Annotated in this window: 57 protein-coding genes (2 of these 57 cut by a window edge); 9 read left to right on the top strand and 48 right to left on the bottom strand. The window is 63.3% G+C overall.

The features are described 5' to 3' along the window. On the bottom strand, positions 1-1,141 hold the 5' end (the start) of the coding sequence (locus tag CD932_RS13410) for a S9 family peptidase (RefSeq protein ID WP_094443062.1). It extends 1,355 nt beyond the left edge of the window; the window shows 1,141 of its 2,496 coding nt (coding positions 1-1,141); its start codon is at positions 1,139-1,141; its stop codon lies off the left edge, out of view. A gap of 140 nt (positions 1,142-1,281) precedes the next feature. Between CD932_RS13410 and CD932_RS13405 the strand changes: the two genes are divergently transcribed. Further along, positions 1,282-1,800, top strand: a complete 519-nt coding sequence (locus CD932_RS13405; protein WP_094443061.1) for a hypothetical protein — start codon at positions 1,282-1,284, stop codon at positions 1,798-1,800. A gap of 10 nt (positions 1,801-1,810) precedes the next feature. On the opposite strand, the gene CD932_RS13400 is transcribed toward CD932_RS13405, so the two are convergent. The 6 genes from CD932_RS13400 to CD932_RS13375 form a co-directional block, all read right to left on the bottom strand. Further along, a complete protein-coding gene (locus CD932_RS13400) occupies positions 1,811-2,815 on the bottom strand; it encodes a DUF4424 family protein (RefSeq protein WP_176460947.1) in 1,005 nt (334 codons plus the stop codon). A gap of 11 nt (positions 2,816-2,826) precedes the next feature. Then, a complete protein-coding gene (locus tag CD932_RS13395; protein WP_094443059.1) occupies positions 2,827-5,658 on the bottom strand; it encodes an ATP-binding protein in 2,832 nt (943 codons plus the stop codon). An 8-nt stretch (positions 5,659-5,666) separates the two neighbouring features. After that, entirely contained in the window at positions 5,667-6,371 is a 705-nt protein-coding gene (locus tag CD932_RS13390; protein WP_094443058.1) for a hypothetical protein, read from the bottom strand. Beyond that, positions 6,364-7,734, bottom strand: coding sequence for a hypothetical protein (locus CD932_RS13385; RefSeq protein ID WP_094443057.1), 1,371 nt, complete (start codon positions 7,732-7,734; stop codon positions 6,364-6,366). The genes CD932_RS13390 and CD932_RS13385 overlap by 8 nt, the downstream gene beginning before the upstream one ends. 162 nt (positions 7,735-7,896) lie before the next feature. Further along, on the bottom strand, positions 7,897-8,643 hold the full coding sequence (locus CD932_RS13380) for a DUF3108 domain-containing protein (RefSeq protein WP_254926573.1): 747 nt from the start codon (positions 8,641-8,643) through the stop codon (positions 7,897-7,899). Positions 8,644-8,659: 16 nt separating this feature from the next. Continuing rightward, positions 8,660-9,748, bottom strand: a complete 1,089-nt coding sequence (locus tag CD932_RS13375; protein ID WP_094443055.1) for a DUF3108 domain-containing protein — start codon at positions 9,746-9,748, stop codon at positions 8,660-8,662. A gap of 161 nt (positions 9,749-9,909) precedes the next feature. Between CD932_RS13375 and CD932_RS13370 the strand changes: the two genes are divergently transcribed. Beyond that, entirely contained in the window at positions 9,910-10,575 is a 666-nt protein-coding gene (locus CD932_RS13370) for a PhaM family polyhydroxyalkanoate granule multifunctional regulatory protein (RefSeq protein ID WP_094443054.1), read from the top strand. 41 nt (positions 10,576-10,616) lie between these two features. On the opposite strand, the gene CD932_RS13365 is transcribed toward CD932_RS13370, so the two are convergent. The 11 genes from CD932_RS13365 to CD932_RS13315 form a co-directional block, all read right to left on the bottom strand. Further along, entirely contained in the window at positions 10,617-10,832 is a 216-nt protein-coding gene (locus CD932_RS13365; protein WP_065310303.1) for a hypothetical protein, read from the bottom strand. A 76-nt stretch (positions 10,833-10,908) separates the two neighbouring features. Next, positions 10,909-12,654: a tetratricopeptide repeat-containing response regulator gene (locus CD932_RS13360; protein ID WP_254926572.1), complete on the bottom strand. Its 1,746-nt coding sequence runs from the start codon at positions 12,652-12,654 to the stop codon at positions 10,909-10,911. Beyond that, complete coding sequence (locus tag CD932_RS13355) at positions 12,651-13,376, bottom strand: sensor histidine kinase KdpD (RefSeq protein WP_254926571.1); 726 nt, start codon at positions 13,374-13,376, stop codon at positions 12,651-12,653. The genes CD932_RS13360 and CD932_RS13355 overlap by 4 nt, the downstream gene beginning before the upstream one ends. 177 nt (positions 13,377-13,553) lie before the next feature. Next, positions 13,554-15,287 carry a family 2A encapsulin nanocompartment cargo protein cysteine desulfurase gene (locus CD932_RS13350; protein ID WP_094443051.1) on the bottom strand — a complete coding sequence of 578 codons (1,734 nt, stop codon included), beginning with the start codon at positions 15,285-15,287 and terminating at the stop codon, positions 13,554-13,556. Beyond that, complete coding sequence (locus CD932_RS13345; protein WP_094443050.1) at positions 15,262-16,194, bottom strand: family 2A encapsulin nanocompartment shell protein; 933 nt, start codon at positions 16,192-16,194, stop codon at positions 15,262-15,264. Before CD932_RS13345 ends, CD932_RS13350 begins: the two co-directional genes overlap by 26 nt. Before the next feature lie 108 nt (positions 16,195-16,302). Continuing rightward, positions 16,303-16,527 (bottom strand): helix-turn-helix domain-containing protein, encoded by a 225-nt coding sequence (locus tag CD932_RS13340; protein ID WP_094443049.1) that lies wholly within the window; start codon positions 16,525-16,527, stop codon positions 16,303-16,305. A gap of 7 nt (positions 16,528-16,534) precedes the next feature. After that, positions 16,535-17,545, bottom strand: coding sequence for a serine O-acetyltransferase EpsC (epsC, locus tag CD932_RS13335; protein WP_094443048.1), 1,011 nt, complete (start codon positions 17,543-17,545; stop codon positions 16,535-16,537). Then, a complete protein-coding gene (locus tag CD932_RS13330; protein ID WP_094443047.1) occupies positions 17,542-18,039 on the bottom strand; it encodes a rhodanese-like domain-containing protein in 498 nt (165 codons plus the stop codon). The genes epsC and CD932_RS13330 overlap by 4 nt, the downstream gene beginning before the upstream one ends. A 128-nt stretch (positions 18,040-18,167) precedes the next feature. After that, entirely contained in the window at positions 18,168-19,799 is a 1,632-nt protein-coding gene (gene mnmC, locus CD932_RS13325; RefSeq protein ID WP_094443630.1) for an FAD-dependent 5-carboxymethylaminomethyl-2-thiouridine(34) oxidoreductase MnmC, read from the bottom strand. A 5-nt stretch (positions 19,800-19,804) separates the two neighbouring features. Continuing rightward, complete coding sequence (locus tag CD932_RS13320) at positions 19,805-20,368, bottom strand: DNA-3-methyladenine glycosylase I (protein WP_094443046.1); 564 nt, start codon at positions 20,366-20,368, stop codon at positions 19,805-19,807. Positions 20,369-20,407: 39 nt separating this feature from the next. Further along, positions 20,408-21,883 carry a PLP-dependent aminotransferase family protein gene (locus CD932_RS13315; RefSeq protein ID WP_094443045.1) on the bottom strand — a complete coding sequence of 492 codons (1,476 nt, stop codon included), beginning with the start codon at positions 21,881-21,883 and terminating at the stop codon, positions 20,408-20,410. A gap of 98 nt (positions 21,884-21,981) precedes the next feature. Between CD932_RS13315 and CD932_RS13310 the strand changes: the two genes are divergently transcribed. Together CD932_RS13310 and CD932_RS13305 are read left to right on the top strand one after the other, a co-directional pair. Then, the gene (locus tag CD932_RS13310) at positions 21,982-22,440 is read left to right on the top strand and encodes an OsmC family protein (protein WP_094443044.1); all 459 of its coding nucleotides are present in this window, start codon (positions 21,982-21,984) and stop codon (positions 22,438-22,440) included. After that, positions 22,440-23,087, top strand: coding sequence for an FMN-binding negative transcriptional regulator (locus CD932_RS13305; protein WP_094443043.1), 648 nt, complete (start codon positions 22,440-22,442; stop codon positions 23,085-23,087). Before CD932_RS13310 ends, CD932_RS13305 begins: the two co-directional genes overlap by 1 nt. Here CD932_RS13305 and CD932_RS13300 read toward each other — a convergent pair. From CD932_RS13300 to CD932_RS28225, 3 genes are all read right to left on the bottom strand, one after another. Next, a complete protein-coding gene (locus CD932_RS13300; RefSeq protein ID WP_094443629.1) occupies positions 23,071-24,024 on the bottom strand; it encodes an AEC family transporter in 954 nt (317 codons plus the stop codon). The genes CD932_RS13305 and CD932_RS13300 overlap by 17 nt on opposite strands. A 40-nt stretch (positions 24,025-24,064) precedes the next feature. Continuing rightward, positions 24,065-24,622 (bottom strand): helix-turn-helix domain-containing protein, encoded by a 558-nt coding sequence (locus tag CD932_RS13295; protein ID WP_094443042.1) that lies wholly within the window; start codon positions 24,620-24,622, stop codon positions 24,065-24,067. Positions 24,623-24,768: 146 nt separating this feature from the next. After that, positions 24,769-24,972 (bottom strand): hypothetical protein, encoded by a 204-nt coding sequence (locus CD932_RS28225; RefSeq protein WP_141213240.1) that lies wholly within the window; start codon positions 24,970-24,972, stop codon positions 24,769-24,771. A 69-nt stretch (positions 24,973-25,041) separates the two neighbouring features. On the opposite strand from CD932_RS28225, the gene CD932_RS28220 reads away from it, so the two are divergent. Both CD932_RS28220 and CD932_RS13290 read left to right on the top strand, forming a co-directional pair. Further along, entirely contained in the window at positions 25,042-25,245 is a 204-nt protein-coding gene (locus CD932_RS28220; protein ID WP_141213239.1) for a hypothetical protein, read from the top strand. Positions 25,246-25,317: 72 nt separating this feature from the next. Continuing rightward, positions 25,318-26,118, top strand: coding sequence for a response regulator (locus tag CD932_RS13290; RefSeq protein ID WP_094443041.1), 801 nt, complete (start codon positions 25,318-25,320; stop codon positions 26,116-26,118). A gap of 21 nt (positions 26,119-26,139) precedes the next feature. Here the strand turns inward: CD932_RS13290 and pnuC are convergent, their stop codons facing one another. Both pnuC and CD932_RS28820 read right to left on the bottom strand, forming a co-directional pair. Continuing rightward, complete coding sequence (gene pnuC / locus CD932_RS13285) at positions 26,140-26,724, bottom strand: nicotinamide riboside transporter PnuC (protein WP_094443040.1); 585 nt, start codon at positions 26,722-26,724, stop codon at positions 26,140-26,142. Positions 26,725-26,797: 73 nt separating this feature from the next. Further along, the gene (locus CD932_RS28820; protein WP_176460946.1) at positions 26,798-26,968 is read right to left on the bottom strand and encodes a hypothetical protein; all 171 of its coding nucleotides are present in this window, start codon (positions 26,966-26,968) and stop codon (positions 26,798-26,800) included. A gap of 294 nt (positions 26,969-27,262) precedes the next feature. On the opposite strand from CD932_RS28820, the gene CD932_RS28210 reads away from it, so the two are divergent. After that, the gene (locus CD932_RS28210; protein WP_141213238.1) at positions 27,263-27,832 is read left to right on the top strand and encodes a hypothetical protein; all 570 of its coding nucleotides are present in this window, start codon (positions 27,263-27,265) and stop codon (positions 27,830-27,832) included. On the opposite strand, the gene bla is transcribed toward CD932_RS28210, so the two are convergent. After that, positions 27,774-28,757: a subclass B3 metallo-beta-lactamase gene (bla, locus tag CD932_RS13280; RefSeq protein ID WP_094443039.1), complete on the bottom strand. Its 984-nt coding sequence runs from the start codon at positions 28,755-28,757 to the stop codon at positions 27,774-27,776. The genes CD932_RS28210 and bla overlap by 59 nt on opposite strands. A gap of 77 nt (positions 28,758-28,834) precedes the next feature. On the opposite strand from bla, the gene CD932_RS13275 reads away from it, so the two are divergent. Continuing rightward, positions 28,835-29,689 carry a metallophosphoesterase family protein gene (locus CD932_RS13275; protein ID WP_254926570.1) on the top strand — a complete coding sequence of 285 codons (855 nt, stop codon included), beginning with the start codon at positions 28,835-28,837 and terminating at the stop codon, positions 29,687-29,689. Here the strand turns inward: CD932_RS13275 and CD932_RS13270 are convergent. The 5 genes from CD932_RS13270 to lldD form a co-directional block, all read right to left on the bottom strand. Next, positions 29,673-30,350 (bottom strand): type 1 glutamine amidotransferase domain-containing protein, encoded by a 678-nt coding sequence (locus CD932_RS13270; RefSeq protein ID WP_094443038.1) that lies wholly within the window; start codon positions 30,348-30,350, stop codon positions 29,673-29,675. The genes CD932_RS13275 and CD932_RS13270 overlap by 17 nt on opposite strands. Before the next feature lie 33 nt (positions 30,351-30,383). Continuing rightward, positions 30,384-31,547, bottom strand: coding sequence for an iron-containing alcohol dehydrogenase (locus CD932_RS13265; RefSeq protein WP_094443037.1), 1,164 nt, complete (start codon positions 31,545-31,547; stop codon positions 30,384-30,386). 81 nt (positions 31,548-31,628) lie between these two features. Then, positions 31,629-32,237, bottom strand: coding sequence for a TetR/AcrR family transcriptional regulator (locus CD932_RS13260; protein ID WP_094443036.1), 609 nt, complete (start codon positions 32,235-32,237; stop codon positions 31,629-31,631). 77 nt (positions 32,238-32,314) lie between these two features. Next, a complete protein-coding gene (locus CD932_RS13255; protein ID WP_094443035.1) occupies positions 32,315-33,793 on the bottom strand; it encodes a serine hydrolase domain-containing protein in 1,479 nt (492 codons plus the stop codon). 156 nt (positions 33,794-33,949) lie between these two features. Then, complete coding sequence (gene lldD, locus CD932_RS13250) at positions 33,950-35,101, bottom strand: FMN-dependent L-lactate dehydrogenase LldD (protein ID WP_094443034.1); 1,152 nt, start codon at positions 35,099-35,101, stop codon at positions 33,950-33,952. A gap of 109 nt (positions 35,102-35,210) precedes the next feature. Here lldD and CD932_RS13245 point away from each other — a divergent pair, with 109 nt between their 5' ends. Continuing rightward, positions 35,211-36,089: a LysR family transcriptional regulator gene (locus tag CD932_RS13245; protein ID WP_094443033.1), complete on the top strand. Its 879-nt coding sequence runs from the start codon at positions 35,211-35,213 to the stop codon at positions 36,087-36,089. A 17-nt stretch (positions 36,090-36,106) separates the two neighbouring features. Here CD932_RS13245 and CD932_RS13240 read toward each other — a convergent pair whose 3' ends face one another. From CD932_RS13240 to CD932_RS13150, 19 genes are all read right to left on the bottom strand, one after another. After that, complete coding sequence (locus tag CD932_RS13240) at positions 36,107-36,886, bottom strand: enoyl-CoA hydratase (protein ID WP_094443032.1); 780 nt, start codon at positions 36,884-36,886, stop codon at positions 36,107-36,109. Positions 36,887-36,953: 67 nt separating this feature from the next. Further along, on the bottom strand, positions 36,954-38,150 hold the full coding sequence (locus tag CD932_RS13235) for an acetyl-CoA C-acyltransferase (protein ID WP_094443031.1): 1,197 nt from the start codon (positions 38,148-38,150) through the stop codon (positions 36,954-36,956). A gap of 20 nt (positions 38,151-38,170) precedes the next feature. Next, the gene (locus CD932_RS13230) at positions 38,171-40,570 is read right to left on the bottom strand and encodes a 3-hydroxyacyl-CoA dehydrogenase/enoyl-CoA hydratase family protein (RefSeq protein ID WP_094443030.1); all 2,400 of its coding nucleotides are present in this window, start codon (positions 40,568-40,570) and stop codon (positions 38,171-38,173) included. 14 nt (positions 40,571-40,584) lie between these two features. Beyond that, positions 40,585-42,375, bottom strand: a complete 1,791-nt coding sequence (locus tag CD932_RS13225; protein WP_094443029.1) for an acyl-CoA dehydrogenase C-terminal domain-containing protein — start codon at positions 42,373-42,375, stop codon at positions 40,585-40,587. A gap of 89 nt (positions 42,376-42,464) precedes the next feature. Next, entirely contained in the window at positions 42,465-43,070 is a 606-nt protein-coding gene (locus CD932_RS13220; RefSeq protein WP_094443028.1) for a TetR/AcrR family transcriptional regulator, read from the bottom strand. 229 nt (positions 43,071-43,299) lie between these two features. After that, the gene (locus tag CD932_RS13215) at positions 43,300-43,689 is read right to left on the bottom strand and encodes an RNA-binding S4 domain-containing protein (protein ID WP_094443027.1); all 390 of its coding nucleotides are present in this window, start codon (positions 43,687-43,689) and stop codon (positions 43,300-43,302) included. Continuing rightward, on the bottom strand, positions 43,686-44,849 hold the full coding sequence (clsB, locus tag CD932_RS13210) for a cardiolipin synthase ClsB (protein ID WP_094443026.1): 1,164 nt from the start codon (positions 44,847-44,849) through the stop codon (positions 43,686-43,688). Before clsB ends, CD932_RS13215 begins: the two co-directional genes overlap by 4 nt. Before the next feature lie 8 nt (positions 44,850-44,857). After that, positions 44,858-45,679: an endonuclease/exonuclease/phosphatase family protein gene (locus tag CD932_RS13205; protein ID WP_094443025.1), complete on the bottom strand. Its 822-nt coding sequence runs from the start codon at positions 45,677-45,679 to the stop codon at positions 44,858-44,860. A 76-nt stretch (positions 45,680-45,755) separates the two neighbouring features. Further along, a complete protein-coding gene (locus CD932_RS13200; RefSeq protein ID WP_094443024.1) occupies positions 45,756-46,049 on the bottom strand; it encodes a hypothetical protein in 294 nt (97 codons plus the stop codon). Continuing rightward, positions 46,049-46,531: a dihydroneopterin triphosphate diphosphatase gene (nudB, locus tag CD932_RS13195; RefSeq protein ID WP_094443023.1), complete on the bottom strand. Its 483-nt coding sequence runs from the start codon at positions 46,529-46,531 to the stop codon at positions 46,049-46,051. The genes CD932_RS13200 and nudB overlap by 1 nt, the downstream gene beginning before the upstream one ends. A gap of 88 nt (positions 46,532-46,619) precedes the next feature. After that, the gene (gene aspS, locus CD932_RS13190) at positions 46,620-48,416 is read right to left on the bottom strand and encodes an aspartate--tRNA ligase (protein ID WP_094443022.1); all 1,797 of its coding nucleotides are present in this window, start codon (positions 48,414-48,416) and stop codon (positions 46,620-46,622) included. A gap of 69 nt (positions 48,417-48,485) precedes the next feature. Then, positions 48,486-49,121, bottom strand: a complete 636-nt coding sequence (locus tag CD932_RS13185; RefSeq protein ID WP_094443627.1) for a DUF502 domain-containing protein — start codon at positions 49,119-49,121, stop codon at positions 48,486-48,488. A gap of 46 nt (positions 49,122-49,167) precedes the next feature. After that, complete coding sequence (locus CD932_RS13180; protein ID WP_094443021.1) at positions 49,168-49,467, bottom strand: FmdB family zinc ribbon protein; 300 nt, start codon at positions 49,465-49,467, stop codon at positions 49,168-49,170. 79 nt (positions 49,468-49,546) lie between these two features. After that, positions 49,547-50,149 (bottom strand): methyltransferase, encoded by a 603-nt coding sequence (locus CD932_RS13175; protein ID WP_094443020.1) that lies wholly within the window; start codon positions 50,147-50,149, stop codon positions 49,547-49,549. Positions 50,150-50,168: 19 nt separating this feature from the next. Further along, a complete protein-coding gene (gene ubiB, locus CD932_RS13170; protein WP_094443019.1) occupies positions 50,169-51,740 on the bottom strand; it encodes a ubiquinone biosynthesis regulatory protein kinase UbiB in 1,572 nt (523 codons plus the stop codon). Further along, the gene (locus tag CD932_RS13165; protein ID WP_176460945.1) at positions 51,737-52,390 is read right to left on the bottom strand and encodes an SCP2 domain-containing protein; all 654 of its coding nucleotides are present in this window, start codon (positions 52,388-52,390) and stop codon (positions 51,737-51,739) included. Before CD932_RS13165 ends, ubiB begins: the two co-directional genes overlap by 4 nt. 144 nt (positions 52,391-52,534) lie before the next feature. Beyond that, complete coding sequence (locus CD932_RS13160; RefSeq protein WP_094443018.1) at positions 52,535-53,485, bottom strand: Tim44 domain-containing protein; 951 nt, start codon at positions 53,483-53,485, stop codon at positions 52,535-52,537. A gap of 41 nt (positions 53,486-53,526) precedes the next feature. Continuing rightward, on the bottom strand, positions 53,527-54,261 hold the full coding sequence (gene ubiE, locus CD932_RS13155) for a bifunctional demethylmenaquinone methyltransferase/2-methoxy-6-polyprenyl-1,4-benzoquinol methylase UbiE (protein WP_094443017.1): 735 nt from the start codon (positions 54,259-54,261) through the stop codon (positions 53,527-53,529). A 94-nt stretch (positions 54,262-54,355) separates the two neighbouring features. After that, positions 54,356-55,295 carry the 3' portion of an alpha/beta fold hydrolase gene (locus CD932_RS13150; RefSeq protein WP_094443016.1) on the bottom strand. The gene runs 287 nt beyond the window's last position, so the window shows 940 of its 1,227 coding nt (coding positions 288-1,227); the start codon falls outside the window, past its right edge — the gene reads right to left on this strand; its stop codon occupies positions 54,356-54,358.

The following is a 55,295-nucleotide window of genomic DNA, read 5'->3' as shown; positions in this document are numbered from 1 at the left end:
GCACGGCCGGCCTGGTGGTAAATGGCGCGGCCTGGGTGTAGACGATGTCGCGGATCTCGGCCGGTTTGGCCGGGTCACCGCCATCCTGGGCTTCGGCCCATACCAGGGTGGCCGGCGCATCGACCCGCCAGCTGACCCTGCGCACGCCGGGCGAGACGGCGTCATTGCCGGGTGGCAAGCCTTCTTCCAGCGGCAGGGTGGCCACCACATGCACCACCTTGCCGGCCAGGTCGCGCACTTCGATCTTGCTGCCGAAGGCGCTCGCCGGCACCATATACGAATACGGACGTTGTATCGTTTCGGTCAGCAGATACTGGCCGCCCGGCGCCACGGTGGCGCGCGAAAACGCCGCCGGCTGGCCCACCAGGCGCTGCTTGCCGGTCACGTCCAGCAAGGCCAGCTGCACTGTGATGTAGTGTTCGAACAACTGCGCATCCTGGGCGTTTTTCAGCAGGTCGGGATAGGTGCGCAATTGCTTGACGGCACCGCCGGGCAGGCTGTCCTGGATCGCCGGGCCGGTTGGAATGCCATTGGCCACAGGCGCGGCGCCCAGCCTGGCCGGTTTCAACTGCACCAGTAAGGTCTTGCTGTCTGGCATCCATGAAAAGCCGCGGCCGGCTACGCCCGACAAGGGCTGGCGGGACAGTTTGCGCGCCACGCGGCTGCGCACATCGAGCAGCCACAGTTCCACGCCGGAATCCTTGATGCCCCGGGCGACATCGGCATACACCACATTGCTGAAGGCCAGGTAGCGCTGGTCGGGCGACCAGGACAGGTCGGCGATGCGCGCTGCGGCAGGCAAGCCGCTGACCTTGATTGCTTGCTGCGTGTCGATGTCGAGCAGGCCCAGTCCCGTATAAAAACTGAAGCGGCTGGACGAATAGGTGCGCGGGTTGATGCGCAGGCCGGCCAGCTTCAGTTCAGGCTGCGCCACTTCGCCGATGCCCGGCAACGATGGCGTGGCCAGCATGGCGGCCAGGTTGCGCTTCGGACTGAGGCTCAGGGTGGGCGCGCGCGGCGCATCGACGATGGCTTGCAGCGCGGCCGGCGGCAGCTGGTAGCCGCCCGTTTGCGCGCTGGCCATCGAGGAAGCTGCCATCAGGCCGACGGTAACGGGCAGCAAGGGAAAACGGGATGACATGGCGCTCCAGGGACGGTGGATGGGGAACGGTCCATAGTGCTGACCTGCCATCAAAATGTCAATAAGCAACATTTCAATACCAGCCATGCCTGCGGCGATCTGGCTTACAATCGCTGTTTCACCGTTGCCCGAAGCTTTACATGGAAACCACCACCCTTGCCCTGCTGTTCCTGGTACCGCTGCTGGTCTGGCGCATCTATTCGCGCCTGAAAAAACTGGTGGCGCGCCAGAAGTCGCTGCTGTGGCGGCACCGCCTGGTGGCCTTCGGTGTTCCCGCGCTGATCGTGTTCCTGGCAACGACGACCAAATTCGAGATATTGCCGCTGTCGAGCCTGGGCGCGGGCGTACTGGCCGGCGGCTGGCTGGGCGTGCTGGGCATCAAGCTGACGCGCTTCGAACAGGTCGGCAAGGATTACTACTTTACCCAGCACCGCTACCTGGGCCTGGCCATTACCATGCTGTTTATCGCCCGCCTGCTGTATCGCGGCATGGAGATCTACCTGAACACGCGGCTGGACGTGCCGGTGCCGCCGCCGCCTTTCGGCCAGAGCCCGCTGACGATGGCCGCCTACGGCATGGTCACCGGCTACTATGCCGCCTACGCCTGGGGCCTGCTGCGCTGGCGCCAGCGCAACGAGCCACTGGACGCCATCGAATAAGCAGCACCGGCTATTTCGTCTTCAGGTAACTGCCGCGCAAGGCAGGCGCCTCGCCCGTATTCTCGCCGGCATCGTCGACATTGCCGAAGTAGACGTTCAAGTCCTGGGCTGGACGAAAATTGCGCAGTTTGACTTGCAGGGTGGTCGGGTTGACCTTGGTAAACGTGCCGGGGAAGCACAAGCTGACCAGCTCGTCCGGTTTGCCCTTGACCAGGTTCAGGGTAAAGTCCTCGATGCCGTTTTTCCAGGTGTTACCCGTTTTCAAAATATACGAGACCCACTTGGCGTTGACGAAGCCGCTCTCGCCCTGCTTCTTCGCCAGCCGGTTCCAGGTCGCATGGAAGGCCTTGTCGCCGCAATATTTCTTTTCAAACTCGTTGCCATCGCCCAGGTAGGACGCGCCAGGGCCGGCGGCGACGAAGGGCGCATATTGATGGCGCACGCGCACGGTTTTGCCGGCAGGAAATTTCTGCTGCCACTGGTAGACCACCGTCACGGACCAGGCCGGCACCCACTGTTCGTCGTCGGACAGCCTGGCCAGCAAGTCTTCTTCGATCATGGCTTTTTTCTGCTTCGCGGTGAGCGGCTCGACCTTCCTGTCGAAGGGCGTAAACGACGGGAAATATGCCACTTGCCGGTCCGTCAGGCCCAGCGCTTTCAGGCGCGCCGTCACATCCTTGCCGCCCAGCCTGGCGACCAGCACGGTCTGGTAGTCGCGGGGCTTGCCGTCGACCTCGATCGAAAACTGCTGCGGCTGGCCGTAATACGTGGGCGACTGGTGGTAGCCGGCCTCGTAGGCAGGCAGCGGGAAGATGATGGTCTCTTCCACGTCGCTGTTCGATTCGTTGAGGAACTCGTACTCGACCTTGATCAGCTCCGTGCTGACGGTCAGCACTTCCTTTTTCATGGCCACGGCGTCGGTCTTGCCGACGATAATGCCGCCGGTGCTGACCGAACCGATGCCGTCATTGGCCATCGCCGGCCCGGCAATGAGCACGGCCAAGGTCAAGCTCAACTTCAGCCTGACTACGCCACGTTGCCAGCGGCCGCTTCCTGGCGGCGTTGCAGGACGAAAATCGGTTGCGCCCATTGCGTGTCCTTTTTCTTTTTGCTGGTAATCAAAGTCAGTTCGGACGGGTCGTAGACGTCCGTATTGTGCGTCAGCGGCGTGGTCATCAGGTACTGCGCTTCGGTGTTTTTCAGGAATTCGCCGACCAGCTGGATATTGCGGATATCGAGGTGCGCAAACGGTTCATCGATAAACACGAAGCCGCCCGAACCGCCTTCCGATTTCAGCAGGCCGATCAGGAGCACCAGCGACTTCATCACCTGCTGGCCGCCCGACGCTTCGCCGTCGTTCATGCCGATAATGCCCTTGCCGTCGAACTTGAAGCGCACATGCAGGCCCGCCTGCGACAGCTGCACGTCGTCGTTTTCCAGGCGCACCGGGTCGGCATGCACTTCGATGCCGGCCAGTTCGCCCAGCTCCTTGATGTTCTTGCTATAGGTCTTGATGGTGTAGCGCAGCCGCTCCATATAGGCGCCGCGCGCGTTGCCGGTCGCTTCGATGGCGCGGTTGTTCTGGTAGCGCCGCTCATCCGTTTCCGACTGGCGCCCGCTCAGTTGCTCGGACAGCCGGTGATGCTGGTCGATCACGGTGGCGTCCAGTTCCCAGTCGTCGCGCGCCAGGCTCGATTGCAAGCTGGACACACGCAGGTCGACCTGGTGCGCGTTCTGGTGTTCGGCCACCAGCGCGGCGCGCCGCGCCGGGCGGCGCCAGCTGCGCGGCAAGTGGCGCCAGGCGCGGCGCAGCGCCAGCAAGGCGCGCGCATGGTCGGCGCGCTGTTCGATCTGCTTTTTATAGCCTAGGCGCGAACCCGCTTCCGCCTCCGACAAGGCCAGGCGCGCGTTCTGCCAGACGGTGTCGGCGCGCGTGCGCGCGACGGTGGCGTTCTTGGTCAGGTTCTGCAACTCGCCCAGGCGGCCGCCCACGGCCAAACGCTCTTCTTTCAACGGTGTCGAATTGCGCAGCGCTTCGGCAAATTCTTCCTGGCGGGCACTCAATTCCTTGGCCGCGTCGACGCCGGCGATGCGCGCTTTCAGGTTGCCCACTTCGGCGGCCAGTTTTGAAATGGCCAGGGTCAGCGTATCTTCCTGGGCCTCCAGGCCCGGCAGGGAACGCAGCAGCGCTTCCAGGCGGCCGCTGCGGCCGGCCTGGCCGAAGCGGTAGCGCGACGCTTCGACAAACAGCGAGCGCCCGCCGCGGCGTTCGCGGTGATAGGCCTCGGGCGTGATCCATTCTTCATGGTTGCCCAATTTAAAACCGGCTTCGACGGAATCGACGCGCGTAATGCGCGACAACTGCTCGATCAGCCAGCTGGGCACGGGCGCGGAAAATTTCACCACCGCCAGGAGGCTGTCGTCTTTCGCGGTCGGCGCCGTGACGAGATCGGGCACGATAAAGTGGCGGTAGCGCTCTTTCTCGGCCAGGCGGTAGGCGGCAGCCGCATCTTTCGCTGTATCGAGCAGCACCACCGAGGCATAGCCGCCAAGCACGCCTTCGACGGCGCCCTGCCAGCGGCTGTCCGTCACTTCGACGATGTCGGACAGCATCGCGTGGCTGATTTGCGCATCGCGCAGCGCGCGGCGCATGGCGCGCACATTGTCCGGCTCCGGCATGGCCGTCTTGCCCTGCAGGGCGGCAATTGTCGCCTGCTCGCCGGCAATGCGCGCCGACAGCGCGTCGCGCTGCTGGCGCTGTTGCAGCAAGGCCGCTTCCTGCTGTTCCAGCTGGGCGGCGACGGCGGCGATATCGCTGCCCGAGTCCGCCGCCAGCTTTTGCAGGCGTTCCTTCTGTTCCAGCAGGCTGTCGAGCGGTTTCAGTTTGGCGTTGATCGAGGACAAGCGGCTCTGCAGGCCGATCGCCTCCTGCTCGAGCAGCGTCTCGTTCATCTGCGCATCGGACAGGGCTTTCGCTTGCGCCGCCAGCGCATTGCGCTTGTCGTTCAGTTGCGGGTCGTTCAAGGCCATCGGTTTGCGCGCATCGCGCAACTGCCGGCTGACCGTGGCCGCTTTTTCGCGCGCCTCGTGGTACTGCAGGCTGGGCAGCACTTCCTCGAGCAGGTTGCGGCGTTCGCGGTGCAAGCCTTCCCACTGATGGTAGTTGGCCACGCGCAGGCGCAAGCCTTCGAGATTGGTTTTCGACGCTTCGAGTTCCGTCTCGAAACGCTTCAGTTCCACTTCCGTGTCGCGCTGGTGGCGCTTGGCTTCGTCGTAGGCGTCCAGCACTTCCTTGTCGCCGAACACCTGGAACACCAGGTCAAGCAGCTGGCGCGGCGCGTACTCGCACAATTTGTCGGTTTCGCCCTGCTCGAGCGCCAGCACTTTCGACATGGCCGGCGACAGGCCGGCGTTGGCCAGGCGCTTGCGGTAATTTTCCACACCGAGCCAGTCATTCGCGTCGGAAATATCCTCAATTTGCACATTGCCCGGACGCATCAGATACTGGCGCTTCCAGTCGCCGCCGTTCTTCTGGATCTGGCAGAACAGGGTCACTTCATCGTCGCTGAAAAAGCCCGAGCTGCGAAACGGCCGGTTCGACAATTGCTTGCCCACATTGCGGTTGTCGACCACGGCGCGCAGCCAGGCCGTCTGCTGGCCCGAGTGGCGCGCATAGTGTTTGTAGGTGCGGCCCATCGAGCAGTCGAGGCCGAACAGGGTGCGCAGCGCATCGAGCAAGGTGGTCTTGCCGGAACCATTCTGGCCGGCAATCGTGATGATCTTGGCGTCGAGTGGAATATTCTTGATGCGCTGCCAGTAATCCCAGTGCACCAGTTCAAGTGATTTGATATGAAACATGGCCGCTTTCAGTGAGGCAGTTCGGGCGCGGGCTCGTCGCCGGCGTCAAGCGACGGCTCCGCATCGAGGTCGACCGCCACCAGGCGCGACGGCGCGCGCTTGAATACGTCGGCCAGGGCGCCGTTGATGATGCGCTCCTTGAGCACGTCGGTATCCATCATCAGGTCCAGCAACGGCCCTTCGACGATAAAGTCGCCGCGCCGCTCGATAAAGCCCAGCTTGGCCAACGTCCCCAGGTTCATGTCCATGCGCGTCTTCTTGCCCAGCTTGTCGCCGAAGTCGGCCAGCAAGGCTTTATAGGCGATGCCGATCGAGGCGTCTTCCGCGCGCGGCAGCGGCTTGTCGGTGCCGAACATGTCGTTCTGGTCGTCGTCCGCATGCTGGTGGGTTTCCTGGCGTTCACGCTTGGGCAGGATGATCTGCGCCCACAGCACCACCAGCAGGGCCACGCCATCGCGGGCCAGGCCGAAATTATTGTTCTGCCATACATCGCGCGCGCCAAAGATCTTCGGCTCGATGGTGCGGGAAAGGGCCAGGGTCACATGGTCGGCGTAGACGTTGTCGAGCAGTTTCAGGCCGCAGGCGAGCAATCGCGCATCGATCTCGGCGCGGAACAGTTCGTCCGACAGCACGCGCTTGACCAGTCTATCGTCACGGCGCAGGGTTTGATGCGTGAGCAGGCGCGCAATCAGGATTTGGGAATCGTCATTCATCGGCAGTGCCGCTATCTAAATCAAGAGAAAAATTCAGGGACAGCGAGGCGATCGACATGGCCGCCACATGCGGGTCGTTCAATTGGACCATCTCGTCGGTCGGTGTAAAGGTAATCGGCAGCCGGGCCAGTTCGGCCGTCGCGCCCTGCAGGCTCGCTTCGGACACATCGCCCAGGAGCGGCAGCATCGAGGCGCGATACGACGCCACGGCAAAGCTGGCCGGCAGCAGGGAATCTTGCACCGGCACGCTCTTTGGCCCTTCTTCGACGATGCTGGGGAAGTTGCCCAGGCTGGCAAAGTTCGACAGGCGCTCCAACAAATCATCGAGTTCCAGTTGCATGGCGGGTCCGTCGCTGATGGTGGTGGGGGCGTCTTCGCCGCTGGGCAGGCCCGTCTGGGCCACGCCGGCTGCGCGTTCGGACAACAGTTCGGTTTCGGCCACGTCGATCATTTCGGCCGGCGTGGCAAACAGCGGCACGACAGGCTGGTCGATGGCGCCTTCGGCCAGACTGGCCAGGTCCTCGTGCTGCAGCAGCCAGCGCTTGATATCGGTGGTCGACAGGCCGGACTGGCCCAGGTGCACGCGCTGGCGCTCGATCTGGTTTAGTGCGCGCGAGAACATGCCCTGCATGTTGAGCAATTTGCTTTGCGCGCGGCCGATCGCCTGCGCCGCCTTGTGCGTGGCGCCGTCGGCGTTTTCGTCCGAGGTGATCGCCACCAGGATCTCGGAACCCTTTTCGACCCAGTCGCAGGCCATGTTCCACTTTGCCTGCGCCGTGCGCAGGCGGAACTCGGAACCGGAAGCGATGGCGTCCGAAAACTCGTCCGTCAGGTCGACCAGGCGGCCCAGCAGATGTTGCAGTTGTTCTACCGACACGCCACCGACGGCTTGCGCGCCGGCCACCTGCGACAGCAGAAAGCCCATTTCCGCTTCGTCTTCGGTCTGCCCCAGGCCCAGCAGGCTGTCGATGGCGGAGAGCACATTGCGCGCCATGGGCGTGACGCGGTACACGCCCTGCTGCGCGTCCCAGGCCAATAACTGGTTGCTGCGCAGGCGCAGCAAGACCGTTTCCAGGCTTTCCGGCAACAAATAGGCGAGACGGGTGTTGATATCGGCGCGGGTATACGACGAGGTGGCAGCATCGGCCGCCAGTTCGCGCAGCACCAGCAGGCGCACCAGCACACCGTCGAAACCGCCGTGGAACAGCGCCGTGAACACTTGCAGCAAGGGCTGGGCGCGCTTCAGATGAAAGACTTGTTCGATCTCGTCAGCCGAAATATTCGGCTGGAAATGCGCTTGCAAGGAATCGTGATGCTCCTGCTCGGTCTGATTTGCATCCGCAGCCACGGCTGCAATTGCCATTATATCAATCATTCTATTCCGGATGAGTGTTCAGCGGGCGGCGCAGCGGGCCTGGGGACGCTGCGGGCATAAAGGGTCGAAGGGGCGTCAGTATATCATTTCAGGGGTCAGAGCCGGCGGGTCTGACCCCAGGTTCTGCATCTGGGTTTGCTGATCAAAAAGTTACTTTTTAACGATCTTCTGCAAAGTCTGCTCTACATAATCGCCATCGTCGTCCTCGAACGTCACCTTGACCGGATACCATTCCAGCGACGGCGCCAGCCACAGGTCCACTTGCTGGCCCTTCTTGTCGGTCGGCGGCGCCTTGACCAGGTGCACGGCTTCCACCTCGCCCTGGCCGGTGGTCACGGGTTCCTGCTTGACGACCTTGAAGACCCACGGCTCGGCGTCATGGCGGCCAGCCACGAAGAAGGCCCACTCCGAGCCGGGCACGAATTTTTCGGGCTGGGCGCGCGCCACCGCCGTCAGTTGCCACACGGCGCTGTTGCGGTCCTGCTCGCCACCCTTGAGTGGATAGCTTTTGTCGCCTTCGCTGAAGCTGATGGTCTTGCTGTCGCGTTTGAAGACCGTGGTGGCGGCTTGCTTGCGAAAGCGTTTTTCCACGAACTGGGCCGGCGCCAGGCCGTAGTCGTCGACCGTGCCTTCGCTGCGCTGCTCGAGGATCTTGCCGAACAGGCTAGCCCTGGTTTCGGCCAGCAAGGAATACTTGCCGTCGCCGGCGCGCCAGTTGCTGACGGATTCGCCGGACAGCCCGATACCTTTTTGTTTGGCCTTGATGGAATAGACCAGGTCGGCTGACGGCGCCAGCTTGAAGGCGCGCTTGATGACCGGATGCTCGGTAGCGTCGTCAGCGGCGACGGCGGAAGAGAAAGTGGCGGCCAGCAAGCCTGCGGCGAGTAATTGCTTCATTGGTATAAACGACATCTCATGATCCTGTCACAGTGAGTTTGGAGACGGTTTGCGTGGTCAGCGCCCCGTTCGCTTCTGTATTGCGTATTTGTACGGGATACCATTGCATGGCCGGCGCCAGCCAGATATCGAGCTGCGACGAATAACTGCCCGGTTTGGGCGGCCGGCGCAGATGCCAGGTCTGCAAGCGACCCATGCTGGTGTCCAGCGTTTCCTCGCCCACCATCTGGAAGCGGAACACGGTCGCTTCCTTCTCTTCGCCGACGAGGATGTCGATATTGCCGGCCAGCTGTGTCACATCGGCGCGGCCGATGGCGGCCAGCTGGAACGGCAGGCTGGCCTTGTCCTGCGCCCCTTCCTGCCATGGCACGGTGGCGGTGGTGGCCGAAAAGCGGATGGTCTGGCCGGCCGCATCGAAATGCGTGGCCGTCTGCGAACGGCCGCGGCGCTTTTCCGTCGCCTTGACGGGCGCCACGCCACTGGCGTCGATCAGACCTTCGCTGGTCAATACCAGCAGGTTGATGCGGGTGATCAGCATGCTCAAGCCCACTTCCAGGCTCAGGCTATAGTGGTCGCCCTTATTTTGCCACGACATCGCCGCCACGCCCGTCCATTTGGTGCCGTCGGCATCGCGGCGGTCCACCTGCAGGTCGAATTCGGCCGAGGCCGGCACATTGGTCTTGTAGCGCCGCGCCTGTTCCACGGCGGGCTGCGGCGCGGGCGGCGTTTCAGCCGGCGCCGCAAGCGCCGGCAATTGCACCAGCGCTGGCGCTGGCGTTTCAGTCGCTGGCACCGCCGGCGCCACCACCTGCAGCGGCTGCGGCGCATCGGGCACGACCAGTTGCGGCAAATCGACCACCGGCAAGACAGGCAGCGGCGGCGCCGGTGGCGGCGGCAAAGGCACGGGCGGCGCTGGCGCGGTTTCAAGCGGCGGCGGGGCTTCGGCAACAATTGCCATGCTGACCAGCCGCGCCTGCTCGTGCATGGGCGCCCTGCCCGTTTGCGCGCCCAGCCAGTGCAGCGCCACGGCATGCAGCGCGCCGATCAGGGCGACAAAGATCACGGTGCGGCGGCGCGGCGGCGCGAAAAAGGAGGCGGACGTCATGGCTGCTAGTGTAACGCCTGTCTCCGAGATGCGCTTTCTTGCCGCAGATCAACGCACTTGAGCTTGCCGAAAAATATGGGCGAAAAATGTCACGGCGATTTCGTCAGCAGCAAGCTGATATCTGCTACGCTAGGGCCATCGACCTACCAGGAGACTCTCGCATGGCAAATCCGCAAATGCCCCAAATTCCGGGCGCAGCAGTGATGACCGATACGCTCGACTTCGTCAAGAACCTGTGGGGCAGCATGAGCGTGCCCGGCATGGGGGTGCCCGGCATGACCGCGCCCAGCCTGTCGGTGGAAGAACTGGACAAGAAAATCAACGACCTGAAAGCCGTCGAAGCCTGGCTGAACCTCAATATCAGCATGCTGCGCGGCAGCATCCAGGCGCTGGAAGTACAGCGCGGCACCATCGCCACCCTGAAATCGATGGGCGCCTCGATGGCCGCCGCCATTACGCAGCCGGGCGCCAGCGAGAAAAACCTGTTCGATGCCGTGCCGTACGCCTCGGCCTTCTTCCAGCAAACACCGCCGGCCGCCAAGCCGGCCGAGCAAGCGCCGCCGTCACCGCCGCCACAGGAAGCGTCAGCCCAGAGCGCGAGCCCGTCAACCGACGCCGCGACCCAGCTGACCAATCCGACGCTCTGGTGGAATCTGCTGCAGGATCAGTTCAAGCAGGCGGTATCGACGGCGATGACGCCGGAGCCGGCCAAGGCCAGGCACGACGCTGCGGCAAAGCCCAAGCCAGCGCCGCGCGCCAGGCCGGCTGCGGCTGAAGCGCCCGTCAAGGCGCCGGCGCGGCGCGCAGCGCCCAAAGGCAAGCTGTAAGGTTTGCCCGGGTTCGCAAGGCGAACCCGGCTTACGGTCGATCAGGCCAGGCGATGAATGCGGATCGCTTCGATCATATTGTCGTCCTGACGCTTGACGTCACCGATGGTAATCAGGCCTTCGTCGGCCAGCGCCTTGGCGTGCTCGTACGAGGACTGAAAGGTTTCCAGCGTGTCTCCCTTGGCGGCGACCGGGCGTACCCAGGCGATGCTGCCGACCTTCATTTTTTTGTAGACTTCATTGACCACATCACGCATAGTTTCTTCCTTATTGTTGTAAAGCAACTTCAGCGCGGAGCAGGCTGTTGCCTGCACCACGCTGGCGCCTAGTTTATCATCCGGCACGCCCGCGCATGGTTTTTAAGGGTTTGTCCGGCACCGGCGCCACCGTTTCCGCCACCGGCGCGGCAGCTTCGAGCGCCTCCTGCGCTGGCGTAAGCTGCATCAACTGCTCCATCAGCTGTGCAAAGCGCTGCTGGCCCGGCGCGATTTTGTCTACATACAGCAACACTTCGACGGCTTCGGCCGCCAGTTCCGCGTGATAACCACGCTGCTGCAGGTAGGAAACAATAATCTGCACCGAGTTGAACAGGATGCGCAGGTTGTTCGGCAGCTTGTCGCGCGCCGCGCGCATCCAGGCCACGGCCTCGTCCAGTTTATCGGTCTTCCACAGCAGCACGCCCTTGTTCATCAGGTCCGACGCTTCCTTGCGCGAGGCCATGATCAGGCTGGTGCCCTCGTCGCCCATCTTGGCCTTGTCGAAGATCTTTTGCACCTCGTCCTGCACCACCTGGTTGTCGTGGTTGTTCTTGACCACATAGCACAGCAAACCGGCCGGTGCATCCTTGACGCCGACGGCAAACAGCAAGGTGGCCAGTTCCATGCACACTTCCTTGTCGGGCCGCGCCGGGTCTTGCTCGAGCATCGCCTCGAGCTCGTCGCCGCACTTGCGTGCGCGCCGGTAGTCGCCCGTTTCGTGGTGTACCATGCCTTCGGTGATCTTGGTGCGCAGGCCGATTTCTTCGGGCGGAAATTCGCGCCGCGCCAGCATCAGCCATTGCAGCGCTTCCTTCGCGTCCTTTTTCAGGCCGCACACGCGCGCCAGGCCCAGGTAGGCGTCCACCGTCTTCATGACGGAAAACTCGCCGATCGCCACGCATTTGCGAAACGCCTTTTCGGCCATGCCGACGTTGCCGATCCTCAAAGCGGCCTGGCCCAGGTTGCGCTGGCGCGGCACCGAATTGGGCGACAGCCGCGCCGCCTTTTCCAGCACGCCGCACGCTTCTTCATGCTGGCCCATCAGCTGGTAGGCGACCGCCATCTGGTCGTAGGCATCGATGTAATAGCGGTTCTCGACGATCACGCCCTGGAAGATCTGGCGCGCCGCCTCGTGCTCGCCGTTGTTCATGCGAATCTTGCCCAGGCCCGCCCTGGCCCAGCTGTAGTCGCGATCCAGCAGCACTTTTTCATAGATGGCGCGCGCCTTTTCCGGCTCGCCGCTTTTGAGCAGCAGGCTCGCCTTCATGCGCAGCAGTTCGAGTTCGTGCAATTTGTTTTGCGCGATCTGCGCATCGCACAATTTGGCCGCACGCAGATAATCCTTTTCCATGCAGGCCTGGTCGATCTCGCGAAATACCTGTTTTTTATGCCACACGCGGTTCAGGCGCGTGAGCAGCACGCCTTCGGTGATCGGCTTGATCAGGTAGGCGTCGGGCTGGTGCTCGGCCGCACCCATCACCGATTCCACGCTTTTCTCGGCCGACACCATCAGCCAGACGCTGGACGGCGCCGTCAGGTTGCGCACGCGCGTCTCTTCGAGCACCTGCTGACCGTTCTTGCCTTCACCGAGGTTGTAGTCGCACAGCACCACGTCGTAGCGCGTCTTGGCCAGCAGCTTCATCGCTTCGCCGCCGCTGGCGGCCTGGTCGATATGGCGCGCGCCGAGGTTGCGCAGCGATTCGCGCAGCAAAATGCGGATGCCGACGAAATCGTCGACCAGCAGATAATGCTTGTCGGCCCAGTCGGTGGTGTCGGCTTCGTTGGGACGGGAAGTCTGGTCCATCGTCAGTACCCGGTTCATGGCAGGCGCAGCAGAAAGCAGCCGCCGCCCAGCAAGCCGCCATTGGACAGCGCGATGGCGCCGCTGCGCCCCCGGTGCTTGTGCATCTTCGCCACTTCACTGGAAAAATACAGGCCCAGGCCGGTGCTGTTGGTGGAAAAATTCACGCCGGACGACTGGCCATCCATGGCCGCCTCGCCCGCGTCAAGCAGTGCCTGTGTATAGCCGTCGCCATTGTCCTCCACGCGCAGTTCCAGCATGCCGCCATCCTCGCGCACCGACAGGCGTATCGTGTCTTTCGTGTAGCGGATGGCGTTGTTGATGGCGTGGGCCAGCACGCCGATCACCAGGTCTTCGTCGAGCGTCCAGATCAGCTCGGGCGGAAAGTCCGTCTCCATCGCGATGCCCTTGGAGGAGAGCAGGATTTTTTCCTGGCTCACCACCTGTTCCACCAGTTGCCCCACCAGTTGCGGCTGCACGTCAAACGGATAGCCCGGTTTGCCCACCTGCTTGTACAGCGCCAGCAGCTGGATCAGGTTATCGTTGAGCCGCTTGGTCTGGTACAACATCTGCGCCATCTGCAAAAAGGCCGGATCGGCCGTGACTTCGTCGCTGGACTTGGCCTGTTCGGCGGCCAGCAACGATTCCAGCGTGCCGCTGACCACGCTGATGGAATTTTTCATGTCATGGACGGTCGACGCCAGGAACAAAAACAGCTCGGGCGTGCTGTGCTGGTCTTCCACTGCATCTCTCCTTGGGCGCCGGCGGCACCGCGCCGCGGCTAGCATGCCACCGGCAAATTATACCGCCCGTTGTTGCGCTGCAAGCGACTGTTGCGCAAGCGCCATGACAAACGTCAGCATGCCGCCCCGCGCAGGGCACGGGACGGCATGGCAGATGGCGCAAGGAAAGGCAAATGACTACCTGCGCGCCCCCGCCAGGCGCCGGATCACGACGATCATGCGATCGATTTCCTCGTAGGTGTTGTAGAACGCAAACGATGGCCGCACGGTCGCCTCCACGCCGAAGCGGCGCAGGATAGGCTGGGCGCAATGGTGGCCCGAGCGCACGGCGATGCCCTCGTCATTGAGCGCGCGGCCTACCTCGGCCGGCTCGTAGCCGGCCAGCACGAACGAGGCCACGCTGGCCTTGTCAAACGCGGTGCCGATCAGGCGCACGCCGGCAATCGCCTGCAGCTGGTGAGTGGCATACTCGAGCAGCGCGTGTTCATAGGCGGCGATGTTCTCCAGGCCGATGCGCTGCACATAATCGATGGCCGCGCCCAGGCCCACGGCATCGGCGATATTGCCGGTGCCGGCCTCGAAACGGTTCGGCACGCCCTGGTAGACGGTGCGCTCGAACGTGACGTCGGCGATCATGTTGCCGCCGCCTTGCCAGGGTGGCAACTGCTCCAGCAAGTCCAACTTGCCATACACCGCGCCGATGCCCGTCGGGCCGAATACCTTGTGGCCCGAGAACACATAAAAATCGGCGCCCAGCGCCTGCACATCGACGCGCAAATGCGACACCGCCTGCGCGCCGTCGACCACCACGCGCACGCCGGCCGCATGCGCCAGCGCGATGATCTGCGCCACCGGCGTGACGGTGCCCAGCGCATTGGACACCTGCGTCACCGACACCAGTCTGGTGCGGCCGTTGAGCAGCTTGCTGAATTCGTCGACGATGATCTGGCCGCTGTCGTCGACCGGAATCACGCGCAAGGTAGCGCCCTTTTCCGCCGCCAGCTGCTGCCACGGCACGATATTGGCATGGTGCTCGAGCTGCGAGACGATGATCTCGTCGCCGCTGCCGATGAACTTGCGGCCGAAGGTATTGGCGATCAGGTTGATGCCTTCGGTGGCGCCGCGCACGAAAACGATTTCATCGGGCGAGGCGGCGCCCAGGAAGCCGGCCACCTTGGCGCGCGCCGCTTCATAGGCGTCGCTGGCGCGCGCGGCCAGCGCATGGGCGGCGCGGTGGATGTTCGAATTTTCATGCGCATAAAAATACGACACGCGATCGATCACCGACTGCGGCTTGTGCGTGGTGGCGGCATTGTCGAACCACACCAGGGGCTTGCCGTTGACTCTTTCGGCCAGCACGGGAAAATCGCGCCGCACGGCGTGCACGTCGAATGGCGCCGGCGTCTGGCCATGGCCATGGTGTTTTCCGGCCGGTGGCGCCGTCAGCACGGTCTCGAAATAAAACTGCGGTGCGCTGGCGGCGCTCGTCGCCGGCAGCTGGCGTGCCGCTCCATCGGACTTGTCCGAGACCGGATAACCATGCGCGCCGCCGATGAAGTAATACGGCGACGGCGCACCGAGGCTGGAGGCACGCGGTGTCGGCATCGAGGCGGGCGCCGGCGCGATGGGTGCTTCCAATGGCGGCTTGACGGGCGGCGCCTGCGCCGTCGCCACGCCGGGGGCGATGGCGGCGAACGACGGACCGGGTTGCGGCGGCGGACGGCTCGGGTTCGCATAGCGGGGCGCCGCGTCGAGCGCGCTGCCCGAACCGCTCAGGCTGGGTGCCTTGTCCAAGCCCGGCAGGCGCGCGAAAAACTCGCCGGCCAGCCGGTTCAGGGTTGCCTCATCCGGTAAAAATGGGATGGCGGGCAGGCCCGCCGCGCCATCACTTGTAGGTGTCTGGGTAGTCATGGTATTTACCGATCTCCACGTCTTCCAGTACGGCCAGCGCATCGTCGGTCAGCACGGCCAGCGAGCAATACAGCGAAATCAGATACGATGAAATCGCATGGCGGTTGATGCCCATGAAGCGCACCGACAGGCCCGGGCTTTGCTCGCCCGCCAGGCCAGGCTGGAACAGGCCGATCACGCCCTGGCGCTGTTCGCCCACGCGCAGCAAAATGATTTTCGTCTTGCCGTCTTCGATCGGCAGTTTGTCCGACGGCACCAGCGGCACGCCGCGCCATGTCAGGAACTGCGAACCGAACAGGCTGACGGTCGGCGGCGGCACGCCGCGGCGCGTGCATTCGCGGCCAAAGGCGGCAATGGCCAGCGGGTGCGCCAGGAAAAAGCCCGGTTCCTTCCACACTTTCGTCAGCAGCTCGTCGAGGTCGTCCGGCGTCGGCGCGCCCGTCAGGGTAAAGATGCGCTGGTCGTCATGCACGCTGGCCAGCAGGCCGTAGTCGGGGTTGTTGATCAACTCGCTTTCCTGGCGCTCCTTGATCGTCTCGATGGTCAGGCGCAGCTGCTCCTTGATCTGGTCGTGCGGGCTGCTGTACAGGTCCGACACGCGGGTGTGCACGTCGAGCACGGTGCTGACGGCGTTGAGAAAATACTCGCGCGGCTGCTCTTCGTAATCGACAAAGGTTTGCGGCAGTTCCGACTCGTCGCGCTGCGAACAGGCGACGCGCACGTCCTTCGGATTCTTGACCCGGTTCAGGCGGTAGATACCCGCTTCGACGGGCAGCCATTGCAGCAGATGCACGAGCCAGCGCGGCGTGATCGTGGATAACTGGGGAACGCTCTTGCTTGCATTGGCCAGCTGGCGCGCGGCGTTGTCGCCCAGCGCAATCTGGCTATCGTTTGTTGCATCTGCCATGAACAGTACTCCTGATGAGAAAAGTGAATATGCTTATTTGGAAACCGGATAAAGTATCGGCCCTCTGCCGTGCTCGCTCAACATGCTATGGCCATCAGCATCGCTTTATTATTCGACCAGCTCCGGCTCGCAGCGCGCCAGCAGCCCCGCCAGGCCGATGCCCAATGCATGCGCCAGTTTTTCCACCGTCAGCAGCGACGGCGTAGCCGCGCCGCGTTCGATCTCGCCGATAAACGAGCGGTTCAGGTCGGCCGCTTCGGCGAGGCGCTCCTGCGACCAGCCGTGCCCTTCACGCAACTGGCGCACGGCCAGTCCAAACTGTTTGATCAACATGGAGTCCTCAAGGTTGGTGGGCAAAAGCGGAAACGGTCGATAGCGCAGGGGCGGCCTCAACCTCCTCCTGCTGGTTATGCGCTTGCGTGACATGGCTGCCGGGCGCGACGCTGCGGGTCAGCCAGACATTGCCGCCGATAACCGAGCCCTGGCCTATCGTCACCCTGCCGAGGATGGTGGCGCCGGCATAGATCACCACGTCGTCCTCGACGATGGGGTGGCGCGCCAGGCCTTTTTTCAGCACGCCATCAAAGCCGACAGGAAAGCGCTTGGCGCCCAGCGTCACGGCCTGGTAGATGCGCACCCGCTCGCCGATGATGGCCGTCTCGCCGATCACCACGCCGGTACCGTGGTCGATAAAAAAACTGGCACCGATGACGGCGCCCGGATGGATGTCGATGCCGGTCTGCGAGTGCGCCACTTCGGCGATGATGCGCGCCACCAGCGGCGCGCCCAGCGCATGGAGCGCATGGGCCAGGCGGTAATGGATGATGGCCAGGATGCCTGGATAGCACAGCAGCACTTCATCGACGCTGTGCGCGGCCGGGTCGCCATGGAAGGCGGCCGCCACGTCGGTATCGAGCCGGGCGCGGATGCCGGGCAGCGCGCGCGCAAAGCGCTGCACGATGGCCAGCGCCTGCTGCTCGGCCGGTACGGTCTGCCGCAAGCCATGCTGGCGCGCCTGGTAAGCCAGTTCACGGCGCACCTGTTCGTGTAAACCCGTCAGGGTGGTGTCGAGCGTATGACCGACAAAAAAGTCCTCGCTTTCCTGCTGCAGGTCGAGCGGCCCCAGGCGCATCGGGAACAGCGCCGCGCACAGGGCGCCGACCAGTTCGCGCAAATGCTGGCGCGACGGGAACTGGCGCGCGCCGCATTCCTGATGGCTGGCCAGGCTGTCGCGCCAGCGCTCGCGCACGGCGCGCAGTTCATCGACGATCTGGTGCAGCTCCCATTGCGGCGCCGCTGCGGCGGGCGCGGAAAGTTCGGTGGGCAGGGTGAGCAAGGTGGGCTGGTTCATTCTTGCACCCACGGCAGGCTGTGCCAGCGCCAGCCACCCTGGTGGCCGCGCTGCTGCTCCTCGTCGAGGTCGCCCTCGAAGCCTTGTGCGATATTGAAGACGTGGCTGAAACCGGCCCTGGCGGCCGCTTCGGCGGCCAGCGCCGAGCGCTTGCCACTGCGGCACAACAGCAGCACCACGGCCGTCTTGCCACCCACCTTGGCCTCCAGTTCGCGCACAAAACGGGGATTGCGGTTCATTGCCGTGCCGGTGGCCCAGGCCACATGCAGCGAGCCGGGCACATGACCGACAAACACGCGTTCCTCGTTGGTGCGCACGTCGACCAGCTGCGCTTTGCCGGCCTGCACCAGCTGCCACGCATCCTGCGCGCTGACGATGCCCGCATAGGGCAACTGCCGTGCCTGCGCCTGGTCGCGCGCATCATTGAGCACGGCGTCAAACGCCGCCTCGCCATGCGCGGCCCGGGGATCGAATACCAATGTTGTTGCCGCCATCTTGCCACCTCTTTCCGTCATCGTCAGAACATCCACACGCTCACTGTAGCGAACTTGTGTTGTTCGTAAAACAAATTAAAAAGAGTTAGCAAAGCTGGAAAACGTATAAGGCCGCTGGTGCGTATGGCTTACTGCGCGCGCCGCCGTTCTTTCAGGACGAAGCGCCCTGGATCGACGGCCGCCACCAGCTGGCTCTCCAGCGGCGGCGGCTGGCCCTCCAGCTGGCAGGCCAGCAACTCGGCCGCCAGCGGCGCCCAGATCAGGCCGCGCGAGGCGTAGCCGAGCAAGCCGAACAGCCCAGGCCAGCGCGGCACGTCGCGCAACTGCTCGCAGCGGCGCGGCACGCCGGGGTCGGGCAAGGCGCCTACCAGCGGCATGCGGTCCGGCGCCATGCAGCGAAAGCCGGTGCGCCCGGCCAGCGGCGCGTCAAACGGCGGCACGCCGAGGATGGCGGCGGTTTTCTCGATATTATCCTGCTGGCTCGATGGCCGCAGGCTGGCATCGTCATCCTGCGCATCGTAGGTGGCGCCCACGCAGACGACGCCATCATGCGGCGGCGTCATGTAGGACTCGCGGCAGACGACAAACGGGTGCGTCGGCAGGCTGCCAGGATCGAGGTGCGTGACCTGGCCGCGCACCGCATACAAGGGCAGGCTGGCCGCCTGCGCGAAACGCACGGCGGTGGTGCCGGCGGCCAGGATCACGGTCGGCGCGGCAGCGATCACCACGCCATCGGCATCGACCACCTGCCATTCGTCATCGACGCGCGAGAGGGTCAGCGCGCTGCTGGAAAAACGCCGCGTCAATCGGGCGCCGCAGGCGGCCAGCATGGCGGCGCAGGCCGCCGATGGGCGCGCCCAGCCGCCCTGCGCAAACCACCAGGCGCCGTCCGGCGCGCTGGCACCCAGCATGGCCGTTGCTTCATCGGCTTCCAGCCAGCGCGCAAAGTCGGGCGGATAGTCGCCGCTGGCGGCGATGCGGCGCTGTACCTGCGCATGCGCGCTATCGCGCGCCAGATGCAGCACGCCGCAGCGCGCGCCGTCGAAAGCACTGCCGACGCCACCCAGGCCGGACCAGTAGCGCAGCGCGTACAGATAGGCGGCGCGCACCAGGCGCGTGGGGATATTGTCGTCGCTCGACAGCAAGGGCATGAAGATGCCGGCCAGGTTGCCCGAGGCCTCGCTGGCTGGCTGCGCATGGCGCTCGACCAGGGTCACCTGCCAGCCGCGCGCGGCCAGGCGTTCACAGGCGGCGCTGCCGGCCACGCCGGCGCCGATCACGATGGCGCGCCGATCAATCTCGTGCACGGCTTCGCCTGGTGCCTGGCGCGCATGGTAGACGGCGCGCAAGCGGCTGTCGTCGAACGCAAAGCCTTGCTGCCACAGCGCCAGGCGCTGGGCCTCGTCAAGCCGCACCGCCTGCAGGCACGCGCCATCGTTCATCAGCCGCGCCAGCACCGTCATCGATGGCGGCACCCATGCAAGGTGCACTTCATCGACGCGCGCCGACAGCTGCGCCAGGCTGGCGGCCGGCTCGCCGATCAGCAGGTCGAGCGTGACCTGGCCGTCGCCCGACACCATGCGGTGCAGGCCGCGCACCTGGGGCGGCCACTGCTCTCGCCATGGCGAGGGCAGCTGGCCGGCGTCGATGGGGCGCGGCGCGAGCGCAATATAATGCAGCCGCCTTGCGCCATGCCTGGTGCAGGCGGCCAGCAAACGCGCGCCGTCGAAATCGGTGTCGAGCACTACCAGCGCAGCCATCGACATCAAAGGCCCGTGCGGCAAAAGCAGGTCGGCGCATGGTCATCGACCATGCCGATGCCCTGCATGTAAGCGTAGATGATGGTCGAGCCGACGAACTTGAAGCCACGCTTGGCCAGGTCTTTCGACAGGCGGTCCGACAGTTCCGTCTTTGCCGGAAATTCACCGGGCTGGAAGTGGTTGACGATGGGCTGTCCATCGACATACGCCCACAGAAAACCGTCGAGTGTCTGCCCTTCTTCCAGCAGGCGCAGGTAGGCTTGGGCGTTGGTGATGGCCGCCGCCACCTTCAGGCGGTTGCGCACGATGCCGGGGTCCGCCAGCAAGGACGCCACCTTGTCCGGACCATAGGCGGCGATTTTTTGCGCATCCCAGCCATCAAAAGCGGTGCGGTAGGTGTCGCGCTTGTTGAGGATGGTCTCCCAGCTCAGGCCCGCCTGCGCGCCTTCCAGGTTCAGCATTTCGAACAGGGTGCGTTCGTCATGGCAGGGCACGCCCCATTCCGTGTCGTGGTAGGCCAGGTAGCGGGGATTGGCCGGATTGGCCCAGGAGCAGCGCGTGACAGTCATGGTGATTTTCTTCGCATGGAGACAGGTAGCCAGTATAGATTATCGGCCGCGCAGCAGTTGGCCCAGCACGCGCAAACCCATGTCGATGTCATCGGCGGGAATCGCCGCAAACCCCAGCAGCAATCCGGCCGGCGTGGCGCAGGCGGCGCCCGCGCCAGGGTCGGCATAGTGGCCGAGCGGACGCAGTTCGATGCCGCGTTCCAGGCCCGCGCGCGCAACCGATTCTTCATCGTGCTGGCCGCGAAAATAGGCGCACAGTTCCAGCCCGCTGTCGGCCGGGCCGCAATACAACTGGTCGTCGAGTTCGCGCGCCAGGCCGCGCAGCAGCACGTCGCGCCGTTCGGCGTTGCAGTCGCGCGTGCGGCGGATATGGCGGCCGAAATGACCCTCGGCGATAAAGTCGGCCAGCGCCATCTGCGGCACGATGGCCGTGTGGCGGTCGACCACCGCCTTGGCCTGCACCAGCGCTTCGGCCAGCGCCGGCGGCGCCACCATATAACCGAGCCGCAGCCCGGGAAACAGCACCTTCGACAAGGTGCCTGCATAGACCACGCAGCCGGCCCGGTCCAGGCCTTGCAAGGAGGCCAGCGGCGCGCCCGCATAGCGGTACTCGCTGTCGTAATCGTCTTCCACCACCCAGGCCCGGTTGCGCGCGGCCCAGTCCAGCAGGGCCAGGCGACGCGGCAAGCTCATGCTCACGCCCAGCGGCAGCTGGTGCGACGGCGTCACATAGGCCAGCTTCGCTTGCGGGCAGTGGGCCGCGCCATACGCCACGTCCAGCCCTTCGCCATCGACCGGCACCGGAAACACCTGCGCACCGCTGGCGCGCAAGGCGCCGCTGGCGCCACGGTAGCCGGGCGACTCCATCCAGGCTGCGTCGCCGGGCGCCAATAAAATGGTCGACAGCAGGAACAGCGCTTGCTGCGAACCCGAGGTGATGACGATCTGCTGCGGCGTGCAGCGCACCCCGCGCGAAGCCTGCAGGTACACGCACAGCAGCTCGCGCAGCGGCAGGAAGCCGGCCGGGTCGCCGTAGCCGAAGCGGTGGTCGGGCCGGCGCCAGCGCCGCGCTTCGAGCCGGTTCCACACATCGAACGGAAAATGGTCGATGCGCGGCATGCCGACCCGGAACGCGCGCGCCGCGCCACGGTGAAACGCCACCTGCGCCATGGCCGTCACCACGCCCTGTCCGCGCTTGGACAGGGGGCGCAGCAAGCCAGGCTGGGTTGGCGGCGCCAGCGCTACGGACGCAGGCACAGCAAGGCTGACAAACGTGCCCTTGCCCACCGCGCCATCGAGATAGCCTTCGGCCACCAGCAGCGCATAGGCATTGAGCACGGTCTGGCGCGACACGGACAGCAAGTCGCAAAAGGCGCGCGTGGGCGGCAGCTGCGCGCCGGGCGCCAGCGTGCCGTCGAGGATGGCCGCTTTCATGGCCGCATACAGCTGGCGAAACAGCGGCGTGGCCAGCGCGCGGTCCAGCGGCAAGGCGGCGATGATACGGGTGGTGTGCATGGCAGGAATTGGTAGTTTCAATTTAGTCGTTATTGGATATTTTAAATAACCAACAGCGTCACTACAATAACCGATTCCCATTTCTCCCGGAGACCCGCATGCAGCAATTTTTCGCCACCGTCGCCTGGCAGCGCGACGACCAGGATTTCGCCGGCCAGCGCTACAGCCGCGCCCACGCCTGGCAGTTTGACGGCGGCTTGAGCGTACCGGCATCGTCGTCGCCGCTGTCGGTGCCGCTGCCGATGTCGGTGGCGGCCAACGTCGATCCGGAAGAGGCGCTGGTGGCGGCCACCTCGAGCTGCCATATGCTGTTCTTTTTATCACTGGCAGCGCAGCGCGGCCATGTGATCGACGACTACCGCGACGAGGCCGTCGGTGAACTGAGCCGCAACGGCGACGGCAAGCTGGCCATGACGCGCATCGTGCTGCGCCCGCGCATCAGCTGGGCCGGTGAGGCGCCCACGCCCGGGGCGCTGGCCGCGCTGCACCATGACGCCCATGAACGCTGCTATATCGCCAGTTCGCTCAAGGCCGACGTGGTGGTGGAGGCGCGCTGATGTACACGCCGAAGCGCTTTCGCGAAGAACGCCTGGAAGTGCTGCATGGCCTGATGGCCGCCCATCCGCTGGGCGCGCTGGTGCGCATGACGCCGGACGGCTTGTGCGCCGACCACTTGCCGTTCGAGATCGCGCCAGCGACGCCAGGGGCGCCCTTCGGCACCCTGCGCGCCCATGTGGCGCGCGCCAACCCGCTGTGGCACGCCGTCGGCGCGGACACGCTGGTGATCTTCCAGGGGCCGCACGCCTATATCACGCCGGCCTGGTATGCGGAAAAACAGCACAGCGGCGAGGTAGTGCCGACCTTTGATTATGCGGTGGTGCACGCGCACGGCAAGCTGCGCGCCATCGACGACCCGGCCTGGCTGCTCGCTTGCCTGAACCGCCTCACCGACCGCCATGAAGCGGTGCAGGCGCAGCCGTGGCAGGTCGCCGACGCGCCGCCCGCGTATATCGACAAGCTGTTGAACGCCATCGTCGGCATCGAGCTTGTCATCACGCGGATGGAAGGCAAATGGAAAACCAGCCAGAACCGCAGCGCGCAGGATCAGGCGCGCGTGGCCAGTGAACTGTCGCGCAGCAGCATGCCGGGGCCGGCGCGCCAGATGGGCGAACTGATCGCGGCCTCTCTTACAGCAGCCAGCTGACGGCGGCAGAGAACGTCAAAAACGACAGCGCCGTCGACACCAGGATAATGCGCGCGATGCGCGCCGTGTTGGCGCCAAAACGCTCGGTCAGCAGCGTGACATTGCTGGCGCTGGGCAGGCAGGCCACCAGCACCATGCAGGTCAGGGCAAACGGCTCGAGCGGCGCGCCCAGCGCGATGGCGGCGTGGCCCGCGCCCCACACCAGCAGCGGGTGCAGCAGCAGTTTTTTCAGGGCCACTGGCACATACTCGCTCAACGGCGCCGGATCGCTCGTTTGCATCTGCGAACGGGCCAGCACGGCGCCGATGGTAAATAGCGCCACCGGCGAGGCGGCGTCGGCCAGCAGGCCCACGGTTTGCATGACGGGACGCGGCAAGCTCACACCCAGCCATGATGCCAGCGCGCCCAATACAATCGACCACGGCATCGGATTGCCGGCCATGCCTTTCAAGGCGTTGACGACGGCCGTGCGGCTGCCGTGCGCGCCGCCGCTGCCCACGCGCGACAGGGCGATGCACAGCGAACTGGTGATCAGCAGGTCGACCACGATGGTGACGATCAGCGGGCCGGACGAGCGCGGTCCCAGCAAGGTCAACAGCAGCGGCACGCCCATGAAACCGGTGTTCGGAAACGCCGCCACCAGCGCGCCGAAGGCGGAGTTGTTCCAGTCGATGCGGTGCGACAGCGTCATGGCCATGGTCACGCCCACCATCACCAGCGCGCACAGCAGATAGACGCCGAACACGCTGGCGTCGAGCAGTTGCGCAATCGGCGTGGCCGCGCCGAAGCGGTACAACATCGAGGGCAAGGCAAAATACAGCACGAAGCTGTTCAGGCCGGGAATCGCGGCCACGGGCAGCAGCGCGCGCCGCACCGCCAGGTAGCCGCACAGCACCAGCGCGAAAAAGGGAAAGGTGATGGCGAGGATGGTCAGCATGCCAGCCATTGTAGCGCCAGCTTGCTGGCCGCAAGAACAATCAGGCCAGGTGCCCTTCCGCCACCCAGCCCCGGTTGGCGGCCGGCGCCTTCGGTTTCGGTGCGATGCCGCTGCTCTTTTCCGCTTCCTCGATGATGCTGCGCATGCTGTCGCTGGCGGCCGGGCCGGGCGCGAACGCGTAGTATTCATCGTTGATGGGCAAACCCGTCATGGCGTCGACCAGCACCGGGTCGGCGGCCAGGCCGGTATCGCGGCTGGCGATGACGAGGCTGGCGCCTTCCGGCGCGAAGTTCTCATTGCCCCAGGCGATAAAGGCCAGCAGCACCGGCTTGAAGGCGCGGCCCGACTTGGTCAGCACATAGTCGTAGCGCGGCGGCTTGGCGCAGTACAGCCGGCGCGTCATCAGGCCCCCTTCCACCAGATCGGCCAGGCGCCGGGTCAGGATGGTCGGGGCGATCTTGAGGCTCTTTTCAAATTCGTCGAAGCGCGTCTTGCCATAAAACGCTTCGCGCAAGATGAGGATGCTCCACCATTCGCCGACCTTGCCCAGGCTGCGCGCGATCGGGCAGGGCAAATTATTGAAGTTGGTATGTTTCATGATCGTCTCCTTACATAGTTGCAAAGCAACAATAAAAGTCATTCAAGTTACTATCAAATTTCCAGTAAGTATTCCCCAATGCAGAGGCTTAAAAATGCGCAAAAAATCACTGCAGGAAGATACGGCGGGCCGTCATGTGGTGCTACTCAGAAATACACGGCAGCCATGATGGCCGACTTGCAGGTAGCGGGCGCAGGCGTGTTTTGCACCGGCACCTGGCCATGCATGGAAGTGGTATTGTTCGAACCATTCAGATCCGTGGCGGCATTGCCGGTCACAGGCAAGCAAGCGGTGATGAGGGACACGGTAACCGCAGCGGCGGCGACTGGAGAAAATGTAGCGCGCAACATCCTGCCTCCTCATGTTGATGCATCAATGAATGGCCCCTCTTGTGGAGGGACACGAGGATAGTCACGGTATTGCCGGCGTTTTTCGGGCACGCAAACCAGGACAACAAATTCAACTGCCGGCCGCCAGAATGCATGGGCCTGCAGCAGCTTTGCCTGCATGGCAAAGCAGATCTTTTTGTAAACGGCATTGCATTTAATCAATCTACGACCCGATTATTAGTCATCCTCGACATCGCTGCTTCTGCTTTCGGTGAAACATCTTTTGAATCATGAGAAAACCAGAAAATAATTCAAAAGCAGGGCATAATAAGCCACAACTTGCTTTTTGGTTAAGTCATCCATGCCATGCCCATGACCAGTGCAACCGGTAAGAAAAACATCCTGATCGTGGACGATTCCGCGTTCGAGCAGCGCATGCTGGCGGAGCTGTTGAGCGACGAGCCCTACCGTTTCAGCGTGGCCTACAATGGCTACCAGGGTTACCAGCTGGCGCTGGCGACGCGTCCTGATCTGATCCTGCTCGACGTGCGCATGCCCGAAATGGATGGCTATACGGCCTGCCGCCTGCTCAAGGCCAATCCGCAAACCGAAGCTATCCCCGTGATCTTTCTGAGCGGCGCGGACGCCGTCAATGAGCGCGTGATGGGCTTGCAGGTGGGCGGCGTCGACTACATCTCGAAACCGTTTACGCCAGCCGAACTGGCCGCGCGCATTCATGTCCACCTGGGCCTGATGCGGCGCACCGACCTCACCGCGCCAGCGCCCGTGCCGGAGAACGACAAGGCGCCCCAGCATCCCGACCTGGTGTTCGTCAACGCCGTCAGGCAGCTGATCCTCGACAATCTGGGCAGCCTGCCCAAGCTGTCCGAGATCGCCCGCAGCGTGGGCACCTACCGCGAAAAACTGACCCTGATGTTCCGCGAGCAGACCGGCATGACGGTGTTTGCCTTTATCCGCGAAGCGCGTATCGCACGCGCCATGAAGCTGCTGCGGCAGACCGAGATCGACGTGCAGGATATCGCCCTCTTGATCGGTTTTCACAACGCCGGCAATTTCGCCACCGCCTTTCGCGAACGCATGGGCGTCACCCCTACCGCCTATCGCCAGCGCCTGCTGGAGCAGCGCAACGGAGCGGCGCCGCACTGAGGGCCGCACTGAGCGCCGCAATCAGGGGGCGATGGCGGGGGTGGCGGCCGTGCGCCGCGCCTGCAAACGCCACCAGTACCACGACACCAGCGCATTGATCCAGTAGGCCGCATACAGCACGGCGGTCAGGTGCAGGCCGCGGCTGTAATACAGCGGCACGGCCACCGTATTGACCAGCAGCCAGAAGCCCCAGGTCTCGATGCGCCGGCTCATCAGCAGCAATTGCGCGATGATGCTGAACACCAGCACCGCCGAATCGATGAACGGCGCGTAGGCATTGGTAAAGGTATGCAGCAGCAGGCCGTACAGGGCAACGGCGGCCACGCCGGCCGGCACGATCCAGGCCAGGCTGCGCCAGCCCACGCGCGTGATCGGCAAGGGCTTGCCGGCCGCGCCGCGCCGCCACTGCACCCAGCCGATCACGCAGGTCACGATAAAGAACAGCTGCAGCAGCACGTCCGCATACAGGTTGACCTGGTAGAACAGCAAGGCAAACAGCGCGCTGCCGAGCATGCCGATCCACCAGGAATGGATGTTATTGCGTCCGGCCAGGAGGATGGACACGGTCATCAAGACATTGGCGGCGATTTCAAGCGGGGATGTCAAGCGGTCTTCCTTTGCGGTGAGGGGAGAAGCGGCGCTGCCACTATAGCCGATTTGCCGGGCTCTCCCTGCTCTTTCAGCCCTCCTCTTTCACCCTCCCCGACAGCAACTGGCGCAAGCGGTGCTTGCCGGCCCGGCGCGCCGCGCGCGGCGACATTTCGGACTGGTGCGCGCCGGCGCCGCCGCGCAGTTTGGCCGCCGCCACCAGCCGGTTGCGCGGCCTGGGGTTTTTCAGTTTGATTTTCATGGTGCTTCCTTTCAGCCCTTGATGCAGACGACCTGGCGCAGCGTATGCACCACTTCCACCAGGTCGCTCTGGTGAGCCATGCGAGCAAGGCGACTGCGCATTGCCTTTCCTGCTCACAAAAGCCGGCAAAGTATGATGGGCATACATGAGAACCTGGTATGCCAGGGCCTTGCCTGCCGGCGCGGTTGAAAAAAAACGCGCGTCAGAAAAACAAAACCCCGGCGAGTTTCCTCACCGGGGTTCGAAGGAACGCCGGCTCGGGATCGATGACCCCGAGCAGCATGCACGGGGCTAGTGATTGTTCAAATTGTTGCTAGCCTGGTGGTGCATGCTGTTTCCTTTCATTGCAGGGTGGATGAACTGACCGAGCCACAATTGTGCGCCACGGCCGACAGCCCTGTCAACCGGGGGCATGATAAAACGGCTATCTGTTGTAAAAAACATGATCTTGCTGCACTTTCATTGTTAACTGTGGGACCGGGCCGGAGCAGCCACGACTATCGAAAAAAACATCAATACATCTATTCATTCATCCGCAAAAAAATGGCAAACAAAGATCATCGCGAGGAACTTGTTCATCTGCTGGCGCAAAGACCGGCAACTGCGCCAGCACTCGCCGCAGCCCTGGACATCAGCCAACCGACCTTTTCCCGCTTGTGGAGAACGATCACGGACGGCGTCGCACTGGGTGCCGGCATGGCCAGTCAATTCTGGACCGACGTGCTGAACGACGAGCGTATTTCAAGCAGGTTCAAGATTGACGTCGCCCGCCCTCACCTGGCGGCGGTGCAGGCCTTGCGATCGGCTAGCGGATGGTGCCGGGCACTTGCGCAGCCTGCCCGGCCTCGCCGCCCTTGGCCTTGACCTCGGCTTTTTCCCTGGCGATGCGCGCATCGAGCTTGACTTCATTTTTGGCCGCGTAATTGCGGCACGCCTGTGGATCGACAAACGGATTCGGTGACACGCCCATCACCAGCTGCGCGAGCTTCTGGTCGGCGCCCGAATGATCGGGGTGGGCGGAAATGAGGATGTCGCAGGGCAGGCGCGCGAAGTCCTGCATCACGCGGCGAAACTTGGGCGTCAGGTCGCCATGGCGCTGGTCGCCCAGGTAATGAAAATCGTCGGCCGCCACCGGCGTCAGGCTGGCGCCGAAGACCACATTCAGGCAGTCGCTGCGCGCCGCATCCTCGCACGAGACCCAGGTCCAGCTGGTGCTGCCCGGCGTATGGCCGGGCGTATGGCGCGCCGTCACGGTGAGTTCTCCAAGCTGCAAGGTCTCGCCATCGGCGACTTCGCGCACCCTGGCCACCGCCGGCATGGGGTCAATTTCGCCGGCCTGCGGATCCTCGTCCAGCACCCGGCCCGCGCGCAAGGCCTGCGCACCCAGGGCACTGGCAAGCACCTGCGCGCCGCTGTCGCGCGCCAATGCGGCGATGCCGCCCGAATGATCGAAATGCGCTTCCGTGTTCAGGATGAACTTGATGTCCTCGACACGAAAACCGAGTTCTTCGATATGCTCCCTGATGGCCACCACCGATTGCGGCAGCGCGCCGTCGATCAGGATCAGGCCTTCCCCCGTATGGATCAGGACCACGCTCAGGCCACCGACGCCGACGTAATACGTGTCGCCATGGATGCGTACCGGTTGCTGCGGGCGGTTCCATTGCTCGGCATACGGCGAGGCGATGGGCCGGGTCAGGGGATCGTCGGCGACCTGCGCCAAGGCAGACCATGACAGCGGCAGCATGGCCAGCGCGGCGAGCAACTTGGGAAAGGCGAAAGACGGCATGCGGCTCCATTCAGGAATATTTTTTCAGGAAACACAGAGTACCGTCGCCATCGCATGCCGGTCAAGCTTGCGTTAGGATGGATGCTTGTCCACTGCCGCGCGCCTTGCGCCTGCCTGCCATGCGTCTGCTGATTTTATCCGACCTGCACCTGGAAATGTGGCGCGAGCACGCGCCCGCCATCGACCTGTCCGGCCGCCCCGACGCGGTGATCCTGGCCGGCGATATCGACACCGGCAGCAATGCGGTTGCCTGGGCCGCGCGCACCTTTGGCGCGCTGCCGGTGCTGTACGTGCATGGCAATCACGAGGGCTATGGCCACCAGCTCGATCAGATGCAGATGGCCGTGCGCGCGGCCTGCGCCAGCGCCAATGCGCAGGGCGCCAATATCCGTCTGCTCGACGGCGATGCGGTGGAGTTGAACGGCGTGCGCTTTCTGGGCGCCACCTTGTGGACAGATTTTCTGCTGTTCGGCGAGGAGCGCCGCGAGGAGGCCTTGAACGCGGCACAAGCGTATATGCCCGACTACCAGCGCATCAGCACCGGCGGCATTGACGCCCGCCTGCTGTGCGCGCAGGACACGGCCGCCCTGCATGCGCGGCACAGGGCCTGGCTGTCGACACAGCTGGCACAGAGCTTCGATGGCAGGACAGTCGTGATCACGCATATGGCGCCGTCGATACGGTCGGTGGAAGAGCGCTACGCCACCAATCTCGGCTCGCCGGCGTTTGCTTCGCGGCTCGACGCGCTGGTGGCGCAGGCGGACCTGTGGGTGCATGGCCATATGCATGCGTCGCTCGACTACCGCATCGAGGCTTGCCGCGTCGTCTGCAACCCGTGTGGCTACCCGCGGCCCGACGGCATGCCGGAAAATGAACAGTTCAATCCCGGCTATACCATCGAGCTCACCGCAAGGATCAGCCCAGCAGCTTGAGCAGCGCCTCGGCCGCCGCTTCCGACGATGCCGGATTCTGGCCCGTGACCAGCAGGCCATCGGTGATGGCGTACGGCTGCCAGTCGCCCAGCTTCGAGTAGTCGCCGCCGTTTGCCTTGAGCATATCCTCGACCAGGAAAGGCACGATGTTGGTCAGGCCCACCGCGTCTTCCTCGGTATTGGTAAAGCCGGTGACGCGCTTGCCGCTGACCAGCGGCTTGCCATCGGCACCTTTCACATGGCGCAGCACGCCGGGCGCGTGGCAGACGGCGGCGACCGGCTTGCCGGCGGCGATCATCTGCTCGATCAGCGCGATCGAGTGCCGGTCTTCGGCCAGGTCCCACAGCGGACCGTGGCCACCGGGGTAGAACACGGCATCGAAGTCGGCCGCTTTCACGTCGGCCAGCTTGCCGGTATGGGCCAGTACGGCTTGCGCTGCGGCGTCGGCCTTGAAGCGGCGCGTGGCGTCCGTTTGCGAGTCGGCTTCATCGCTTTTCGGGTCCAGCGGCGGCTGGCCGCCCAGCGGCGAGACCAGTGTCAGCGTGGCGCCCGCTTCTTGCAAGGCATAGTAAGGGGCGGCGAATTCTTCCAGCCAGAAGCCGGTTTTCTTGCCCGTGTCGCCCAGTTTGTCGTGCGAGGTCAATACCATCAGGATGTTCATATTGTTTCCTTTTCAGTGAGTTTTCAATCGGGATTACAGTGCCGCTTCGAGGATGCGGCGGCTGCGCGCGAGGTCGATATCGCGGTGTTCGCCCAGTGCGGTCATGCCGTGTGCCGCCAGTTGCTTCAATACCGCTTCCACCGCTTCCTGCCCCAATGCATAGGCGGACAAACGGGTCGGAATGCCGAGTCCCTCGAAGAAGGCGCGGGTGTGGGCGATGGCGGCGGTTATGCGTTCATCGTCGCTGCCGCCGGTGATGTTCCAGACACGCTCGCCATACTGTAGCAATTTGCCGCGTTTCTGCTCGCGCTGTACATCCAGCAGTGCGGGCAGCACCAGCGCCAGGGTGCGCGCATGGTCGATGTCGTACAGCGCCGTCAGTTCATGGCCGATCATGTGGGTGGCCCAGTCCTGCGGCACACCGGCGCCGATCAGGCCATTCAAGGCCAGGGTGGCGGTCCACATCAGGTTGGCGCGCGTTTCATAGTCGTCGGGCGAGGCGACCGCCTGCGGCGCGATCTCGACCAGGGTTTGCAGCAGGCCTTCGGCGAAGCGGTCCTGCACCCGCGCCTGTACCGGATAGGTCAGATACTGCTCCGTGGTGTGGACAAAAGCGTCGACCAGTCCATTGGCGACCTGTTTGGCCGGCAAGGTAAAGGTCTTGCCCGGATCGAGCACGGAAAACTGCGGATACAGCAGCGGGCTGCGGAAACTCAGTTTGTCATGCGTGGCTTTTTTCGTCACCACGCCGCCGCTGTTCATTTCCGAACCGGTGGCCGGCAAGGTCAGCACCGCGCCGAACGGCAAGGCCCGGGCGATATTGGCGCCGCCGCGTTCGGCAATTTCCCAGGGCTCGCCGTCATACAGGGCGGCGGCGGCGACGAACTTGGCGCCGTCGATCACCGAGCCGCCGCCGACGGCCAGCAGGAAGTCCAGCTTTTCGCTGCGCACCTGCGCCACGGCGCGCATCAGGGTTTCATAGCTGGGATTCGGTTCGATGCCGCCAAACTCCTGCACGCTGCGCTGGCCCAGCGCCAGCGCCGCCCGTACTTCGGCCAGGGTGCCGGTCTTTTCGGCGCTGGCGCCGCCATACAGGATCAGCACGCGCGCGTCGTGCGGCACCAGGGTCGACAGTTTGGTGACGGTATCGGCACCGAAGACGATTTTGGTGGGGTTATGGAATTCAAAATTCTTCATAATGTCACTCCTTTTATTATTAGACTGGTCGTCTAAAGCTGAATTCAAAAAAGGCGGATGCGATGCACCCGCTTGCACTATTCAGATCACGCTTTGCGGCGGCAGCTCCAGCATGCCCAGGGTGGCCTGCCAGGCTGCCCGCAAGGCGCTGTCGTCGCGCCGCAGCTTGGTCAGCATGGCCGCCCCCAGCCACAGCTGGTACAAGGTCGAGGCCATGTGCGCCGGGTCCGCTACCTTTGGCAGGGAGTCGTCCACCCTGCCCTGCGCGATGGCCAGCGCCAGCCTGGCGATAATGCGGTTGGTGCCGTCCAGCAAGGTCATGCGCATCGGTTCGGACATGTCCGCCACCTCGCTGCCGAGCTTGACCACCAGACAGCGGCAATCACAAGCACTGCCGTCCAGGCTGGCACTGGTCCAGCTGGCCCAGTAAGCCATCAGCGACTGCGCCGCGCTTTGGCCAGGCTGGCTCAGCACCGCTTCCATTTCGGCCAGGTAGCCCTGCACATAGTCAGCCAGCATCGCCTCGCCAAACAACTCCTTGGACTTGAAGTAATGGTAGAACGAGCCCTTCGGCACGGCAGCGGCGGCCAGGATCTCGTTCAGGCCCACGCCGGCAAAGCCCTTGCGCGTGATGATGGCCTTGCCCTGGTCAAGGATGTGCTGGCGGACGTCGAGGTATTCGGCTTTCATGAAACAGAGTATAGCACGATTAGACCAGTCGTCTACAGCTTGACAGCACTTCCTGCCATAGCGCGGCGACATCAGCTTCAGTGCGCCTGCAGCACTTTCAGGCGTTCGCCGGCATGGCCATTGCCGGCGTCGAGCGCCAGCGAGCGCGTGTAGTTGGCGATGGCGCCCGGCTTGTCGCCCGCCTGTTCGAGGATTTCGGCCAGGCTGTCGTAGGCATTCGCGCTGTCAGGATGCAGGCTGATATTCAGACGCAGGATGGCCAGGGCCTGTGGCAACTGCTCCTGGGTGCTCAATTTGTAGCCCCAGACATTGAGCGCCTCTTCATCAGGCAAGGCCGCCGCATCGCGCGCATGCAATTCGTCCCATGCCTTGGGCGCCTGTTCGAAGCCGCGCTGCAACAACATTTTACGCAGGGGCAGCACTGCCTCTGGCAAGCCGAAGCCTGTCGACGGATGCATCGCCGGCACATAGAAGCCGGCGATTTCGTCAATAAACAGTTCCGGATTGACGCCCTGAAGATTGGTCAGCACCACCACCGACAGGTCATCGTCGGGATACACGAAAAAGGCCGAACGCATGCCACCGACAGGCCCAGCGGCGCGGTGCGCGCTACGCACCGTCACGGGCCAGCCCAGCGCCGAGCCGTTGAGCAAGTCGTTCGGACCTTGCGTCTTGCCATTATTGAGTACGTACGGGCTCCACATGGCTTGCAGGCTGGCCTTGTGCTTCAACAGCGTTCCGTTTTGCAGGGCGAGCAACCATTGCGCGATATCGCCAGCGTTGGAGACGATGCCGGCGGCGGTGCGGAAGTAGCCGGGAAAGGTCACGTACGCAGTCGAGAGGTGCTTGCCGGTGAGCCATTTGCCGCCCTCGTTATGCAAATAGCTGTACGCACCCGCCGAATGAGGAATCACGTCGGAGGAATCGCCGAAACGCGTATGCGTCAGCCCGGCAGGCTTGAACTGCCGGTTTTCCACGAAGTGCACGAAGGTCTCGCCGGTGAGCTTTTCAATGATCTTGCCGATGATGACATATCCGGTCTGGTTATAGCGGTAGCGCTCTCCCGGCGTGAATTCGAACGGCAAGGCCTTGACCCTGCTCCAGCTCAGCGCCTCGTCGTCGCCACCGAGCAGGTTTTCCTTTTCATCGATAATGTTGGGCAGGCCGGACGTGTGCGTCATCAACTGGCGTATCGTCAACCCGCGCCAGGATGGCGGCAAGTCGTCCAGATACAGCGAGATAGGATCGTCGAGCTTGAGCTTGCCCGCCTCCACCAGTTGCATGACAGCCACGCCCGTAAACGCCTTGGTGCAGGAATTGATCGAAAAAATGCTGTCGTTAGTGGCCGGCACGCCGTTTTCCACGTTGGCGATACCGGCAGCGGCCAGCTCGACGACCTTGCCACGCTGGATGACAGCCACTTGTAGCGCAGGAATTTTCTGCTGAACCATCTTCTGCCTGAGGAAGGCCATCACGTCTTCGGACGTGCCTGCTGCGCCTTGCGCCCAGACGGGCAAGGCCAGGCACAAGCCACTGATCAATGCTGCCACTTTCATCTTGCATCCGTTCGGCTGGTCGGGCGCCAGGGTCGCGGAAACAAACCTGAAACACCTCGACAATCAGACTACCGGATTACGCTGGTTTGCGAAACAAAAAGATCTGCGGCGGCCATGCAAACATGCTGACAACGCGGCTGCGCCAGGTACAACCGATTAAAGTTCGCGTCCGCGCCCATGCACCAGGATAGATTCATCGATCTGGTCGATCGCCGTCACGCCGGTCAGCGTCATGGCCACCCGCATTTCGCGGGCGAAAATGTCGAGCAGGTTTTCCACGCCATGCCGCCCGTCGGCCGCCAGCGCATAGACGGACGAGCGCCCCAGCAGGACGCCGCGGGCGCCCAGCGCCAGCATGCGCACCACATCGAGGCCCGAACGCACGCCCGAATCGGCCAGCACCGTCAGGTCGCTGCCGACCGCCTGCGCAATGGCCGGCAGCGCGTGGGCGGTGGACGGCACGCCGTCGAGCTGGCGCCCGCCATGGTTGGACACGACGATGCCGTCGGCGCCGAAACTGACCGCATCTCTGGCATCCTGCGCGTCGAGAATACCCTTGATGATCATCGGGCCTTTCCAGAACTCGCGTATCCATTCCAGGTCGCTCCAGCTGATCGACGGATCAAAGTTGTTCGCCAGCCAGCCGATGTAGTCTTCCAGGACAATCGCCTTGCCCAGGTATTTGGAGATATTGCCCAGGTCGTGGGGACGTCCCATCAGGCCGACATCGAATGCCCAGGCCGGCTTCGTCATCGCCTGCAGCATGCGGCGCTGTGTGCCCCACGGCCCGGACATGCCCGAATGTGCATCGCGATAGCGCGCCCCCGGCGTCGGCATATCGACCGTAAACACCAGGTTGGTGATACCGGCGGCCTGCGCCCGTTCCAGCGCATTGCGCATGAAACCGCGATCTTTCAGCACATACAGCTGAAACCAGATCGGCGCGCTGCTTTGTGAGGCCACCTCCTCGATCGGGCACACCGAGACGGTCGACAGGCAATACGGTACGCCCCTGCTGGCAGCCGCCTGGGCCGCCTGGACTTCGCCGCGGCGCGCATACATGCCCGTCAGGCCCACCGGACTCAGAATCACCGGCATGGCCAGCTTCTGGCCGAACAATGTCGTTTCCAGGCTCAGCTGGCCGACATTTTTCAATATCCGCTGGCGCAGGCTGACCGACGCCAGGTCGGCGCAGTTGGCCGCCAGCGTATGCTCGGCGTAGGCACCGCCGTCGATATAGTCGAACAGGAATCGCGGCAGCTTGCGGCGAGCCGCTTCGCGGTAGTCGAGGGCGGAAGAGATGATCATGACAGGCAGCCAGCGTCGGCGAGGTGTTGGGAGATAAGCAGCATAAGCTGGCCTTTGCTATGATGCAAACAACTTATTTTTCTTGCATCCAGTCGCAAATGGAATACTGATGAATCTACGAACGCTGCGTATCTTTGTCGAAGTGGTACGCCAGGGCGGTTTTTCCCAAGCGGCGGCATCGGTGTCGCTGACCCAGTCTGCCGTCAGCAAGGCCGTCAGGACGCTGGAAGACGAACTGGGCCTGCCATTGCTGAACCGCCTCGGCCACCGCATCGAACTGACGCCCGCCGGAGAAATCGCCTACCGCCGCGCGCAAACGATGCTGGCCGAACGCCAGGATTTACTGGTCGAACTCGATGAACTGAAGGGCTTGCAACGGGGCGTGCTGAGGATCGGCATTCCGCCGGTCGGCAGCGGCGTCGTGTTCGCCGCCATGTTTGCCGCTTACCGCAGCCGCTATCCGGACATCGAGATCGCCTTGCTGGAACACGGCGGCCAAAAACTCAACCAGTGCCTGCACGACGGCGAGATCGATGTGGCGGCCATCCTGGCACCCGTGCATGCCGACTTTGATTTCCAGGAAGTGCGAATCGAGCCGCTGGTGGCGCTGATGTCGGCCAGCCATCCGCTGGCAGGCAGCGCGCGCGTCGACTTCACGCAACTGGCCAGCACCCCCTTCATTCTGTTCGAAGGCGGCTTTGCGCTCAACCGCATCATTCTCGACGCCTGCGCGCGCAAAGGCGTGCAGCCGAAGATCACCGCGCGCAGCGCCCAGATCGACTTTATCGTCGACCTGGTGGCGGCGGGATTGGGGGTGGCCTTCTTCCCGCGCATGCTGGCGGAAAAATACACGCATGCCGGCATCTGGCGCGCGCCGCTCGACGAACCGCACACCGACTGGCACATGACCCTGGCCTGGCGGCGCCATGCCTATTTGCCGCCGGCGGCACGGGCCTGGCTGGAACTGGCCGCGCAGATGCAGCAATAGCACCAGCCAGTCACTACTCAGGCAAACTGCTTGAAGTCGGGCTTGCGTTTTTCGAAGAACGCCGTAAACGCTTCCTTCGCTTCCGGTGCGCCCAGCATGGCGCCAAACAGCGCGTTTTCGTCGGCGATCGCGGCCTTGATCGGCTCCATGCGGCTTTGCTTCATCAGGCGCTTGGTGGCGCGGATCGAGGCGGCTGGCAGGGCCACCAGCTTGGCCGCCTGGGCCTGCGCGAACGGGATCAGTTCGTACAGCGGCAGCACTTTCGACACCAGCCCCATTTCCAGCGCTTCCTGGGCCGGGAACGCTTCGCCCAGCATCAGTTTTTCGGCTGCGCGCGGATAGCCGGCCAGTTGCGTGAGCAGCAGGCTGGAGGCGAATTCCGGGCACAGGCCCAGCTGGGTGAACGGCATCGAGAAGCTGGCGTTGTCGGCCGCGTAGACCAGGTCGCAGTGCATCAGCATGGTGGTGCCGATGCCGATGGCCGGGCCGGAGACGGCAGCGACCACCGGTTTGCTGCAGCCATACAAGGCACGCATGAACTGGAATACCGGGCGGTCAACGTCGACCGAGAAGTCCTTCGGACGCGCCGTCTTCATGAAATCTTCAAGGTCATTACCGGCCGTGAAAATCTCGCGCTTGCCGCACAAGACAATGGCGCGCACGTCGGTGTCGGTTTCGGCCGCCACCAGCGCGTCGGCCAGGGTCTGGTACATGGCGCCCGTGATCGCGTTCTTGCGTTCCAGGCGGTTGAATTCCAGCGTCAATATGCCATCGCTCTTGCTGCACAAAATATCCATGGTGTCTCCAAAAAAGTAAGGGCGCCGGGGAGGTTCCGCAGCGCCCTGTTGCTTCAGCCCGTCAAACTTATACGCGCTCGAAAATCCCGGCGGCGCCCATGCCGGCGCCCACGCACATCGTCACCATGCCGTACTTCTGCCGGGTGCGCTGCAGCGCGTGGATCACGGTGGCGGCGCGGATGGCGCCGGTCGCGCCCAGCGGGTGACCGAGGGCAATTGCGCCGCCCATCGGATTCACTTTCGACGGGTCCAGGCCCAGGTCGCCGATCACGGCCAGCGCCTGCGCGGCGAACGCTTCGTTCAGCTCGATCCAGTCCAGCTGGTCCTGCGTGATGCCGGCGGCGGCGCAGGCGGCGGGAATGGCGAACTTCGGTCCGATGCCCATGATTTCCGGCGGCACGCCGCGCACGGCGAACGACGAGAATTTGGCCAGCGGCGTCAGGTTATGCTCGCGCAGGATTTTTTCGCTGACGATCAGCAGCGCACCGGCGCCGTCCGACATCTGCGAGCTGTTGGCGGCCGTTACGCTGCCCTTGGCGGCAAACACCGGTTTCAGTTTTGCCAGGGATTCCATGGTCGAATCGGCACGTGCGCCTTCGTCGGTGTCGACCGTGCGGCGCGATACATCAACCTGGCCGGTGGCCAGGTTCGGCGTGCGCGTGATGATCTCGACCGGCGTGGTTTCGGCCTTGAAGAAACCGGCTTGCTGGGCGGCGATGGCGCGGCGGTGCGATTCGACCGAGAACGCGTCCTGCTGCTCGCGCGTCACCTTCCATTGCTGCGCCACTTTTTCGGCCGTCAGGCCCATGCCGTAGGCCATGCCGATATTTTCGTCGCTGAACATGTCCAGGTTCATCGATGGGTGATGGCCCATCATCGGCACCATCGACATCGATTCGATGCCGCCGGCGATCATCACCTCGGCTTCGCCGACGCGGATGCGGTCGGCCGCCATGGCGATGGCCGTGATGCCCGAGGCGCAATAGCGGTTGACGGTCACGCCGCCCACGGTTTTCGGCAGGCCGGCCAGCAGCACCGACTGGCGGGCGATATTGAAGCCCTGCTCGGCTTCCGGGAACGAGCAGCCGATAATGGCGTCGGTGATCAATGCCGGATCGAGGCCAGGCGCTTGCGCCAGGGCCGATTGCAGCACGCGCAGCAGCAGGTCGTCGGGACGGGTATTTTTGAACATGCCGCGCGGCGCCTTGCCGATCGGCGTGCGGGTGGCGGAGACGATATAGGCGTCTTGAAGTTGTTTGCTCATGGTCTGCTTTCGCTTATCGATTAGTTACGCACTGGTTTGCCGGTCTGCATCATGCCCATGATGCGTTCCTGCGTTTTCGGATGGTTCAGCAATTCCAGGAAGGCCTTGCGTTCCATGTCCAGCAGCCACTGTTCGCTGACAAAACTGCCCTGGTCGATGTCGCCGCCCGAGACGATCTCGGCGATCATTTCGCCCAGCTTGAAGTCGTGCGCGGAGATAAAGCCGCCATCGCGCATATTGACCAGCTGCGCCTTGATGGTGCCCCAGCCGTAACGGCCCGTGACCTGGATCAGCGACGGCAGGGCTGGACGGAAACCGGCGTCAAACATGGCGCGCGCTTCGACTTTCGCCACGTGCAGCAGCTCGTACGGATTGAAAACGATGACGTCGTCTTCTTTCAGGTAGCCCATCTTTCTCGCTTCCAGCGCCGACTTCGACACATTGGCGGTGGCGGCATTGGTAAAGCCGACCTTCAGGAACTGCAAAATGTCGTTGCCATTGGCCTGGTTTGCGGCGCGCTGCGCCGCTTCCTTCAAACCGCCGCCAGCCGGAATCAGGCCCACGCCCACTTCCACCAGGCCGATATACGACTCGATCGAGGCGACGCGTTTCGAGGCGTGCAGCGCCAGCTCGCAGCCGCCGCCCAGCGCCAGGCCGGCCACTGCCGCAATCACCGGCACGTTCGCGTATTTCAGCTTCATGAAAGTATTCTGCAGTTCGGCGATGATCGGATCGACCGCCTTGACGCCACCTTGCATGAAGGCCGGCAAAGCCGACTGCAGGTCGGCGCCGGCCGAGAAGGCGCCGCCTTCGGCTGCGTCCGCGTGCCAGATCACCAGGCCCTTGAAGTTCTTTTCCGCTTCCGCCAGGGCCAGTTGCAGGCCCTTGATCACGCCGTCGCCGATCACGTGCATCTTGGTCTTGAACGAGATGATCAAAACATCGTCGCCGCTGTGCCAGACACGCACCGAATCGTCTTCGAACACGGTGGTGCCAGCGGTTTTTCCATCCACCGCGCCGCTGCCAATGACTGGCGCGCGGAAGGGCTGGCGGTCGTAGACGGCCAGGTTTGACCTCGGCACGAAGCTGTTCGACACAGCCGAGTACGAACCTTCGGCAGTGTGCACGCCGCCCTTGTCCGCCACCGGACCTTCGAAGACCCAGGCTGGCAACGGTGCGTCGCACAGCGCGCGGCCGGCGTCGATATCTTCCTTGACCCAGTTGGCCACTTGCAGCCAGTTCGAGGCCTGCCATGTTTCAAACGGACCGACGTTCCAGCCAAAGCCCCAGCGCATGGCGAAGTCGATATCGCGCGCATTGTCGGCCACGGTGTCGAGGTGGATCGCGATGTAGTGGAAGGCGTCACGGAAGATCGCCCACAGGAACTGGCCCTGCGGATTGGTCGAATCGTGCAGCGCCTTCATCTTCTTGACCGGATCCTTTTCTTTCAGGATGCGGGCGATGATGTCGGCCGCCTTGGCGCCGCCGGCGACGTATTGACCAGTGGCGAAATCGAGGCGTTGAATCTCCTTGCCGACCTTCTTGTAGAAGCCGGCGCCGCTCTTCTGGCCCAGCGCGCCTTTTTCCACCAGCTGCGCCAGCACTGCCGGCGTCTTGTAGACGGCGGCGAACGGGTCGTTCGGCAGGTAGTCCTGCATGGTCTTGATCACATGGCCCATGGTGTCCAGGCCCACCACGTCGGCGGTGCGGAAGGTGCCCGACTTGGCGCGGCCCAGCTTGGCGCCGGTCAGGTCATCGACGACGTCGACCGACAGGCCGAATTTTTCGGCTTCGTGCACGATGGCCAGGATGCCGAACACGCCGACGCGGTTGGCGATGAAGTTCGGCGTATCCTTGGCGCGGACCACGCCCTTGCCCAGGGTGGTCGTCAAAAAGCCTTCGAGCTGGTCGGCAATTTCAGGGCGGGTAGATTCGGTCGGGATGATTTCGACCAGGTGCATATAGCGCGGCGGATTGAAAAAGTGCACGCCGCAGTAGCGCGATTTCAGGTCGGCGTCAAAGCCTTCGGCCAGCTTGGTGATCGACAGGCCGGAGGTGTTCGACGCAAAAATCGCGTTCGGGCCGATATGCGGCGCGACCTTCTGGTACAGATCGTGTTTCCAGTCCATCCGCTCGGCGATGGCTTCGATGATCAGGTCGCAACCGGCCAGCAGGTCCAGGTTGTCTTCGTAGTTGGCGACCTGGATCAGGGCCGCGTCATCCTTGTTGCCCAGCGGCGCAGGCGAGAGCTTTTTCAGGTTCTCGATGGCGCGCAGCACGATGCCATTCTTTGGACCGTCCTTGGCCGGCAGGTCGAACAGCACGACCGGGACTTTCGCGTTGATGCAATGGGCGGCGATCTGCGCGCCCATCACGCCGGCGCCGAGAACGGCAACTTTTTTAACGATAAAATTAGTCATATTTTCCTCAGGTCTTAGAACAGGTCTGCGTCGAGTGCCATCAGGTTGGCCGAACCGGAGCGCGCCTGGCGGATCAGGGTGGCCGTTTCGGGTTGCAGGCGGGCAAAATAGAAGCGCGCGGTGGCCAGCTTGGCCGTGTAGAAGGTATCGCCAGAGCCTTCCTTTTCCAGCGCGATCTTCGCCATCTGCGCGAACAGGTAGCTGTAGATCATGTGGCCGACCACGCGCAGGTAAGGCACGCAGGCCGCGCCCACTTCATCCGGATTCTGGAACGCCTTCATGCCGATTTCCATGGTCAGCTTGGTGACCTTGTCGCCCAGGTCGCCCAGCGGCGTGACGAATTCGCTCATCGCTTCGTCGGTGCCGTTGTCTTCCACGAAGGCCTTGATCTTCTCGCCGAACTTGCGCAGCTTGGCGCCGTTGTCGCCCAAAATCTTGCGACCCAGCAGATCGAGCGACTGGATCGTGTTGGTACCTTCGTAGATCATGTTGATGCGCGCGTCGCGCACATATTGCTCCATGCCCCATTCGGAGATGTAACCGTGGCCGCCGAACACTTGCATCGCCTCCGAGGTGGCGATCCAGGCGTTGTCGGTGATAAAGGCCTTGATCACGGGCGTGAGCAGCGCGACTTCATCAGCCGCTTCCTTGCGCACATCGGCGTCGGGGTGGTGCAGTTCGCGGTCGATCTGCAGCGCCACGTAGGAGGTAAAGGCGCGCGCGCCTTCGGCGTAGGCTTTGCCGGTCAGCAGCATGCGGCGCACGTCCGGGTGCACGATGATGCGGTCGGCCGGCAGTTCCGGGTTCTTGATGCCGGACAGCGAACGCATCTGCGTGCGGTCCTTGGCGTAGATCAGCGCGTTCTGGAACGCGATCTCGGTCAGGCCCAGCGACTGCATGCCCACGCCCAGGCGGGCCGCGTTCATGAATACGAACATGGCGTTGAGGCCCTTGTTCGGCTGGCCGATGATCCAGCCACGCGCGCCGTCCAGGTTCATCTGGCAGGTCGAGTTGCCGTGGATGCCCATTTTTTCTTCGATGGCGCCGCAGGTGATCGGGTTGCGCTCGCCGACCGAGCCATCTTCTTTTGGCAGGAACTTCGGCACCAGGAACAGCGAAATGCCTTTCGAACCTTCCGGCGCGTCCGGCACGCGGGCCAGCACCAGGTGCAGGATGTTTTCCGCCATGTCGTGCTCGCCGGCCGAGATAAAGATCTTGTTGCCGGTGATCAGCCACGAACCGTCGTCCTGCGGCAGCGCTTTCGAGCGCAGCAGGCCAAGGTCGGTGCCGCAATGCGGTTCGGTCAGGCACATGGTGCCGGTCCATTCGCCCGACACCAGTTTCGGCAGGTAGACCTGTTTCTGGTGGTCGGTGCCATGTTCCTTCAGGCACTCGTAGGCGCCGTGCGACAGGCCTGGGTACATCGACCAGGCCTGGTTCGACGAGTTCAGCATTTCATAAAACGAATTGTTCAGCACCACCGGCAAGCCCTGGCCGCCGTATTCCGGGTCGCAGGCCAGCGCCGCCCAGCCGCCGTCGACGTACTGCTTGTACGCTTCCTTGAAGCCTTTCGGGGTGGTGACGGTGTGGGTCGCGGCGTCGTGCTTGCAGCCTTCGCGGTCGCCCGAGTGGTTCAGCGGGAACAGCACTTCGGAGGTGAATTTGGCGCCCTCTTCCAGTACCTGGTTGATGATGTCGGCATCGACATCGGCGTAATCGGGCATGGCTTTGAGTTCTTCACCGACGTTCAGGAACTCATGCAGAACGAATTGCATATCACGGATAGGCGCGACGTATTGACCCATTATTTTCTCCTAAGGCATTAGCTGAATGTTTGTATGTGCGACGTGTTCGTTGTTGCGGATGCTGCTGAACTGCTTGTTCTCTTGACTGCTCATTCGGTACTGGTGGCGTGGTTCTTGTACGACTCGATCAGGCGCTCGAAACCGCGCTGTGCCCGTTCGATGCTGCCCGGCACGCGCAAAAAGCGCGCGTCGTGATGCAGGGCCAGGATCAGGCCATACATTTCATACACCATTTGCGGCGCGTCGGTGCCCGCCTTCAGGTCGCCCGCAGCGATCGACTGCTGCACGCTGCGCAGCAAGGCGCCCTGCCAGGCTTGCACCATGGCCACCAGCGACTCGCGGATCGGACCTGGGCGGTCGTCGTACTCGACGGCGCCGCTGATATAGATGCAGCCCGAAGCGATCTCCACGCTGACGCGCTTGACCCAGCGCGCAAACATCGATTGCAGGCGGGAGATGCCACGCGGCTCTTTCATGGCCGGGAAAAACACTTCCTGCTCGAAACGATGGTGGTAAAGCTTGAGCACTTCCATCTGCAAGTCTTCACGCGAGCCGAAATGGGCAAATACGCCCGACTTGCTCATGTTCATCTTGTCCGCCAACAGCCCGATGGTCAGCCCTTCCAGGCCGTCGCGGCTGGACAGGTCCAGCGCCACGTCGAGAATGGCGGCGCGCGTCAGTTCGCCCTTGCGCATGAATTTGACTGAAGTATTCAAGAAATCCGCTCTAAAAGTGATGTTGCCAAACTGGTGGATTTTTTCTCGATAGCAAAAAAAAGCACGCCGCGAAAAAATCCGAACGCTCGTACTATTATCCAGTGCGCGGCAAAAGTCAAACACGAAATTTAGAGCGGGCGTTCTATTGATGCGATGCAGCCGTTCCTGGCCGCGTTATCACGGCCAGGAAACGATGTATTGAACGAACTCAGGAGAGGTCGCCGGCCTTGCTCAGTTGACGGCGGTCGCGCTTGGTCGGCCGCCCTTTGATGGTGCTGCCCGGCTCGCGGAACAGTTTGCGCTCTTCCTGCGCCTGCTCGCGGCGGGCGATGCTGGCCGGCGTCTCGGCATACAGCAAGCGCGCCACGGGCGCCGCGCCGCGCTTGTCGGACAGGCCCAGCACCGCCACCTCCCAGGTGTCGGCGCCGTTGTCGATGGCCAGCTCGTCGCCGATGCGCAGGCCGCGCGCCGGTTTCACGCGCTCGCCTTTGACCTTGACTTTACCGGTATCGACGGCGTCGCTGGCCAGCGTGCGCGTCTTGAAAAAGCGCGCCGCCCACAGCCATTTGTCGATGCGCAGATTGCTGATGTCGCTCATGCGTATTTCCCTACTGAAAAAATGCGCATCACCAGCCGGTAGCTCCAGAACGCCAGCTCATAGCCGATGCGCCGCACCCGGCCGATATGCTTGAAGTCGTCCTGGTGGATCACCTTGCCGTCGGCAATGCCCTGTTCTATATGCTCGCGCAAGGCCTGGGCGAACGCCACGTCCTTGATCACCACATTGGCTTCCTGGTTCAGGAACAGGCTGAGCGCATCGATATTGCTCGAACCTACTGTCGCCCAGTCGTCGTCGACCACCGCCACCTTGGCGTGCAACTGCGTCTTGCGGTATTCGACGATCTTCACGCCGGCCGCCAGCAGCTTCGGGTAGAAGGAATGGGCGACGGCGTCCTGCAGGCGGAACTCGCCCACGCCGATCAACAGCACCACGTCCACGCCGCGCTGGGCGGCGCGCGCCAGCGCCTGCCGCAGCTTGTGGCCGGGCGCGAAATACGGATTGGCCAGCATCACGCTTTTGCGCGCCTGGCCCAGCGCCTGCAGATAGGCGCGCTGGATGGTGCGGCGGTTGCGCAGGTTGTCGCGCACCACAAAACCGGCCACCACGGGATTTTTTGCCAGCTCCTTGCCGACCACCCGCATCTTGCGGAACAGCTTGATGCGGCGCACCAGGTTCATCTTGCCCAGACGCGCCCATTGCGCCTGCGCTTCCATATGGATGGCGTCGACCAGCGGGCCCTTCACCTGCACGGCAAAATCCCAGCGCGGCGCTTCCAGGCTGATGCTATGGTCGTAGTCGCAAAACATGTCGTCATTGATATTGATGCCGCCCACCAGCGCCACCTCGAAATCGACCACGCAAATCTTGCGGTGGGTACGCGTGATGCCGCGCAGGAACCACGGATTGAACACGCGGTGATGCACGCCGGCCGCCTCCAGCCGGGCATGCATGGCGTTGACCCTGCGCCGGCCCGTGCCGAACCAGTCGGTAATCATGCACACCAGCACGCCGCGCGCGGCCGCCCGCGTCAGGGCGTCGAGCACCAGGGTGCCGGTGGCGTCGTCGGCAAAGATATAGGTTTCGAAATAGACCTCCTTCTTTGCGCTGTCGATGGCGCCGATTAACGCGGGGAAGTAATCGGTGCCGCAATGGAGCAGCCGGATGTCGTTATAGGCGGTGTAGTGGACTGAACGCATGCGCGACTCTAGGCAAGTTTCAAGGCGGCAACGATCGGCGCATGGTCCGACAATTTTGCCCACAAGGTGCCGTGCATCACTTGCGCGCCCTCGACCTGGAAGCCGCGCACATAGATGCGGTCCAGGCGAAACCAGGGCAAGGCGGCGGGAAAGGTGCGCGCCGGCACCGGCACCGGCGGGCGCGCCTGGCGCCGCGCCAGGGTGCGCACCAGGTCGCCCAGGGCGGAGTTCGACGCGCGCTGGTCAAACACTTCCACCACGCCCAGCGCATTGCGCAGCTTGTCGCTGAGGGTATTGCGCCAGTCGTTGAAGTCGCCGGCGATAATCACCGGCTCGCCATTCGGCGCCGACGCCATCACGGCGTCGATCAGGGCCTGCGTCTGGCGGCCTCTGCCGGACTCGAACAGCCCCAGGTGCACCACATAGCAGTGCACGTCGGCCTGCGGCGTTTGCAGCACGCAATGCAGGATGCCGCGCTGCTCGTACGCATGGTCGGACACATCGTGGTTGACCTGCGAGCCGATCGGATATTTGCTCAGCAAGGCGTTACCGTGGTGACCATGGTCGTACACGGCGTTCATGCCATAGGCCGTATGGTGTTCGGGGCCGGCAAAAAATTCATGCTGCGACGCCTCCGGCCAATGCTTGTGGCCCAGGGTCTCGGCGCCATAGCGGGCGGCATTGCGGTCGTGCTTGCCCTGCACTTCCTGCAGGAACACCACATCGGCATCGAACAGGCCAATCGCCTGCTTGAGAGCGTGCACGCGGGGCAGCCCTCGCACGGAGGACACGCCCTTGTGTATATTATAAGTTGCTACGCGGATTTTCATGCATCGATTCTACTCCCAGACGGGGCCTTTTCGCTGCACTCAATGGTGCGCGTGCCTACTCCACATTCTTGTTGTTTCAGTCCAGCATGCGTCCCACGCCCGCCGTCACGCTGACCAGCAGGGCCGTGATGGCGGCGGCCCAGACGATCTTGACCAGCAGCGGCGCGCCGCGCCAGGCCACCTTCTGTTTGCCATATGTAAATATGCCTGGATGCAGCAGCCAGCCAAGGATGACCAGCGGCATGCCGATCGGCGGCGTCCTGCCGGGCGCCGTATAGCGGAACAGTGCGAGGATGACCAGCACGCAGAAGGCCACGCCCAGTGCGCCGCCCCATTTTTGCCGCAACGTCAAATAATTCCAGTTCAGCATCAGGTACTTTCTCGTGGCGCCAGGCCAGGGTGGATGCCCGTGATGGCCGGCAATTGCAAAATCGCTTCCGCATTGGAAGAAGAAAAACACTGGTCGGCGGCCGCCAGGTGGGGTAGCCAGACGTAGCGCAGGTGCTCGCGCGCACTGAGCGTAATGACGGTGTCACGCGGCACCCGCACGCTGAACACGTGTTCGGTATTATGGATCACGCCGGGCGCGTAGCGGTGGCGCCAGATCGGATAAATCTCGTAGCTATTCGACAGCCGCCAGTCCAGCAACGCAATCTGCTGCCCATCGGCGACGATGCCGGTCTCTTCGAACAGCTCGCGCGTGGCCGCCTGCGACAAAGGTTCGTCGACGGCGTCGATCGAGCCGGTCACCGATTGCCAGAAGCCAGGCTGGCCCGCGCGCTCGATCAGCAGCACCTCGAGATCGGCCGTATGAATGACGACCAGCACGGAAACGGGAATTTTATAGGTCATATCAACAATGAAAAAGGCGCCTTATCAGCGCCTTTTTTTGCATAGCTCAGCGTCAACAGCGGCGGCCACATCAGCCACCGCCCCGGCCTTACACTACTTTAGGATCGGCGCTGCGCAAACGGATATGCAGCTCGCGCAATTGCTTCTCGTCCACTTCCGACGGCGCATGGGTCAGCAAGTCTTGCGCGCGCTGGGTTTTCGGGAAGGCGATCACGTCGCGGATCGATTCGGAACCGGTCATCATGGTCACGATACGGTCCAGGCCGAATGCCAGCCCACCGTGCGGCGGCGCGCCGTATTGCAGCGCGTCGAGCAGGAAGCCGAATTTCAGCTGCGCTTCTTCGGCGTCGATCTTCAGTGCGCGGAACACTTTCGACTGCACTTCTTCGCGGTGGATACGGATCGAACCGCCGCCCAGTTCCCAGCCGTTCAGGACCATGTCGTAGGCCTTGGCGATGCAGGCGCCCGGATCGCTTTCCAGCATGTCTTCATGGCCGTCTTTCGGCGCCGTGAACGGATGGTGGGTAGCGGTCCAGCGGTCCGCTTCCTCGTCGTGCTCGAACATCGGGAAGTCGACCACCCACAATGGCTTCCACACGTCGTCGAACAGGCCGGCTTTCTTGCCAAATTCGCTGTGGCCGATCTTCACGCGCAGCGCGCCGATGGCGTCGTTGACGACTTTCGCCTTGTCGGCGCCGAAGAAGATCAGGTCGCCGTCCTGCGCGCCGGTCTGTTCCAGAATCGTGGCCAGCACATCGGCCGGCAGGAACTTGACGATCGGCGACTGCAGGCCTTCAGGACCCTTGGCTTTCTCGTTGACCTTGATGTAAGCGAGACCCTTGGCGCCGTAGATGGCGACGAACTGGGTGTAGGCGTCGATTTCCGAACGCGGCATGCTGCCGCCGCCCGGAATGCGCAAGGCCACCACGCGGCCGCCCTGCATGTTGGCAGCGCCGTTGAAGACCTTGAACTCGACCGTTTTCATCACGTCGGTCAGGTCGGTAAACGCCAGCTTGACGCGCATGTCCGGCTTGTCTGAGCCGTACAGGCCCATCGCTTCGGCGAAATCCATCACCGGGAACGGGTTCGGCAGGTCGATGTTCAGCGTGTTCTTGAAGACCACGCGGATCATGTCTTCGAACAGGTCGCGGATTTCCTGTTCCGTCAGGAACGACGTTTCGCAGTCGATCTGGGTGAATTCAGGCTGGCGGTCGGCGCGCAAGTCTTCGTCGCGGAAGCACTTGGTGATCTGGTAGTAACGGTCGAAGTTGGCGACCATCAGCAGCTGCTTGAACAGCTGCGGCGACTGCGGCAGCGCAAAGAAGCTGCCGGCGTTGACACGCGACGGCACCAGGTAGTCGCGCGCGCCTTCCGGGGTCGACTTGGTCAGCATCGGCGTTTCGATGTCGATAAAGCCCAGGTTGTCGAGGTACTTGCGCACTTCCATCGTCACCTTGTAGCGCAGGCGCAGGTTGTTCTGCATTTGCGGGCGGCGCAGGTCCAGCACGCGGTGGGTCAGGCGCGTGGTTTCCGACAGGTTGTCGTCGTCCAGCTGGAACGGCACCGGCACGGAAGGGTTCAGCACTTCCAGTTCCGAGCACACCACTTCGATCTTGCCCGACTTCAGGTTGTTGTTGATGGTGCCGTCGATACGGTTGGTCACCACGCCGGTCACGCGCAGGCAGAATTCATTGCGCACGGCTTCGGCGACCTTGAACATCTCGGCTTGTTCCGGATTGCAGACGATTTGCACCAGGCCTTCGCGGTCGCGCAGGTCGATGAAGATCAGGCTGCCGTGGTCGCGGCGGCGATGTACCCAGCCGCACAGGCTGACGGTTTGTCCCAGCATGGCTTCGGTGACGAGGCCGCAATATTCAGTACGCATAGACATAAAATTCTCAGTTCAGGTTAGTGAGTGTTCAATCCGGCCACGTCCCTCCCGGGACGCCCGCCCTTATTGTTTGGCTGCCGGGACCGGGACCGGGAGCGGTCCCGCGACAACGTCCGCGGGCGCCACCACGCCCATCGAGACGATGTACTTGAGCGCCGCATCGACGCTCATGTCAAGCTCGACCACATCGCTGCGTTTCATCATCAGGAAAAAGCCCGATGTGGGGTTGGGCGTGGTCGGCACATACACGCTGACATAGTCGCCCACCAGGTGCTTGGCCGCATCGCCGCCCGGCACGCCCGTCAAAAAGGCGATGGTCCAGGAGTGTTGGTGCGGATAAGGCACCAGCACGGCCTTGCGAAACGCGTTGCCCGACGAGGAAAACAGCGTGTCGGAGACCTGCTTGACGCTCGAATACAGGGAGTTGACGATGGGAATACGCTGCAGCAGCCGCTCCCACAGTTTCACCACGTAATTGCCGACCAGGTTGTTGGTCAGCAAACCGGTCAGGAACACGATCAAGATAGTCAGTATCGTGCCCAGGCCGGGAATGTCAAAGCCAAACAGCGACTGCGGGCGGAAACGTTGCGGCACCAGCAACAAGGACTGATCCAGCGTGCCGATCACCAAATTGAGCACCCAGACCGTGATGGCCAGCGGGACTAAAATCAGCAATCCGGTAATAAAGTATTTACGCATCGGTTTCTCGGTAATGGCCACGGGCTGCGGCTGGCGCCACAGTATTTCAGTCCGCTTTCGGTGCGGCGGCAGGCGCTGGCGCGGCGGCAGCTGGCGCGCTGTCGGCTGCGGCAGGCTTGGCGCTGTCGGCCGGGCCGGTCGGAATGGCGGTGGTCGGCGCCGTGCCGCCCCGGAAATCGGTGGCGTACCAGCCGGTGCCCTTCAACTGGAAACCGGCGGCGGTCAATTGTTTCTTGAAACTGGGCTTGCCGCACGACAGGCACACTGTCAGCACGGGATCGGACATCTTTTGCAAGACATCCTTGGCAAAACCACACTCTTCACAGCGGTAAGCGTAAATCGGCATCAGAACTCCGCAAAAATCATCAAAAACCCTGAATTATAAAGCTTTTCTACCGGCATTAGCAGAAATAGCCGGGGCGCTTTCAACCTTCCCGGCGGCGCCACACCATCCAGCGTTCCTTGCCGGCAAAGACAGCGATCGAATCGTCGACGCTGTCATCGGCCAGGCAGTCAAAATATGGCGCCAGCAAGGCTGACAACTGCTCGCGAGCAATGCCGAACGGCGGTCCCTTGGCATGGTCGTCAAAAAAGAAGTAGCCGGCCAGCATGGCGCCCGGCGCCAGCAGCTGGGCCCAGCGCGTGGCCACCTGCGGCCACATGGCGCGCGGCATGGCGCACAGGAATGCCCGTTCGTAGATCAGGTCCAGGGCGGCGGCCGGCTGCCAGGCAAAAAAGTCGGCCTGTTCCACCTGCCCGGCACGCTCGCCGAGCACGGCGCGCGCGGCGGCCACAGCCGCTGGCGAGAAGTCGATCGCCGTGGCATCCCAGCCGGCGTCGAGCATGAAGGCCAGTTCCCAGGCCGAGCCGCAGCCGGGGATCAGGCAGCGCAGCTGCGCCGGGCTGTTGGTGACAAACTGCGCCAGGCGCCGCGGCACGCCGCCCTGGTCCCAGGGCGTGAATTGCCTGGCGAAGCGCTCGTCCCAGAAGGCCGGCGAGCGCGGATCGCGGGTTTGAAAGTCAGCCATCACTCTCCTTTACAGGCGCTTAAAATGGCAGTTGATGCCAGCGCATATAGAGCTGGAAGCCCAGGGCACCGAGCGCAAAGGCGCCGACAAAGTACACGATAAAGCTCAGCAGGCGATTGGTTTGCCGTTGTTCCGCCAGCAAGGTTTTCATCAGCTCCACCTCATTTTCGCGCGGCTCGCCGGCCACCGTCAGGGCCTGGTACACCAGGCGCGGCAGTTGCGGGAAGATATGCGCATAGCGCGGCGCCTCGGCGCGCAGCCGCTCCATGAAGCCCTGCGGCCCCACCTGCTTGCTCATCCATTTTTCCAGGTACGGCTTGGCCGTCTGCCACAGATCGAGTTCCGGATCGAGCTGGCGGCCCAGGCCTTCGATATTGAGCAGGGTCTTTTGCAGCAGCACCAGCTGCGGCTGCACTTCCACATTGAAGCGGCGCGAGGTCTGGAACAGGCGCAGCAGCACCTGGCCGAACGAGATATCTTTCAGCGGACGGTCGAAGATCGGCTCGCAGCAGGCACGCACGGCCGCTTCGAGCTCATCGACGCGGGTTTCCTTGGGCGCCCAGCCCGACTCGATATGGGCTTCGGCCACGCGCTTGTAGTCGCGGCGGAAAAAGGCCAGGAAGTTCTGCGACAGATAATCCTTGTCGTAGTCGTTCAAGGTCCCGACGATGCCGAAGTCGAGCGCGATATAGCGGCCGAACGATTCCGGCGCGATCGATACCAGGATATTACCCGGGTGCATATCGGCATGGAAAAAGCCGTCGCGGAACACTTGCGTGAAGAAAATTTCCACGCCATCGGTGGAAAGCTTGCGCAAATCCACGCCAGCGGCCACCAGGCGGTCGATCTGGGAAACCGGAATGCCGTTCATGCGCTCCATCACGATCACGCTGCTGGAGCAGTAATCCCAGTACATTTCCGGCACCAGCAGCAAATTCGACTCGGCAAAATTGCGGCGCAACTGGCTGGCGTTGGCCGCCTCGCGCATCAGGTCGAGCTCGTCGTGCAGGTATTTGTCGAATTCGCCCACCACTTCACGCGGCTTCAGGCGCTTGCTGTCGGCCCACAGGCGGCTGGTCCAGTCGGCGGCGATATGCATCAGGGCCACGTCTTCGTCGATCAGCTTTTTCATGCCAGGACGCAAGACCTTGACGGCCACTTCCTTGCCATTTTTTAAGGTTGCAAAGTGCACCTGGGCAATCGAAGCGGAGGCCACCGGGTCGCGCTCGAACTGCGCAAACAACTGGTCCGGATGCGCGCCCAGCGACTTGGTGATCTGTGCAATCGCCAGGTCGGAGTCGAACGGCGGCACGCGATCCTGCAAATGGGCCAGTTCTTCGGCGATATCGGGCGGCATCAGGTCGCGCCGGGTCGACAGCACCTGGCCGAATTTCACGAAAATCGGGCCCAGCTCCTCCAGCGCCAGCCTCAGGCGCACGCCGCGCGGCGACGACAGGTCGCGCCAGAAGATGACGGTGTCGATCAGCTTGGCGGTACGCGGCACTTTCAGACCGGAGATGGCGATTTCATCGAGACCGTATTTGATGGAAACCCGGATGATTTTTAACAGCCGCAGGAATTTCAAGATCATGTAGACACATCCGATGAGGGTGGCAAAGGCTGGACGGCGGCTAGCGCCTTTTCCAGTCGGGCAAGGCGCTTGTCCAGGCGCTCGACATCGTCGCGCACGCGCGTGACGCCGGAGCAATAATCAAGCAGCGTGGCGGGACGAATCAGCAGCGGCTGTTCCTCCACGAAATACTCGGCCAGGTTTTCCGCCAGTTTTTGCTGGCTGGAGCGGACAAAGGCGACCGCGTCGCGCGCGCCGCCGGCCACGCGCGTGGCCAGTATCGGCCCCAGCACTTTTTCCAGGTCGTGCTCGGCATCCCAGCGCAAGCCTTTGCTCAGCTGCGAGATGGCATTGGCAAATTCGGCGTCGCCATCGATTTTCACATAGGAAAACGCGCGCTCGCGGTTTTGCGCGATCAATGGCAAATCCGACAATTTGACGCGGATGGTGACGTTGGCGGGCACATCGCTCGGCGCCGTTTCCAGCATGCCGATGCCGTCCACGCGCAGGCGCACGGCGATGGCGCCTGTATCGATCGCGGCCAGCTTGCCGGCATGCACGGCCAACTGCCGGCGCGCCCACGGCTCCTGCGCCAGCAGGTGGTTGATGGCGGCCACGGCAGCGGCACTGACGGCGCTTGTCGGGGAAAGATCTGGAATTGGTGCAATCATATGCTTGCGCGCCAGGCGCGCCCTCAAAAAAGAAAAGACCGCCCGAAATACCTGTGGGCGGTCTTGATCTTAACATTTCATCAGGCAAACTCCGTCAAGCATCGCGCATTGCGCGCCGGCTTAAGCCCAACTTCAGCAAGTTTTTTACAATTGCTGGATACCTGCCAGCACCCAGCCGGTGCTGCCGCTGAGCGGTTTCGACATATTCCACACTTCCGCGAACGGCTCGGCGGCGGCGCCCGGCGCCGAACGGATCTGGCCGATGAACTTCACGCTGGCCAGGTAATCGTTGGCGCTGGTCTCGATGCCCAGCAATTCCGCGTCGATGGTGACCACGTCGGTAAAGTCCGCTTGCGCGCCGCGCTCCTGGATCTGCATGCGCAGTTCCGCATACACTTCCGGCGTGGTGAATTCGCCGATATCGTTGACGTCGGCCTTGTCCCAGGCGGCCTGCAGGCGAATGAAGTTGCTTTTCGCATGGCGCAGGAAAGCGGCCTGGTCGAAGTCGGCCGGCACGCCCCATTGCGCGGGAGCAACTGGCGCCACAGGCTTGTCCAGGCCTACGCCTGACGACACCGGTTGCAAGGGCGGCAGCGGGGCAATGCGCGAACCGATGTCCGGCGTATTGCCGGCTGGTGCAGGCGTATTGCCGCCAAAGCCGGCAAATGGCGCGTTGCCAGCCGACGTTTCACGCTTGCCGCGCACCATACGGTAGATAAAGTAGGCTGCAGCCGCCAGCAAGGCGACCATCAGCAAGGTGCCAAGCATGCTGGCCAGGGCGCCGCCCAGGCCGAAATGCGACAGCAGCGCGCCCAGGCCCAGGCCCAGCAAGGCGCCGCCCAGCAAGCCCTTCCAGCGGCTAGGCGGTTTGGCGGCCGCTGCCGGGGCCGGGGCCGGCGCGGCTGGCGCCGGCTGTGCCTGGCGTTGCTGCGCCGCGCCAGGCGCGGGGGCCGGTGCAGGCGCCTGGCGGCTCACGCTTTGCGACTGGCGCCCGATCGAGCGGCCACCGCCCATGGGACGGGCCAGCGCCTCGCCCAGCATCGACAAGGTGGTAGCAGCGATCATCATGCCGACCATAAATTTTTTCAGTTTCATTCCATCTCCTAATGACCAACTACTAACTACTAACAAACCACTTACATCTTGATGCCGGTATGCAAAGCGGCTATGCCTGCCGTCAAATTGTAGTATTGCACGCGCTCGAGGCCCGCCGTTTCCATCATCGTCTTCAGCGTTTCCTGGTCAGGATGCATGCGGATCGATTCGGCCAGGTAGCGATAGCTTTCCGCGTCGCCGGCAATCTTCTGGCCGAACCATGGCAGCACCGAGAACGAATACAGGTCGTACGGCTTTTGCAGCGGCGCGGCGACTTTGGAAAACTCCAGCACCAGCAGCTTGCCACCCGGTTTGAGCACGCGGCGCATTTCAGCCAGCGCCACATCCTTGTGCGTCATGTTGCGCAGGCCAAAGGCCACGCTGACACGGTCAAAATAATTATCGGGGAAAGGCAGCTTTTCAGCGTCACACAACATGGTGGGGGTCAACAGCCCGCGATTCAAGAGGCGGTCGCGGCCCACGCGCAACATCGACTCGTTGATATCGGTCAGCCAGACCTCACCGGTGGGGCCGGCCTGTTTCGCAAACGCCTTGGACAGGTCGCCCGTGCCGCCGGCGATATCGAGCACCTTGAAGCCGAGGCGCACGCCCGCGTTGGCAATCGTAAAAGTCTTCCACAAACGATGCAGGCCGCCCGACATCAGGTCGTTCATCACGTCATATTTGGCAGCGACGGAATGGAACACCTTGGCGACTTCGCGCACTTTATCTTCTTCTGCAACGGTTTTGTATCCGAAATGAGTCGTATTGGTCATGGTAGGCAGCCCTGTTGATTTGGCTGCATTATACAAGCGGCCAGCCTTTTACCGTACACATGCACCAGGCTGGCGTCAAGAGAAAGGCGTTTGCCTAATCGGGCTTTTCCAGCGCCGCCGGCCAGTGGCGCCAGGCCAGGCCCGGGCCGATGCGCGCCGGCGCAAGCGCCGACCCGGGCGACAGGTAATGGCCCATGTCGCGCTGGCGCAGGGTGTGCTCGAGGAAGGCCGTCACCACGTGCTGGTTGATATTGTTGATGCGCGCGCTGTCCCAGGCGGCTTCCGCATACGCCGAAAAATCCTCGCTGTTGGCGTAGCTGGCCGCTGGCGGCGGATTGGGCGACACATTATGGCGCGCGTTCTGGTACGCCAGCAGGTAGCGCGGCGCGTTGACGGCCTCTTGCGCCAGGCGCAGCACGCCATCTTCATAACCGGCGATCTTGTCCTGCTCGCCGGCAACAAACAATAATGGCGCGCGCAGCTTGGCCAGCGACGCGCTGCTCCACAGCGGGCGCGCGCCGCCCCAGGGCGCAAACGCCACCACGGCGCGGATGCGCGGGTCGGGCGCGCGCGCCACAAATGCGGAGGTATCGGCCAGGCCCAGCGGCTTGAGGGCCAACGGATCGGCCGCCGCACCAGCCGCCACCAGCGCGCCATAGCCGCCCATGGAGTAGCCGATCAGCGCCGTCTTGCCCGCATCGACGGCGCCGGCCAGGAAATGGCCGCTGCCAGGCAGGCTCCAGCCGGCCACCGTGTCGAGCACAAACTGATCGTCGAGCGGGCGATTGAGCAAGGTACTGGCAAAACCCGCCTTGTCGGCCCTGGTCGACTCCAGGTGGTCGATGGCCACCACCACATAGCCTTTCGAGGCCAGGTTTTCCGTCAGGTAGCTCATCTGCAAGCGCGAACCGGGATAGCCATGCGAGACGATCAGCAAGGGAAACGCCCCCGTGACCGCAGCCGCACCGCGCGCGGCCCGTCCGGCAAACGTGAACGGCGTATTGGGCCGGGCGGGATTGTTGGCGCCCGCGCCC

Origin of the sequence: Janthinobacterium sp. PC23-8, from assembly GCF_002250505.1 — a bacterium.
Classification (GTDB): Bacteria; Pseudomonadota; Gammaproteobacteria; order Burkholderiales; family Burkholderiaceae_D; genus Janthinobacterium.
This window is presented reverse-complemented; position numbering and strand designations above follow the sequence as displayed.

What these genes read in the sequence shown, in the direction of transcription:
- CD932_RS13290 (WP_094443041.1), top strand. Translation starts at nt 25,318, where the DNA reads ATGCCCATGACCAGTGCAACCGGTAAGAAAAACATCCTGATCGTGGAC.
- mnmC (WP_094443630.1), bottom strand. Translation starts at nt 19,799, where the DNA reads ATGGCTGCGCTGGTAGTGCTCGACACCGATTTCGACGGCGCGCGTTTG.
- CD932_RS13345 (WP_094443050.1), bottom strand. Translation starts at nt 16,194, where the DNA reads ATGGCAGATGCAACAAACGATAGCCAGATTGCGCTGGGCGACAACGCC.
- CD932_RS13205 (WP_094443025.1), bottom strand. Translation starts at nt 45,679, where the DNA reads ATGAAAATCCGCGTAGCAACTTATAATATACACAAGGGCGTGTCCTCC.
- CD932_RS13245 (WP_094443033.1), top strand. Translation starts at nt 35,211, where the DNA reads ATGAATCTACGAACGCTGCGTATCTTTGTCGAAGTGGTACGCCAGGGC.
- epsC (WP_094443048.1), bottom strand. Translation starts at nt 17,545, where the DNA reads ATGAACCAGCCCACCTTGCTCACCCTGCCCACCGAACTTTCCGCGCCC.
- CD932_RS13185 (WP_094443627.1), bottom strand. Translation starts at nt 49,121, where the DNA reads ATGCGTAAATACTTTATTACCGGATTGCTGATTTTAGTCCCGCTGGCC.
- CD932_RS13175 (WP_094443020.1), bottom strand. Translation starts at nt 50,149, where the DNA reads ATGGCTGACTTTCAAACCCGCGATCCGCGCTCGCCGGCCTTCTGGGAC.
- aspS (WP_094443022.1), bottom strand. Translation starts at nt 48,416, where the DNA reads ATGCGTACTGAATATTGCGGCCTCGTCACCGAAGCCATGCTGGGACAA.
- CD932_RS13365 (WP_065310303.1), bottom strand. Translation starts at nt 10,832, where the DNA reads ATGCGTGATGTGGTCAATGAAGTCTACAAAAAAATGAAGGTCGGCAGC.
- CD932_RS13350 (WP_094443051.1), bottom strand. Translation starts at nt 15,287, where the DNA reads ATGACTACCCAGACACCTACAAGTGATGGCGCGGCGGGCCTGCCCGCC.
- CD932_RS13320 (WP_094443046.1), bottom strand. Translation starts at nt 20,368, where the DNA reads ATGACTGTCACGCGCTGCTCCTGGGCCAATCCGGCCAATCCCCGCTAC.
- CD932_RS13380 (WP_254926573.1), bottom strand. Translation starts at nt 8,643, where the DNA reads ATGAAGCAATTACTCGCCGCAGGCTTGCTGGCCGCCACTTTCTCTTCC.
- CD932_RS13180 (WP_094443021.1), bottom strand. Translation starts at nt 49,467, where the DNA reads ATGCCGATTTACGCTTACCGCTGTGAAGAGTGTGGTTTTGCCAAGGAT.
- CD932_RS13375 (WP_094443055.1), bottom strand. Translation starts at nt 9,748, where the DNA reads ATGACGTCCGCCTCCTTTTTCGCGCCGCCGCGCCGCCGCACCGTGATC.
- CD932_RS13315 (WP_094443045.1), bottom strand. Translation starts at nt 21,883, where the DNA reads ATGCACACCACCCGTATCATCGCCGCCTTGCCGCTGGACCGCGCGCTG.
- CD932_RS13340 (WP_094443049.1), bottom strand. Translation starts at nt 16,527, where the DNA reads ATGTTGATCAAACAGTTTGGACTGGCCGTGCGCCAGTTGCGTGAAGGG.
- CD932_RS13310 (WP_094443044.1), top strand. Translation starts at nt 21,982, where the DNA reads ATGCAGCAATTTTTCGCCACCGTCGCCTGGCAGCGCGACGACCAGGAT.
- CD932_RS13225 (WP_094443029.1), bottom strand. Translation starts at nt 42,375, where the DNA reads ATGGGTCAATACGTCGCGCCTATCCGTGATATGCAATTCGTTCTGCAT.
- CD932_RS13260 (WP_094443036.1), bottom strand. Translation starts at nt 32,237, where the DNA reads ATGAAAGCCGAATACCTCGACGTCCGCCAGCACATCCTTGACCAGGGC.
- CD932_RS13370 (WP_094443054.1), top strand. Translation starts at nt 9,910, where the DNA reads ATGGCAAATCCGCAAATGCCCCAAATTCCGGGCGCAGCAGTGATGACC.
- CD932_RS13360 (WP_254926572.1), bottom strand. Translation starts at nt 12,654, where the DNA reads ATGAACCGGGTACTGACGATGGACCAGACTTCCCGTCCCAACGAAGCC.
- CD932_RS28820 (WP_176460946.1), bottom strand. Translation starts at nt 26,968, where the DNA reads ATGAAAATCAAACTGAAAAACCCCAGGCCGCGCAACCGGCTGGTGGCG.
- CD932_RS13270 (WP_094443038.1), bottom strand. Translation starts at nt 30,350, where the DNA reads ATGAACATCCTGATGGTATTGACCTCGCACGACAAACTGGGCGACACG.
- CD932_RS13160 (WP_094443018.1), bottom strand. Translation starts at nt 53,485, where the DNA reads ATGAAACTGAAAAAATTTATGGTCGGCATGATGATCGCTGCTACCACC.
- CD932_RS13255 (WP_094443035.1), bottom strand. Translation starts at nt 33,793, where the DNA reads ATGAAAGTGGCAGCATTGATCAGTGGCTTGTGCCTGGCCTTGCCCGTC.
- ubiB (WP_094443019.1), bottom strand. Translation starts at nt 51,740, where the DNA reads ATGATCTTGAAATTCCTGCGGCTGTTAAAAATCATCCGGGTTTCCATC.
- CD932_RS13390 (WP_094443058.1), bottom strand. Translation starts at nt 6,371, where the DNA reads ATGAATGACGATTCCCAAATCCTGATTGCGCGCCTGCTCACGCATCAA.
- CD932_RS13295 (WP_094443042.1), bottom strand. Translation starts at nt 24,622, where the DNA reads ATGAAACATACCAACTTCAATAATTTGCCCTGCCCGATCGCGCGCAGC.
- CD932_RS13235 (WP_094443031.1), bottom strand. Translation starts at nt 38,150, where the DNA reads ATGAGCAAACAACTTCAAGACGCCTATATCGTCTCCGCCACCCGCACG.
- CD932_RS13395 (WP_094443059.1), bottom strand. Translation starts at nt 5,658, where the DNA reads ATGTTTCATATCAAATCACTTGAACTGGTGCACTGGGATTACTGGCAG.
- CD932_RS13240 (WP_094443032.1), bottom strand. Translation starts at nt 36,886, where the DNA reads ATGGATATTTTGTGCAGCAAGAGCGATGGCATATTGACGCTGGAATTC.
- CD932_RS28225 (WP_141213240.1), bottom strand. Translation starts at nt 24,972, where the DNA reads ATGTTGCGCGCTACATTTTCTCCAGTCGCCGCCGCTGCGGTTACCGTG.
- CD932_RS13265 (WP_094443037.1), bottom strand. Translation starts at nt 31,547, where the DNA reads ATGAAGAATTTTGAATTCCATAACCCCACCAAAATCGTCTTCGGTGCC.
- CD932_RS13165 (WP_176460945.1), bottom strand. Translation starts at nt 52,390, where the DNA reads ATGATTGCACCAATTCCAGATCTTTCCCCGACAAGCGCCGTCAGTGCC.
- nudB (WP_094443023.1), bottom strand. Translation starts at nt 46,531, where the DNA reads ATGACCTATAAAATTCCCGTTTCCGTGCTGGTCGTCATTCATACGGCC.
- lldD (WP_094443034.1), bottom strand. Translation starts at nt 35,101, where the DNA reads ATGATCATCTCTTCCGCCCTCGACTACCGCGAAGCGGCTCGCCGCAAG.
- CD932_RS13385 (WP_094443057.1), bottom strand. Translation starts at nt 7,734, where the DNA reads ATGGCAATTGCAGCCGTGGCTGCGGATGCAAATCAGACCGAGCAGGAG.
- ubiE (WP_094443017.1), bottom strand. Translation starts at nt 54,261, where the DNA reads ATGACCAATACGACTCATTTCGGATACAAAACCGTTGCAGAAGAAGAT.
- CD932_RS13275 (WP_254926570.1), top strand. Translation starts at nt 28,835, where the DNA reads ATGGATGCTTGTCCACTGCCGCGCGCCTTGCGCCTGCCTGCCATGCGT.
- clsB (WP_094443026.1), bottom strand. Translation starts at nt 44,849, where the DNA reads ATGCGTTCAGTCCACTACACCGCCTATAACGACATCCGGCTGCTCCAT.
- CD932_RS13305 (WP_094443043.1), top strand. Translation starts at nt 22,440, where the DNA reads ATGTACACGCCGAAGCGCTTTCGCGAAGAACGCCTGGAAGTGCTGCAT.
- CD932_RS13220 (WP_094443028.1), bottom strand. Translation starts at nt 43,070, where the DNA reads ATGCGCAAGGGCGAACTGACGCGCGCCGCCATTCTCGACGTGGCGCTG.
- CD932_RS13405 (WP_094443061.1), top strand. Translation starts at nt 1,282, where the DNA reads ATGGAAACCACCACCCTTGCCCTGCTGTTCCTGGTACCGCTGCTGGTC.
- CD932_RS13230 (WP_094443030.1), bottom strand. Translation starts at nt 40,570, where the DNA reads ATGACTAATTTTATCGTTAAAAAAGTTGCCGTTCTCGGCGCCGGCGTG.
- CD932_RS13200 (WP_094443024.1), bottom strand. Translation starts at nt 46,049, where the DNA reads ATGCTGAACTGGAATTATTTGACGTTGCGGCAAAAATGGGGCGGCGCA.
- bla (WP_094443039.1), bottom strand. Translation starts at nt 28,757, where the DNA reads ATGCCGTCTTTCGCCTTTCCCAAGTTGCTCGCCGCGCTGGCCATGCTG.
- CD932_RS13215 (WP_094443027.1), bottom strand. Translation starts at nt 43,689, where the DNA reads ATGAGCGACATCAGCAATCTGCGCATCGACAAATGGCTGTGGGCGGCG.
- CD932_RS13300 (WP_094443629.1), bottom strand. Translation starts at nt 24,024, where the DNA reads ATGCTGACCATCCTCGCCATCACCTTTCCCTTTTTCGCGCTGGTGCTG.
- CD932_RS13330 (WP_094443047.1), bottom strand. Translation starts at nt 18,039, where the DNA reads ATGGCGGCAACAACATTGGTATTCGATCCCCGGGCCGCGCATGGCGAG.